The sequence below is a fragment of the Mycobacterium sp. VKM Ac-1816D genome (assembly GCF_000416385.1).
GTDB classification, from domain to species: domain Bacteria; phylum Actinomycetota; class Actinomycetes; order Mycobacteriales; family Mycobacteriaceae; genus Mycobacterium; species Mycobacterium neoaurum_A.
Map to the genome: position 1 here is coordinate 1 of NZ_AOHQ01000130.1, position 56714 is coordinate 56714.

The window sequence follows — 56714 nt, forward strand, 5'->3', positions numbered from 1 at the left end:
ACCGTCGAACCTCGCGGCGACCGAAGTCGCGGTCTGCGGCTCACCAAATCCCAGGATCGGGAACCACGGCGCATTCGAACTTGTGTTCGACACTACGCCGAACGAAGAACTCGCGCAAGGGGTCCGCACCACGGCATCGGCCACCGCGCAAACGCCTCTACACTCCAGCCATGGATCTCGACGAACTGCACTGGTTCGTGACGCTCGCCGAGACCGAGCACGTCACCGATGCCGCGGCCGAATTGGGCATCAGCCAACCGACCCTTTCCCGGGCCCTCGCTCGCCTGGAGGCGCGCATCGGCGCACCATTGTTCGACCGTGTGAACCGTCGCCTCCGACTCAACACCTACGGCGCCATCCTGCTCGATCACGCGCGCCGCAGCATTGCCGAAATCACCAGCGCCACAGAGCGTATCGCCGCCCTGCGGGATCCCGACACCGGTACCGTGCGACTCGCGTTCCTACACTCACAGGCCGGCGGATTCGTCCCTGACCTCCTGCGCCGGTTCCGCGCCGAAGCCCCCAACGTGCAGTTCGAACTGTTCCAGGGTGCCACGCTCGACATCCTCGATCGGCTCGACAAGGGGCACGTCGACCTTGCCATTACCTCACCGCGGCCTGCGGGCTTTCCGTGGCGGGTGCTCTACGGTGAGCGCCTGTGCCTGGCCGTACCCCGCGATCACCGGTTCGCCGGGCGCAGCCGTCTACGACTTGCCGACGCCGGCGACGAACCCTTCGTTGCGCTACAGCCGGGATTCGGCCTGCGCCAGTTGACCGATGAGCTCTGCGTCGCGGCCGGGATCGCGCCGACGATCGTCTTCGAAGCCATGGAGATTCCCACGGTCGAGGGCCTGGTGGCCGCCGGATTCGGCGTCGCGGTCGTCCCGGTTCCACACCCCGATCGCATGGACAGTGCAGCCGCCTACATCCCACTGTCCGAACCCACTGCCAAACGTCAACTGGGTCTGACTTGGCGGCCGGATGGTGAACTACCGCCTGCTGCTGCCAGGCTGGCCGAGTTCATCATGCATAATCTGCATGATCTGACAGAAGTTCATACATTAGACACATTGCGAGGATCCTCCTAGTCTCGCCTGAGTGACGACGACGCTGAGCCCCACCGACTGGCCGGGTCATCAGCGTGGCTCCAAGGAGTACCGACGGCTGTTGGCCGCGCTGTTCTTCGGCGGTGTCGCGACATTCGCGCAGTTGTATTCACCGCAGGCCGTGCTGCCCATGATCGCTGCCGACCTGGGCACCGGCGCCGCGCACGCTGCATTGCTCGTCTCGGCAGCAACAGTCGGACTCGCCGTCGGCGTCATCCCGTGGGCGGCGGTCGCCGACCGGATCGGTCGGGTTCAGGCGATGACCGTTTCGATCACGGCGGCAACGCTTCTCGGCCTGCTCGTCCCGCTCGCTCCCACCTCGGACCTCCTGCTCACCGGCCGCTTCCTGGAGGGGCTCATGCTCGGTGGGGTACCGGCGATCGCCATCGCCTACCTGTCCGAGGAGATCGATCCCGGCCATGCCGCGCGGGCAGCGGGAAGTTACGTGGCCGGCAGCACCATCGGCGGCCTCACCGGCCGGCTGGTCACCGGCCCCGTCGCCGAGTTCGCCGGCTGGCGCATCGGGGTCGTCACCGTTGCGGTGCTGTGCGCGCTATCGGCAATGGCGTTCGTCAAGCTCGCCCCGCGGGCGCGTGGTTTCCGGCCGGCCCGCATCAAGGGGCTCGGTACGCGGCTGGCCGAAAACCTGCGCTCACCGCAGCAACTCGTCCTCTACGGCCAGGGCTTCCTGTTGATGGGTGGATTCGTCGCGCTCTACAACTTCTTGGGCTTCCGACTGGCCGCCGCACCGTTCGACCTACCCCAGACCGTCGTCAGCCTGGTCTTCCTGGCTTATCTGGCCGGCACCTGGGCGTCGGCGCGCGCGGGTGCCGAGGCAAGCCGATTCGGGCGCAAACCGGTCCTGCTGGCCTCGATCACCACCATGATCATCGGCACCGCGCTGACCATCAGCACCGAACTCGTCGTGGTGCTGACCGGACTGCTGATTGCCACGGCGGGCTTCTTCGGTGCGCACGCCGTCGCCTCGGGGTGGGTGGGCGCCCGTGCCGGAACGGCCAAGGCACAGGCATCGGCTCTCTACAACCTGTTCTACTACGCGGGATCCAGTGCGCTGGGCTGGTTGGGCGGTGTGGCGTTCGACGCCGCCGGTTGGACCGCCGTGGCCGGATCGGTCATCGGCTTGGCCCTGCTTGCCGGGGCGCTCGCCGTCACCACACTGGAGAATCCGTGCCGTGCTCGGCGTCCGGGCGGGGACCGAGAAGGCGCCGCTGCCCCGCTGTGATGGCGACGTCGTCGATGCTCGCCTCGCGCCGTGACATCAGCCCGTCGATGGGGACCCGCGCGTTCACTTATCTAACCAGGTGGCATATCGTGGCGGCATGGACTTCGCGATGTCGGCAAAAGCAGCTGATTACCACAAGCGCCTCTCCGACTTCATGGTCGAGAATGTCTTCCCCGCCGAGGAGTCCTACCACGCCTACCGCGCGGAGAAGGGTCCCAAGGACCACACCGTGCCGCCGGTGGTCGAAGAGCTCAAGACCGAGGCCAAGGCCGCGGGTCTGTGGAACCTGTTCCTGCCCTCGGAGTCCGGGCTGACCAATCTTGAGTACTCCCCGCTCGCCGAGCTCTCCGGCTGGAGCATGGAGATCGCCCCCGAGGTGCTCAACTGCGCCGCACCGGACACCGGGAACATGGAGACCCTGCACCTGTTCGCCAACGAGGCGCAGCGCACGCAGTGGCTCGAGCCCCTGCTCAATGGCGAGATCCGGTCTGCGTTCGCGATGACCGAGCCTGCCGTCGCCTCCAGCGATGCCCGCAACATCGAGACCACCATCCTGCGCGACGGCGGCGATTACGTCATCAACGGCCGGAAGTGGTGGATCACCGGGGCCTCGGACCCGCGCTGCAAGCTGCTCATCACCATGGGCCGCACCAATCCCGATGCGGCTGCACACCAGCAGCAGTCGATGATCCTGGTGCCCATCGACACCCCTGGAATCACCATCCTTCGCTCGTTGCCGGTCTTCGGTTGGCAGGACCAGCATGGGCACTGCGAGATCGTGTTCGACAATGTCCGGGTTCCCGCGGAAAACCTGCTGCACGAGGAAGGCAGCGGGTTCGCCATCGCCCAGGCGCGGCTGGGCCCGGGCCGCATCCACCACTGCATGCGCGCCCTCGGCGCGGCCGAACGTGCATTGGCGCTGATGATCGACCGCGTGCAGACGCGCATCGCGTTCGGCAAGCCGCTCGCCGAGCAGGGTGTCGTGCGTGAGTCCATCGCCAAGTCCCGCAACGAGATCGACCAGGCCAGGCTGCTGTGCGAGAAGGCCGCCTGGACGATCGACAAGGAGGGCAACAAAGCCGCCCACGTGTTGGTTTCCCAGATCAAGTCGGTGGCGCCGCAGGTCGCCTGCGACGTGCTCGACCGCGCCATCCAGGTGCATGGCGGCGCCGGGGTATCCGATGATTTCCCGCTGGCCCGCCTCTACGGCTGGCACCGCGCGATGCGACTTTTCGACGGCCCCGACGAGGTGCACATGCGGACGATCGCACGCGCCGAACTCGGCAAGGAGAAGTCGGCGTTCGCGGCGGCGGCCTGCCGCCCCTCGAACACGCTGTGACACAGTAGAGATCGTGGAACTGACTGGAGCCTGGAACTTTCGCGATGTAGCCGAGTCCGCCGGCATTCGGCCGGGACTGCTGTTCCGGTCCAGTGAGTTGAGCAAGCTCACCGACGAGGGCCGGTCCACCCTGCTGGCGCTCGGCATCAACGATGTCGCCGATCTGCGGTCACGCCGTGAGCTCGAGCGGCGCGGCGCCGGTCAGGTGCCCGCCGACGTGGCGCTGCATCACCTGCCGTTCCACTTCGAGGATGACTCCGCCCAGGATGCCCCGCATGAGGCGACATTCCAGCGGGTGATGTCCGAATCCCCCGAGGGGGAGGACGTCGCCGAGGCGGCCAAGCGCTATATGACCGAGGTGTACGAGGAGTTTCCCGCCCTGACCGGTGCGCAGGTGGCGGTCCGGCAGGTCATCTCGATGCTGGCCGACGGTCGCCCCGTCATCGCGCACTGCTTCGCCGGTAAAGACCGCACCGGCTTCACGGTGGCCACGGTGCTGGAGGCAGTCGGCGTACCGCGTGAGGCGATCATGATCGACTTCCTGCGCAGCAATGAGGCGATCGACCAGTTGCGGGACAGCATCATGGAATCGGTGAAGGCCCGCGCCGGCGAGGACCCGGCTGCGTCGGCCTTCATCGAGGCGCGGCTCACCGACGCGGTGCTCGGGGTGCGCGAGGAGTACCTCGAGGCCGCGCATCGGGTCCGCGACGAACGCTACGGATCGGTATCGGGCTTCCTGCAGTCCGCGGGAATCACCGATGACGAGCTGACCCGGTTGCGGTCTCGGCTGACTAACTGACCAGCACTCCGACCACCCAGGCAACCGTCGCGAGCAGCGCGCCGGTGAGCTCTACACCCACAGAGAGCGCGACACCCTTGAGCGCGTGCACCGTCGAGGCCCACGCGCGGGTCGGGTCGCGGCGGGTCGCCAGCTCCGCGAGATACACCCCGAGCACGAATCCGATCAGCAGTCCGATCACCGGGATGACGAAGAAACCCACGATGCCGGCGAGCCCTCCGACGACCAGCACCGAGGTACGCACCTGGGCCCGTCGCATGCGCTGCACCGGCCAGGTGTACTTGACGATCTCGGACACCACGAACAGTGTCGCGGCGATGCCGAAGGTCACCCACGAGGTCGTCGTGCCCTCGACATAGGCCCACACACCGATCGCACCGATGACCAGCAACCCGCCCGGCAGGATCGGCACGATGATGCCGACCAGGCCGACGGCGATCACCAATGCGACGGCCACGATGCCGAGCGTCCCCATGTTCAGGCACCCAACCGGCGCGCGAGGTCGATGAAATCGTGCGCAATGACGTCGAATTCGCCATCCTCGACCTCGGGCAACGGGCCGCCGGGCCCCTGTTCGAGCGGTCGCCTGACGTAACCGGTGCGCAGGCCACTGTCTCGTGCCGCGCGCAGGTCACTGGGATGACAGGCCACCAGCATCAGCTCGTGCGGCGCCACATCGAGCAGCCGTGCACAGCCGAGATACGCCTCGGGATCGGGCTTGTAGTGGCCGAACAGCTCGGCGGAAATGACGCAATCCCATGGCAACCCGGCGCTCTTGGCCATGTTCGTCAGCAGCGAGACGTTGCCATTCGACAGCGTGGTGATCACGAACCGCTGTTTGAGGCGTTGCAATCCCGCCACCGAGTCCGGCCATGGGACCAGCCGATGCCAGGCCCTGTTCAGCTCGTCGATATCGGCCTCGGCCACCGCGGCGCCACCGAGCAGATCGACGAGGATCGTGCGGTGCAGATCGTCGATGCGGGTCCACGGCAACTCGCCGCGACGCACTCGATCCATCGCCGGGGCATAGCCGGCCCGCCACGCATCGGCGAACGACGCCCAATCCCGTTGCAGCCCATTTCGGGCTCCGAAGGATTGCAGCTCGGCGATGATGCTGGAACGCCAGTCCACCACCGTGCCGAAGACGTCGAACGCCAGTGCGCGCAGGCCGTGCACTACGGTTCCAGGACGAGCTTGCCGTGAATCTTGCCGTCCGCCAACGCCTGTAGCGCCGCAGCCCCCTCCGACAGCGGGTACCGCACCGGCGCCGGCGGGCGCAACCCCTCCTCGACCAATTTGGAAAGACCGGCCGCCATCTCCGCACCGGCCCCGGGGGTCACCCTGGCGAACTCGCCCCAGCCGACGCCGACGACGCTGATATTGCGCAGCAACAACCGGTTAACCTTGACGGTGGGGATGCCGCCCGCGGCAAATCCGATGACCAGCAGCCGCCCCTCGGGCGCCAGCACCCGCACCGCATCATCGAACGCGTCGCCGCCCACGGGGTCGACGACCATGTCGACACCGCGGCCACCGGTGGCATCGAGCACCGCCTGGCGCCATCCGTCGGCCAGCGGGAGCACGACATCGGCGCCGAGTCCGGCCACGAAATCCATCGCGTCGGGACGGTGCACCATCGCAACCACCTTGGCCCCGAGTGCCTTGGCCAACTGGATGCTGGCCACGCCGATGCCGCCACCGGACCCGAGCACCAGCACCGTCTCCCCGGCCTGCAGCGCGCCGCGACGGGTCAGTGCGAAGAACATCGTGGTGTAGTTGCCGAGCAGGCAGACCGCGGTGGCATCGTCGATGCCATCGGGTACCGGCTGCAGCGAGTCCGGCGCCACCGCGACCTGTTCGGCGTATCCGCCGATCATGGTGAAGCCCGAAACCCGCTGTCCCACGGTAAATCCGGAGTCGGCCGGCGCGGACCGCACGGTGCCTGCCACCTCGAGGCCGGGGGTGAACGGAGCCTCCAAACGAAGCTGGTACTCACCGCGGGTCAACAACAGGTCCGGAAAGCACACCCCGGATGCGCCGACATCGACGATGACCGCGTCACCGCCCGGCGCCGGATCATCGACATCGGTGTAGACCAGCCCGGCCGGCCCTGTGAGCTCCTGTGCTACAAGCGCTTTCATCCGAGCTTGAAGCTGGCTTGCTGGGCTGTCGACAGATCGGTGATCTCGCCCCACTTGGCGGCCACATCGTCGACCGAAGGAACCTCACCGAAGGTGATGCCCTCGTTCTGGAACAGTGCAGTGCGCTGCACCTTGCCGCCGCCGACGATGAAGATCGAATCGGTGTCGGGCAGTTCCTCGGTCATCAGGTAGGCCACCACGGGAGCGACGTACTCGGGCGTGAGCTTCTCGAAGACCTCCGGCGGCAGGATGTCCTGCGTCATCCGGGTTGCCGCGATCGGTGCGACGGCATTGGTCTTGATGTTGTACTTGGCGCCCTCCTGAGCCAGCGTGTTGATCAGGCCGACCAGGCCGAGCTTGGCTGCGCCGTAGTTCGCCTGGCCGAAGTTGCCGAACAGGCCGCTGGTCGAGGTCGCCACCACGACCCGGCCGAAGCTCTGCTCACGGAAGTGCGGCCACGCGGCGCGGATCACGTTGTAGCCACCGTAGAGATGCACCTTGAGCACGGCGTCCCAGGCCTCGAACGTCATCTTGTGGAAGGTGCCGTCACGCAGGATGCCGGCATTGCTGACCACACCGTCGACCTTGCCGAACTCGTCGATGGCGGTCTTGATGATGTTCTCGGCACCCTCGGGCTCGGCGACGCTGTCGTAGTTGGCCACCGCACGGCCGCCGGCCGCCTTGATCTCCTCGACCACCTGGTCGGCCATGTTGTGGCCGGCCCCGGTTCCGTCACGGGATCCGCCGAGGTCGTTGACCACCACGCTGGCACCCTCACGGGCCAGCGTCAGGGCATACTCACGACCGAGACCACCACCGGCTCCGGTGACGACGACAACACGATCCTGCACTCCGGGCATGGGATTCCTCTCTCAACACGCTTGACTGGCTCAGCTGTCCAGACGATCCATCTCTGTATACGGCGCGAGACCGGGCCATCGGGACCCGGGGTCGCCGGTTCAGAAGAGCTTGCGGGCCAGCTTCCACGCCTTGTCGGTGTACGGCGGGTAGATGAGCTTGCCCAGATCCGGCCGAGTGGGCTTGGTGAGCACGGACTTTCGGTGGCTGAACTCCTCGAAGCCGTAGCGGCCGTGGTAGGCGCCGGTGCCGGACGGACCGACACCGCCGAAAGGCAGTTTGGTGGTGGCGAAGTGGAAGATCAGGTGGTTGACCACCATGCCACCGGAGGACACCTCGCGGATCACGCGCTCACGGACGGCCTTGGCCTTGGTGAACAGATAGGCGGCCAACGGCTTCGGTCGCGCATTGACGAATTCGATTGCCTCGTCGAGGTTCTGGACCGTGACGATGGGCAGTACCGGACCGAAGATCTCGTCGGTCATCAGCGGTTCGGTCAGCGACGGATCGACGACGACGGTCGCCTCGAGCTCGAGGGCGTCCGGATTCGAGCCACCGCCGATGACGACCTCGCCCTCGGTCGCGGCCACCGCGGCGGCCAGCCGGTCGAAGTGCCGGCGGTTGACGATGCGCTTCCCACCGGAGGCCTGCGCTTCGAAGGTCTGCACCGCGGCCTTGATCTTGGTGACCAGTTCGTCGCGGATGGAGGCATCGGCGAGCACGTAGTCCGGGGCGATGCAGATCTGGCCGGAGTTGATCAGCTTGGTCCACGCGATGCGCTGGGCCGCGACGTCGATATCGGCGTCGGCGGCGACGATGACCGGGCTCTTACCGCCGAGTTCGAGGGTCACCGGGGTCAGATGGGCCGCGGCAGCCTGGTAGACCTTGCGTCCGATCTCGGTACCGCCGGTGAAGCAGATCTTGTCAAAACCCTGGTCGATCAGTTCCTGACTGACCATGCCGTCACCCTCGATGACAGCCACCGCATCCGGATCGAGGTAGCGCGGCACCAGCTCGGCCATCAACGTTGAGGACGCCGGGGCCAACTCCGAGGGCTTGAGCACGACGGTGTTACCGGCGGCCAGCGCGCCGACGGCCGGGCCCAGGGTGAGTGCGAACGGGAAGTTCCACGCGCCGATGACCAGCACCACGCCGTAGGGCTCGTACTCGACCCATCCCATACCCGGCAGCTGGGACAGCTCCAGCAATCGGTAGCGGCGCTTGGCCCACTTCCCGACGTTCTTGGCCGCATCGGCGGCCTCGGCGGCGGTGCTGGCGACATCGGCCAACCATGCCTCGAAGGGCTGCCGACCGAGGTCTGTCTTCAGCGCCGCGGCGATGGCCTCCTCGTTGTCGACGACCAGGCGCTCCAGCGCGCGCAGCTGCGTGCGCCGCCACTCCAGGTCGCGGGTGCGGCCGGTGGCATAGGTGGCGCGCATTCGGGCGACGACCGCCGGGATGTCGGTGGCGAGGCCTGTCGTGGGCGCATCGGCATGGGTGGTCATGGGACCGTCCTTCCTGACCGGGAAACTCGATCCTAACCAGTTGGTTGGGCCCTCCGTAAGGGTCGATTCGGACCCATACCGATCCGCGTCAGCGCCTCGTCGCGGTGACGAACTGCGAAAACGCGTCGTCTTCGGGAATGTCGGGGCCCTCCGGAAGTGCCCACCGATTCAGCCTGCGCATCTCGTCGGCGGACTTCACCGCGGCGCTGTCCCAGCCGTGTCCGGCCAGCCACGGCGCCAGATCCGCCCGGTCGGGGTCGTTGTACATCAGCTCGCCCACGTCGATGCTGTCGGAGAGTCCGAACTTCTCCTTGATGCGGTCGAATCGTTCCTTCATCTGGGCCCGACGTTCCTCGGCCTGCATCGGCGCCGTCTCGGCGGCGATCCTGCTGCCGGGCGCGCTGAGCGCGGTGATCTGCTCGAAGAGCCGGTCCTGCGCGTCACCGGGCAGATACATCAGCAGCCCCTCGGCCAGCCACGCCGTCGGCACGGTGTCATCGAAACCGGCGGAACGCAGTGCGGCCGGCCAGTCCTGGCGCAGATCTATCGCGACCTCGACGCGGGTCGCCGTCGGCTGGACACCATGCTCGGCGAGCACCTGTCGCTTGTACTCGAGAACCTTGGGCTGGTCGATCTCGAAGACCGTGGTGCCCGCGGGCCAGGAGAGCCGGAACGCGCGAGAGTCGAGCCCCGAGGCCAGGATGACCACCTGCCGCAGACCGGCCTCGGCGAAATAATCATCGAAGAACCGGGTGCGCACGGCCTGGTAGTTGCCCATATGCGCGAAGAGGACCGCCGCCTCGGGATCGATCTCCTCGGCGCGGGCGGCGAAATCCTCGTCGAGCATCATGCTCCACGGTCCGCCGCCGGCACCGTCGACGAGGATGCGCGCGTACGGGTCGGAAATCAGCGGGTCGGCCGCCGCCGTCTCGGCGGCCCGGGCAGCCGCCACCATGACGGCCGTGGTGCCGACGCTGGTGTCGATATCCCAGGTGTCGTCATGGGAGCGCAGTGAACTCATCACCCCATGCTAGGCGAAGGTTAGGTTGCCTATTCGACGATGTGTTGCGGGCGAACCCAGTTACCCGACCGGACGGAACAACTTGTTTGCCAGCAGCAGTTCCAACTGGGCGATCACCGCCTCGGATCGGTCATGGGTACCGACATATCCGGAGTAGAAACCCATGCCCCACATCACCGCGACGAGCATCTCGACGACCGTGTCGATATCGACATCGGCGGTTAGCTCACCGTTGTCGACCGCCGCGCCGACCGCCCACTTCACGAATTCCCGCGAGCTGGCCAACGGGTCGTGGTCGTCCTGGCTGAGTTCCGGGTGCCGCTGCGCCTCCAGCACCGAGGTCACCAGGAACGCCGCAGCCGAGCGGTCCTTGCTGTCGGCCTGCACCGCGATCGCGAAGAACTTCGACAATCGGCCCAGCAGCGTGGTCTCCGAACGGGCCCGTTCGATTCCGGTCTGCACCACGACGGCGTTGGTGTGCTCGACCACCTCGCGGTAGAGCGCACGCTTGCTCGGGAAGTAGTGATTGATGGCGGGCCGCGTCAGATCAGACCGGACCGCGATCGCCTGGAATGTCGCTGCGTCGTAACCGAGTTCGCTGAAGACTTCGCGCGCGGCCTGCAGGATTCGCTCGCGGGTCTCGGCGGCTTTTGCCGCCGGCGGACGACCCGGACCCCTGCTGGCTGTATGCGGCACAGTCAAATTCTGCCACAGCCCGCAGGCCCCGCCATGCGGCGTTCGTTGCGCGATGACGCGGCCGTCGACACACAGCAAACACTCAGCCGACCCGGTGTGGCATCAGCGCATCGGGCGGCAGGGAGCCGAACCGACCCGCGTTGAAATCGTCGAGCGCCTGCAGGACCTCGGCGCGGGTGTTCATCACGAACGGTCCGTACTGGACCACCGGTTCACGGATCGGTCGCCCGCCGAGCACCAGTGCCTCCAGCGCCGGGCGATGGGCGTCCTGCCCTTCGTCCGCGGTGATGACGACGCGGTCACCGGGACCGAGGACGGCGAGCTGTCCCTGCTGGATGGGGTGACCGACGGGACCGACGGTGCCGCGCCCGGACAGGATGTAGACCAGTGCGTTGTAGTCACGGTTCCAGGGCAGGCTCAGGCGCGCGCCGGCCTGGATGGTGCTGTGCGTCAGGGTGATCGGCGTGTGGGTGCTGCCCGGCCCCTGGTGTCCGTCGATCTCACCGGCGATCACCCGGACCAGTGCGCCGCCGTCCTCGGAGGACAGCAACCCGACCGTGGCACCCTCGATCGACTGATAGCGCGGGGCGGCGAACTTGTCCATGCGCGGCAGGTTCACCCACAGCTGCACACCATGGAACAGCCCACCACTTTCGACCAGCTCGGCAGGCGGTGTCTCGATGTGCAGAATCCCCGAGCCCGCCGTCATCCACTGGGTGGCGCCATCGGTGATGAGACCGCCTCCGCCGTGGGAATCCTGGTGAGCGAAACGGCCGTCGAGCATGTAGGTGACCGTCTCGAATCCGCGGTGGGGATGCCAGTCGGTACCCCGGGGTTCCCCGGGTTGGTACTCGACCTCGCCCATCTGGTCCATATGCACGAAGGGATCCAGATCGGCGGCGCTGACGCCGGCGAACGCACGCACCACGGGAAAGCCTTCGCCCTCGAAGCCGCGCGGGCCGGCGGTCAGCGACCGGACCGGCCGGTCGGTCTCGGCGGGGGCGGGCCCCGCGATTCGGGGCAGAGTCAGGGTATCGACGGTGATGGCAGGCATGTATCAGATAACCGGACCGCGGTCCGATTCATTCCCATCGGCGCGCTCAAGAACGATCATGGTTTGAGTTTTTACGGATGGGGCAATTCACCGGTCCGACAACACTTCTACGGATGGGAATCATCATGATCATCCTCGGCGTCATCTTGCTGATCATCGGCTATTTCACCAGTCTGTCGATCCTGTACACGATCGGAGCGATCCTCGTGGTCGTCGGTGTCGTGCTGTGGATCCTCGGCGCTGTCGGACGCCCGGTCGGTGGCCGAAAAGCCTGGTTCTAGCAGTACTTTTCACCGGCTCGCCGCGAGCCGTGCACACCGTGCACGCTCGCGGCGAGTTGCGTCTCAGCCGAGGACCTCGAATGCCGCCGCGCGCGCATCGGCCGCACTCGCCGTGGATAGGACCGCTTCGGCAGCGGCCCGGCACTGCTCCAAGGTGACCCCGGACAGCGCGGCACCGACGCCCGGGACCGCGGTCGCCGCCGCCGACAACGACGTGATGCCCATGCCCACCAAGACACAGGCCAGCATCGGGTCGGCCGCCGCCTCCCCGCACACGCCGACCGGCTTACCCGCCGCCGCACCGGCCCTGGCCGTCATGTCCACCAGCGCGAGCACCCCCGGCTGCCACGGGTCGGTCAGCGTGGCCAATTCGGCCGACATCCGGTCCGCGGCCATCGTGTACTGGGCCAGATCGTTGGTACCGATGGACAGGAAGTCGACGTGCTCGAGGATCCGGCCGGCCAACAATGCGGCCGCCGGGATCTCGATCATCACACCGGGTGTCAATCCGAACGAACGCGCTTGATCGGCAAAGGTTTTCGCCTCATCGGCGGTGGCGATCATCGGGGCCATCACCCAGGGATCGGAACCCGTGGCGGCTGCCGCAGCCGCGATCGACTCGAGCTGACGCGTCATCAAACCCGGGTTACCGAAGGAGATCCGCACGCCGCGCACCCCGAGCGCCGGGTTGGCTTCGTCGGGATGACCGGCAAACTTCAGCGGTTTGTCCGAACCGGCGTCAAGAGTGCGGATCACGACCTTGCGACCCTCGAACGCGCTCAGCACCTCGCCGTAGATCCTGGCCTGCTCGTCCACCGAAGGCTCGGTATCGCGGTTCAGAAAGCACAATTCGGTGCGGAACAGCCCGACACCCTCGGCCGGCGTCTGGCGCGCGGCCTGCGCCGCGGCACCGTCCTGCACATTGGCCAGTACCGCGACGGAATGCCCGTCGGACGTCGCGCCGGGGCCCTTCCACTGGGCTACCCGATCCGCCTCGACCCGGGAGGTCTCGACCGCCCGCTCGGCCTCGGCGGCGTCCGGCGCCACGGTCACGGTGCCGAGGGCGCCGTCGACCATCACCGGTACACCGACCGGCACCTCGTCGAGTCCGTCGACGGCGACCACGCAGGGAATCCCCAACTGGCGAGCGATGATCGCGGTGTGGCTGGTCGGCCCGCCGAGGGTGGTCACCAACGCCACGACCAGCCGCGGATCCAGCCCGGCGGTGTCGGCGGGTGCGAGATCCTCGGCGCAGAGCACCGACGGGTTGTCCGGGATCGGGACGCCGGGTTCGGGAAGACCGGCGAGCTGGGCCAGCACCCGGTCCCGGATATCGCGCAGGTCGGTGACGCGTTCGGCCATCAGATCGCCGGCCTTGGACAGCGCGTCGGCGATCTTGGCGATGGCCGCGCCGACGGCCTGCGGTGCCGGATTGCCCGCGTTGATCCGCTTCTCGGCATCGCCGAGCCAGGCGCGGTCCTGAGCCAGCGCGGCGGTGGTCGCCAGCACTTCCGATGCCACACCGGTGGCATGTCCGGCACGATCGCGCAGTCTGGTGGCGACCGTCGCGGCGGCCTCCTTGAGCCGGCCGACCTCCGCGGGCCGGTCCGCCTCGGCCAGCTCGGCCGCCGACTGTTCGGTGACCTGCGGCCGGGCACCGGGACGGATCACCGGCGCGTAGGCGACACCCGCAACCACCGGGACACCGTGAAGGACCTTCGGGTCGGTCACTGTAGGGGAACTCATGTGATTCAGATTACAAGAAAGCATTGACAAGTCAACAGAAGCAAGCGTAAAACCACACATATCAACATTTCAACAGATCGAGCAACCCGTGGACGGAGCCCGATGTACGCCGAGGAACGCCAGCAGGCCATCGCCGCCCTGGTCCTCCAGCGCGGCCGCGCCTCGGTCACCGAGCTCGCCACCACCTACGACGTCACCACCGAAACCGTGCGTCGCGACCTCGCCGTCCTGCACAAGGCGGGCCTGTTGCGACGCGTGCACGGCGGCGCCGTCCCGGCCCGGGCACTGCACCTCGTCGAGCAGGACGTCGACGAACGCGAGACCACCCGAGCGCCGTACAAGGACGCCATCGCCGCGGCGGCCACCGAGTTCTTCCCCGTCGGTGGCGGCAGCGTGCTGCTGGATGCCGGCACGACGACCAGCCGCATCGCCGCGGCCATCCCGACCGATCGTGAACTGGTGGTGGTGACCAACTCGATTCCGGTCGCCGACCGACTGTCCACCGTGCCATCGGTGTCCCTGCAGGTGCTCGGCGGTCGGGTCCGCGGCCTCACCCAGGCCTGCGTCGGCGAACAGGCCCTGCAGACGCTCGAACAAATGCGGGTCGACATCGCGTTCATCGGCACCAACGGCATCACCGCGCGGCACGGTCTGTCCACCCCCGACGCCGAGGAGGCCGCCATCAAGCGGGCCATGGTCAACTGCGCCAATTATGTTGTGGTGGCCTCTGATTCGTCGAAGATGGGCCGCGAGGCACTGCACAGCTTCGCAGAATTGTCCAGCGTCGACGTCATCATCACCGATACCGAGATCAGCCCCGACACCCACGCCGAACTCAGCGGCTGCGGTATCGACATCATCTGCGCAGGAGCCACCGCATGATCGTCACCGTCACACCGAACCCCAGTATCGACCGCACGGTCACGCTGCCGGGCACCCTCACCCGCGGCGCGGTACACCGCATCAGCTCGGTCACCGACGAGCCCGGCGGCAAGGGTGTCAACGTCGCCCGCGCGCTCGGCCTCGCCGGCCTGGACGCGGTGGCCGTGTTGCCTGCCGCGGCAGACGATCCGATCCTGACCGCGCTGCGTGCCGCGGCCGTCCCGTTCCAGGCCGTGGCCGTCCCCGCGCCGGTACGCACGAACATCGCCGTCACCGAGAATGACGGCACCACAACCAAACTCAATGCGCCCGGTGCGGCGTTGGATTCCGCGGCGCTCGAGGCGCTCACCCGGACGGTCATCGACGCCGCCCGCACCGCCAGCTGGGTGGTGCTCTCGGGTTCGCTGCCGCCGGGTGTGCCCACGAGCTGGTACGCCGACGTGGTCGCCGAACTCGCCGGATCGGACTGCCGGGTGGCCGTCGACACCTCCGACGCCCCGCTCACCGCACTTGCCGATGCATTCGGAGTCGCCGCGCCCGACCTGATCAAACCCAACGCCGATGAGCTGGCCGGGCTGACCGGAACCTCCGGCCAGGAGCTCGAAGATGCTGCGGCCCAGGGCGATCCGGGTCCGGTGATCGCTGCGGCCCGGCAATTGGTCGACCGTGGCGCCCGCAGCGTGCTGGTCACCCTCGGTGCCGCCGGTGCGGTACTGGTGGATCCGTCGGGCAGCTGGCTGGCCGGCTCACCGCCGATCACCCCGCGCAGCACCGTCGGGGCCGGGGATTCGTCACTGGCCGGTTATGTGCGCGCCGAACAGGCCGGTGCCGACCCGGCCGAGCGGCTGCGGATGGCGGTCGCCTACGGGAGTGCCGCGGCCGCGCTGCCCGGTTCCGCCCTGCCCTCGCCCGACCAGCTCCACCTCGATGCCGTCCCCGTGCGGGCCATCTCCCCCGCACACACCGAATCCTGACTCCCACAGAAAGTTTGGTCATGTCCACTTCCGCTCCGGTCATCACGACCGACCTGGTGCTGCTCGACACCGACGCCGGGACCGACAAGGAGGCCGTCATCGGCCGACTCGCCGGCCTGCTCGCCGGTGCCGGCCGCACGTCCGACACCGACGGCCTGATCGCGGCGGCGCTGGCCCGCGAGGCCCAGTCGGCCACCGGCCTGCCCGGCGGCATCGCCATCCCACACTGCCGGTCCCCGCATGTCGACACCCCCACCATCGGTTTCGCCAGACTGTCACCCGCCGTGGACTTCGGCGCTCCGGACGGTCCCGCCGACCTGGTATTCCTCATCGCCGCACCGGAATCCGGCGGCTCCGATCACCTCAAGCTGCTTTCCAGCCTCGCCCGAGCACTCGTGCGCAAGGACTTCGTCGAACAACTGCGCGCCGCCTCCACCGCCGGTGAGCTCGTCTCACTGGTCGACGGCGTGGTGAACCCAGCGCCGGCCGCAGCCGCGCCGGCGGCCGCCCCCGCACCACCCGCGGCTCCGGCCGGGAAGAAGAGCATCGTCGCGATCACCGCGTGTCCCACCGGGATCGCGCACACGTACATGGCCGCCGACGCGCTCAAACTGGCCGCTGAACGTGCCGATGTGGACCTGGTCGTGGAGACCCAGGGCTCGTCGGGGAGCACGCCACTGCCCGCGGCGACGATCGCCGCGGCCGATGCGGTCATCTTCGCCACCGATGTCGGCGTGAAGGACCGCGGCCGGTTCGCCGGCAAGCCCGTCGTCGCCTCCGGCGTCAAACGCGCCATCAACGAACCCGACGCCATGATCTCCGAAGCAGTTGCCGCAGCCGGTAATCCGAAGGCCGCCCGAGTGGAGGGCAGCAGTCCGGCCGAGGAGGCCACCGAGGGCTCGTCGAATGTCGGCTGGGGCACCCGGACCCGACAGATCCTGCTCACCGGCGTCAGCTACATGATCCCGTTCGTGGCTGCCGGCGGTCTGCTGATCGCGCTGGGATTCCTTTTCGGTGGTTACGAGATCGCCGATGTCGCGAACGACATCGCCCTGAACAACTCCTTGACCAACCTCCCCGACGGCGGACTGGCGCAGTACTTCGGGGCCATCCTGTTCAGTCTCGGCGGTCTGGCATTCGGCTTCCTGGTGCCCGCCCTGGCCGGCTACATATCGTTCGCCATCGCCGACCGGCCGGGTATCGCACCCGGCTTCACCGCGGGTGCGCTCGCCGTGTTCGTCGGCGGCGGATTCATCGGCGGCATCGTCGGCGGCGTGATCGCCGGCTTCACCGCCCTGTGGATCAGCCGCATCGACGTTCCGCGCTGGCTGCGCGGCCTGATGCCGGTCGTCATCATCCCGCTCGTCGCCTCACTGGTCGTCGGTCTGATCATGTTCCTGCTCATCGGCCGACCGCTGGCGTTGATCAACACCGGGCTGACCGACTGGCTCAACGGACTGACCGGTACCTCGGCCATCCTGCTGGGCGTGATCCTCGGCCTGATGATGTGCTTCGACCTGGGTGGGCCGGTCAACAAGGCCGCCTACGCGTTCGCCACCGCCGGTCTGGCCGCCGCCACCACCGCCTCCTTCGAGGTGATGGCGACCGTGATGGCCGCAGGCATGGTGCCCCCGCTGGCCATGGCGCTCGCCACCACGGTCCGCCCGAGCCTGTTCAGCGAGCCGGAGAAGGAGAACGGCCGGGCCGCCTGGCTGCTGGGCGCCGCCTTCATCTCCGAGGGTGCCATCCCGTTCGCCGCGGCCGACCCGCTGCGCGTCATCCCCTCGATGATGTTCGGCGGTGCCATCACCGGGGCGCTGTGCATGGCCTTCGACGTCACTCTGCGTGCACCGCACGGCGGCATCTTCGTGTTCTTCGCGATCGGCAACCTGATCTGGTTCCTCGTGTCGCTGGCCGTGGGAACCATCGCGGCCGCCGCCGCGGTCGTCGCCGCCAAACAGTTCGTCAAGCCGCGGCAAGCCGTCGCCGCCTGAGACCGCATCACCCAACACCGGAATACAAGGAGAGAAACACATGCCCGAGAAGACCGTCACCGTCGGATCCGCCATCGGTCTGCACGCCCGGCCGGCCGCCATCATCGCCGAGGCCGTCACCAACTCCGGTGCCGAGGTCACCCTGTCGCTGGACGGCGGGGAGCCGGTCGACGCGGGTTCGGCGCTGATGATCATGACCCTTGGCGCAGGTAACGGAGCCCAGGTGACCGTCAGCTCCGAGGATCCGGCCGCCCTGGCCGCGATCGCCGAGCTGGTGGCCAAAGATCTGGACGCCTGAGCAGCACGCAAGAAAGCGGAACGTACCCCGTCTACACCCCCGTAAACTTGCTCTGGCGAAGGCCGACCTAGGCTGACGTGACACGATGCGTCGCCGAACGGCGGCCTTCGCTTTGCTGCGGGATGTGCCAGCACATCCGGCACCCGGGGACTGCAAAGGGGAGTGAACAGACCGTGCGACGCATCGGTGTGCTGCTGGCCACCCTGGCACTGGTGTTGCTGACAGCGCCGCCGGCTCTGCTCATCGTGACGGCACCGCCCGCCGGCGCCGTCGAGCCGCCGGTGATCGACGCCGGGGCCGTGCCGCCTGACGAGACCGGGCCGGACCAGCCGACCGAACAACGGCGGCAATGCTCGGCGCCGATCGTCTTCCCGAACTCGAACTTCACCGACAAGCCGTGGGCCAGCGATTACCTGCGGCTCGCCGACGCCCAGAAGTTCGCCACCGGGGCCGGGGTGACCGTCGCGGTGATCGACACCGGCGTCAACGGGTCACCGCGGGTACCCGCCGAACCCGGCGGCGATTTCGTCGACAAGGCCGGCAACGGCATGTCGGACTGCGATTCCCACGGCACCCTGACCGCGGCCATCATCGCCGGCCGCGGTGCCCCGACGGACGCATTCATCGGCGTGGCACCCGATGCCCGCATCCTGTCGCTGCGCCAGACCTCGGACAACTTCCAGCCGGTGGGCGCGCGCCAGGATCCGAACAACCCCAACACCACTCAGACCGCCGGTTCGCTGCGCAGCCTTGCCCGCTCGATCGTGCATGCCGCCAACCTGGGCGCACAGGTCATCAACATCAGTGAGGCCGCCTGTTACAAGGCGACCCGACCGATCGACGAGGCCACCGTCGGGGCGGCGATCAACTTCGCGGTGAACATCAAGGGTGCCGTCGTGGTCGTCGCCGCCGGAAACACCGGGCAGGACTGCACCCAGAATCCGCCGCCGGAAGCCGACGAACCCGACGACCCGCGCGGGTGGCGCCAGATTCAGACCATCGTCTCGCCGGCCTGGTACTCGCCGCTTGTCCTGACCGTGGGTGGGATCGGGCAGACCGGCCAGCCGAGCACCTTCTCGATGTCGGGACCATGGGTTGATGCCGCCGCGCCCGCCGAGAACATCACCGCCCTGGGCTACGACGGCAATCCCGTCAACGCCCTCGCCGGTGCCGACGGCCCCATCCCGATCGCCGGCACATCGTTCGCCGCGGCCTACGTGTCGGGCTTGGCCGCGCTGCTCAAGCAGCGCTTCCCCGAACTCACCGCAGCGCAGATCATGCACCGGATCACCGCGACCGCGCGCCACCCCGGCGGTGGTGTGGACAACTACGTCGGCGCCGGGGTCATCGACCCGGTCGCCGCGCTGACCTGGGACGTGCCGGAGGGACCGAAGGTCGCCCCGTACCGCGTCAAGCAGTTGCCGCCGCCGGTGGTCGTCGAGCCGCCGGACCGCGGCCCCATCACGATGGTGGTGCTGACCGGGGTCGGGCTTGCGCTGGTGCTGGGAATCGGCGCCCTGGCCCGGCGGGCGATGAGGCGACGATGAAGGAGTTCCTCGGCCAGTTCGGTTTTCGGTTCACGACCGGGCATCTGCTGTGGGCTGCCACCCTGATCCCCGCTCTGATCGCGGTGTTCACGACGCTGGACCTGTTGTGGCTGGGGATCACGCTGAGCGTCCTGCTCGCCATCGCGACCACCCTGACCGTGCGAGGTCGGCGATTCACCGGCTGGATCGCCGCGCTGTTCGCCTGGCGGCGCAGGCTTTCCGTCCCGCCCCCGCCGCCGTCGGCACCCGCCGTCGGGGCCACCGTGATGCCCGGTGACCACGTCGCCGTGCGTTGGCAGGACGGCTATCTGGTAGCCCTCATCGAGCTGGTGCCCCGCCCGTTCACACCGACCGTGCTCGTCGACGGTGAGGCCTTCACCGACGATGTGGTCGACACCCGCCTGGTGCAGGACCTGCTCGCCGCGCACTGCCCCGAACTGGAGGCCGACGTGGTGGCGGCCGGCTACCGGGTCGGCAAGACCGCGCCGGCCAATCTGGTGGCACTCTACGACCAGGTGGTGGGTCCTTACCCGGCGCCGGCCAACCGGCGCACCTGGATCGTGCTGCGCGCAGATCCGGAGACGACCCGGCGCCCCGCACTGCGCCGGGACACCGGTGTCTCCGGGCTGGCCCGGTACCTTGTCTCCTCCGCGACGCGCATCGCAGATCAACTGGCAGGCAACGGGATCGATGCCCGGTGTGGCCGCAGCTTCGACGATTTCGACCGCGCCACCGAGATCAGCTTCGAGCGTGAATCGTGGTCGTCGATCAAGGGCCGCAGCAGTTTCACGGTCGCCTACATGGCTCCCGGCGGGCCCGATGTCTGGTGGTCTGCTCGCGCCGACCACACCATCACCCGCGTCCGCTTGCGACCGGGCCAGGCCCCGACCACGACGGTGCTGCTGACGACGCTCGCCAATCCCACGACGCCCCGCGGCTTTTCCTGTCTGTTCGGCGGTCAGCGCGCCGCGCTGCTCGGTGAGAGCCCGGTGACCGACCGGCATTACGAACTGCCCATCGGCTCGGCCGGGGTGCTCATCGGCGAGACCGCGGACCGCTATCCGGTGTACATGCCGTTCGACGACGTCGACTCCAGCATCAACCTCGGCGATGCCCGGTTGTTCACCCAATTCGTCATCCGCTCCGCGGCGGCCGGCGGCGTGGTGACTCTCGGCCCACAGTTCGGCGAGTTCGCCGGCTTCGTCAATGGCCGGGTCGGGCAGGTGGCCAAGGTGGCCTGGCCGAACGCGACGACCTATCTGGGCACACATCCAGGGGTTGGCCGGGTTGTGCTGCGCAGCAACTACATCGACACTCCGCGCCACAGTCAGCTGCCGATCCGGCTGATCAACCCGCGCGAGGAGAGTCGCTACCAGATGGCTTTGGAGACCGTGTGATGATCGGGGGGCGATAGTCATGGGTGGTTTGCAGGTCAATCCGGACGAGCTGGACGCAACAGCCAACGCGCGCAGCGGCGCCCAGTGGCCGCCGGTCGAAACGAAAGCACAAGCACCCGACGGCCTCCAGAGCTCCGCTGCCGCGGTCGAGAAGCTCAACGCCAACGCCGCTGCACTCGCGAAATACCAGACCATCGCCGATCAGCAGAACATGACGCTGACACATATGCTGCACAGCACGGCATCGGCGTACCGCAAGGTCGACAAGGAGTACGCCGGCGTCATGGACAAGGACGGCCGGGCGGCCGCCATCGACGCGATCGTCGTCGAAGAGCCAGGCGGTCCACTACCCGAGATCCCAGACCTACCCAGAATCGCGATGACCTCCGGTGGATACAGCGATGTCGAGCAAACCGAGCAACTACTGCAGGCGGGTGATCACGGCGCATCTCTGGCGGTGGTTGCCGCTGAGTACCGGGCCGCGGCCGCAGCAGACCGCGCCAACGCTGCCGGTGATTTCAAGATGGGGTGGGAGGGCGATGCGGCCGACGCTGCCATGGCCAAGATGCGAGAGTATTCAAACTGGCTCGGAAGTCTGGCCGACGCATGGGACAAGTTGGCCGACAACGCTGACGTGCTGCATGCGACGCACTCCGTGACCCGGGCGAACCACACAATGATCTACACCCGCTACATGGCCCTCAAGGCTCAGTTGGCAGCGCTGGCCAAACACCCGAGCGGGCAGGGCTTCGCGATGGCCGAGATTCAACGAGATATGCAAACCCTCCAAGAGAACTCCGACGACATGCGAGAGGATTACGCGGGCGCAACAGATCTACCGCCTGCTCAACCGACGCCGCCACCGAACATCCCTGTCGGTAGCAGCAGGACCGGGGGCAGTGCGTCAAGCAACGAAACGGGCGGCGCCGGTGCCGGTGGCGGTGGCGGAGCGCCCGGAGGCGGCCAGCCGGCGGTATCGCCGGCCTCGATGTCGCCGCAGAACGGTCAGCCCTCCGGCTCGCCGCAGGCGGGATCACCGTCCTCGGGCCAGGGTTCGGGCGGTGGCGCACCGTCCGGTGGCGGCGCCCCGTCCGGCGGTGGGAAGCCCGGCGGTGGCGGTGCACCGTCCGGCGGTCTTCCCGGTGGAGGTCTACCCGGTGGCGGCCTGCCCGATACGGGCTTGCCCGATCTCGACGAGCCCGGCGTATCCCCGGCCGGCGTCGGCGGCGGCGGTTCCGGAGGGGGATCCGGCGGCGGTGGCGGCGGTGTCCCGTCGATGCCGTTGCAGCCCAGCGTCGGCGCCGAGACGGTGGCCCCCGGGCCCGCCGCCGGCGGCGCCCGAGCAGGCGGCAGCGGCGGTGCGATACCGGCGTCGGCCATGGGCGGCGGCATGGGTATGGGCGGCGGTATGGGCGGTATGGGCCACGGCGGCGGTGGTCAGCAGGGTCAGCAGAAGCGTCGCGACTCGCGCTTCGCACCCGATGAGGAGCTCTACACCGAGGACCGTCCCTACACCGAACCGGTGATCGGTCAACGGCGGCGTAAAGATGTGCAGGACAAGGAGTCCAAGTGAGCGAGCAGATGCATCCGGAGGTGGCGGCCGTACTGCGACAGGCCGGCCGGTTGCAGGAGCTGATGGACGCTCAGCTACACAAGATGGACAGCGAATCCTTCACCGCCACGGACGAATCCGAGACCGTGGAGGTCACGCTGAACGGCCACCACCGACTGGTCGACGTCTATCTGGCCGATGGATTGCTGCGGCTGGGTTCACACACGATCGAGGAACGCCTCAACGAGGCTCTACGCAACGCGACCGAGGTGGCCTCCGAGTCGGTCGCCGCCGATCGCGACCGGCTCAACGACGCCGTCGCGGAGATCACCGGGTCCTAGAAGCGCAGGTTCCGCAGCAGGTCGTACACCCCGGCGATCCACAGCAGCAGCGGGATCACCGCCGCGATCGAGGCACCGTCGAGCAGTTCCAGGATCCGCTTGGTGACCGGTGAGAGCCGGTTGACGTTGTCGGTGGCGCCCACCATGATCAGCGCAACCATGGCCAGCAGCAGATAGATTCCCAGCACCAGCCAGGACTGGTCGGGGAACCACAGGCAGAGCCGGACCGTGACGCCGGTGGGCACGGCCACGGTGACGGCCATCAGCGCCCACGCGCACCACCGCTCGGCATAGAGCCGTGATCGGAAGCCGCAGATGACCGTCACCAAGGCGGCGACGATCAGACTGTGCAGGAAGAAATGTCCCTGCACGACAACGGCGATGGCGCCGGCGGCCAGCACCGTCGCGCCGGCGGTCAGGAACCCGATGAGCAACTGCTTGGACAGCTCGCTGCGCTCGGTCAGGCGTGCAGCCGAGTCGGGCACCGAGGCGATGATCGCCTGCCAGGTCGGCGTCTCCTCGTCCGCCCCATCGGGTCGCATCACCGGGTCGAGCAGTTCGTCGTTGGCCACCGCCTCCCCAGGAGCGGGAATGGGCGGCAGTGCGATCCGGGCAACGGCCACCGTCAGTTTGGCGGCATTGGTGACCACGATCAGTCCGAATGCGATGGCGCCGGCGGGAACCCATTCCTGCCCGCCATATCCGAATGCGATCGCGCCGGCGGTGATCGCCACCGACAGCACCGCCACGAAGGCGGCGACGCTGGCGCGTCTGCGTGGACCACCACGGGTGGCCAGGGTGTAGAGCAGGGCCACCGCCGCGGCGCCAGCGACCTGGGGGGCGCCCAGCCCGTCTGCCTCCCGAGGCAGCGGCACCGCCAGCGCTGCCGCACCGGCGAGCACCGGAAGCGCGGCCACCACCAGGCTTTCGGACAGGTTCACGTTCTCGTATCGGGAGCGGGCGACCATGGCGCCGCCAACCAGCGCGAGGCCCAGCAGCGCCAGCGCGATGGACCACCACCAGTCCTTGCCCGATTGCGTCCACGCCACCAGTGCGACCACTGTCGCGATCGTGGACACCACCGGAATGGCCAGTCCGACGAACCGGTTGAGTGCGGTGCGGTCGAACTCAGGGGACTCGTCGAGCACCGCGATGGCGTCGATCACGTCCTCGACCAGCGGGCGGTACCGTTCGGTCCGGCTCACCGACACCAGCGTCAGCAGTGCGCCGTCGACGACACCGGCCTCGTCGAGGGATTCCGAGGCCTTGATCGGCGGCGCACCGGGACGGGCGAACGCCCAGACGCCCTGGGCCTTGAAATCGAAGCCCGCCAGCACATCCGGCGGCGAATCGTCGAGCAGGTCGGCGAGCACCGACACCGTCTCGTCGATGTAGGTCTCGATGGGCGCCGAGGCGGGCAGGACCAGGTCGGTCATCCGCCGACCGGTGAGAATGGTGACCCGGGTGGTGGCGGGCCTGCCCGGCGTGACCGATGCCGTCCCTGTCGCCCCCGACGGCGCCGCTGTCGCGGTCAACGCCGTTCGAGCCGGTCGAAGTCGTCGGACAGCCCCGCGGCCAACTCCAGGATTCGGCGCTGGAACGTCTTACCGAGCAGGTCCAGCTGGATCTCCGTGCCCGCGGCGATGTGCTTGTCCCACGGCAACACGACCACCCGGCCCGGCGCAACGTGCCGCTCGAACTGCTGCACCAGATCCTCGACGTCGATATTCGTCTTGCCCGGTGTCACATGGTTGATCACCACGCAGGACCGACCGAGGAGATCCTGGTACCCGTTCTGGCGCAACCAGTCCATGGTCACAGCGGCCTGCCGTGCACCGTCGATCGAGGCACTGGCCACGATGACCATGCCCGAGACGGTGGCCAACACGCCACGCGAGGCCGGTTGGAACAACCCCGCGCCGCAGTCGGCCAACACCAGGTTGTAGTAGCGGGATACGACGCTGACGGCGCCCTTCCAGTCGTCTTCGTTGAACTCGCGCCGGGCCGCGCTGTACTCCTCGGAGGACAGCACCTCCAGATTGGCGCTGTTCATGCTGGTGTATGCACGGATGTCGTTGTAGCGGGACAATTCCTTGTCCGACAACAGGTCTGCGATGGTTGCCGCGGACTGTCGACCGGCGCGGTCGGCGAGGTTGCCGCAATCCGGGTCCGCGTCGATGGCCAGGATCCGGTCTCCGCGAACTCGGCTCAGCGCCGAACCGAGTGCCACGGTGACGGCCGTCTTGCCGACGCCGCCCTTGAGCCCGAACACCCCGATCTGATAGGAGTCCCTGGCATTTCGACGCACCCGTGCCTGCAGGTCCATCTCGTAGAGCTCGTCAGGAGACGGGCCCATATTGATCCGCGTCAGCAGGTAGAGCCAGTGTCGCCAGCCGCGCTGCGACGGCATCTTGACCGCCGTGCGAACCCCGACGTGTGACAGCGCGTCGATGGCCCGATGATTGCCCATGCTGGCCGCCGATGTCGGGGCGGGCTGCCCGGTGGGCGCCGGTGCGCTGGACGGATTCCACCCCGTCTCCATCGTGTCGCTGTAGTGCGCGCTCGGCGCGGGCGCCGGCGCAGGCGCGGAGCGCGGCGGAGGCGGCGCAAAGGTCTGCTGTTCGAATCGGGCTCCGGCGGGCTGGGCGGTCTGCGGGGTCCGCATCATGCCGTTCTGGACGTGCTGCGGCCCGGTGACAGGAATCTGACTGGTCACCTCGGATGCACTGGGCGGCGGGGCGACCGAGGCCGGCGGCGCCGCGGCGGCCTGGGTGGGCGCAATCGGCATCGGTGGTGGAGTGTGCTCGCCGGCGTAACCCGCGCTGCCCGCCCCTGAGGCGTTCACCGGCATCGGGGACGCACCCTCACGGCGTGCCGCGGCATCCTCGTCGGCAGCGTCGGACGCGCCGGAAGAATGGAACAGCCGGTCATAGTCTGCCGACATAAGCACCTCTCAAAGTCGTGCCGTTGAAAACACGTTGTAAAAACACACGGAGTGGGCGGATGCCCAAAGGCTAATCCGCCCACCCCTTGGTGCGCTTGGACTAGGCGAACATCCCGGTGACGCCATGCTCGATCTGCTGCATGTGCTGTCCGGACTCGCTGATCGTCTGCGCGAGATTCTGCAGCGCGGCGTTCAGTTCCGCGGAGGTGCTGTCCCACCGCATCTGCACGGCCTGGTAGGCCTCCGAACCCGAGCCACCCCACACCGAGGCGAGCGAAGCGAGCGAGGCCTTGCCCTCGTCGAGCAGACCCTGGGTGACGCCGACGGCGCCGTTGATCTCACCGGCGGAACCTTCGATACCGCCGAACTGCCAAACCTGTTGCGACATGTGTTATCTCCTTTGGAAGTTGGTAGAGGTCAGAGGTTCATGGCCGACGACAGCGTGCCGGCCTGATCCTCGTCCGCGGTGGTGTACTGCATGCCCGAAGTCTGGATGTTCTGGGAGATGTCGTTCAGCTCCTGAACCTGTCGCGCGGCGGCCTCGTGGAAGCGCAGCAGCGCGGCCTGTGCCGCGGTGCCCGCCTGACCGACCATCTGGGCCGCGAGCGCACCACCGGTGGCCTCGACCTGCGATATAACACCCTTGAGCTCGCCGGAGATGCTCTCGAAGTGGGCCGCCTCCTTGGCGAGGACAGCGGCATCTGTATTCATCTGTGCCATGCTCGGTACTCTTTCTGTTTTCCAGTGTCCTCACCACTGATGGCGAGTCTTCCAGCCCCCTCGGCCGGGAAGTCTTGTGTCGGTAGACGGTTCACCAGTCGTCGTCCTCGTCCTCGTCCTCACCCAGGTCATGGGCGAGGGCGGACGGCGCCGCCAGGCCTTGCCGATTCGTACCGCGTTTCGCTCCCTGCCCCATGCCCCCCATGGGTCCACCGCCGGCACCGTTGCCGACCGGGGCCAACCCCGAACCGGCACCACCGGCCGCCGCACCGACCGGGGCCGCCGCCCCTGCCGGCTGTCCGAGCAGCCCGCTCATCAGCGGTGTGCTGGCCAGCGTGCCGCCGGCGCCCGGCAACGACGCCGCGCGCACCAGTCCGGCGCCCGCGCCCGCCCCGGTCCCGCCTGCCAACGGATGATTGGAGAACGGGCTGGCACCCATCAGCCCGAACTGCGCACCCTTGTTCAGACCACCACCGAGCTGGCCGAACATCGAACTGACCTGCTGCATCGGCGCGAGGATCTGCTGCATCGGCTGGGTGACCGTCTGCATCATCTGCTGCGGAGCCTGGGCGAGCATCGAGCCCACCTGCGAGGCGACCTGCATACCCATCTGGGCACCCTGCTGTGCGCCCTGCATCAGCTGCTCGGGCTCGCCCTGAGCCTGCTGCGCGGTGTTCTCGCCCTTGCGCGCCTGGGTCTGCGCCGACACCATCGCCGCATTGCTGTTCGCCGCGGCACGGCCGACATGCAGCGCCGCGGATTCGATACTGGCCTGCGCCGCCACCTGCGCGAACGCCAGCTCGCGCATTGCCGACCCCGGCAGGGTGGCGGCGATCTTTCCCGAGGCGAACCCCAGTGCTGCCTCACCGACACCGGGCATCACGATCGGCTTCAGCGGTGGGATCGGTTCGAACATGATGTTCGCGGCCGTCTCCGCCTGGTAGCCATGCATCGCGACGGCCGCCTGGGTCCACATCCGCACGAAGTAGTCGAACTCGTTGACCCCGATCGGCACGGTGTTCACACCGAGGAAGTTGGTGGCCTCCAGCACCGCATGCGTGACGTGGTTGGCCTCGATCTCGACCAACGGCGGCGTCACCGCCATGGCCAACAGATACGAGTTCGCCTGCGCGATCGCCTGCATGGCCCGCTTCTGGGCCTGCAGGGCAGCGGTGTGCAACCAGACGATCATGGGCGTGGTCGCCTGGATCGCCTGCTCACTGGCCCCGCCCTGCCAGGAACCCGCCAGCGAGGCGAGGCTGGCCGAGAGCTCCTCGGCCTGGGTTTCCAACGCAATCGCCAAGGCCTCCCAGGCGGCCGCCGCCTGATACATGGGCGCCGCACCGGCACCGGCCATCAACCGGCCGGTGTTCACCTCCGGAGGCAGGGCCCCGTACACAAACGGCACAGGGGGAATTGAGGCAACCATTTGCTGGACTCAGTCTCGATAGCGGGTTATTCGCTCGTCCCGGTCAGGACAGCGTCGCGGCGGCCTGGGCGTCGGCGGTCGTGTAGATACCGGTCGCCTCGAGGTACGCGGCTCCGGCACGCGCCAGCTCCTGCTGGGCGTACGCATTCAGCGCCGCCATCTGTGCGCCTTCACTGGCGAACGCCAGGACTGCCTGCACAGATACCTCTTCCGCACCGGCCGGCAACAGCGCCGACGCCTCCGCGGTGGCTGCGGTTCCGGTGGCCAAACCCCGGGATCCGTTCGCAATCACCTGGTTCCCGACACCGAGAACAGCGGGATTGTGTGCCATCGGTTGCATTCGCGTACCTCCTCACATCGTCGGAAAAGCCTGGATGCAAAAACTGAGAAGGGAGACAGAATTGGTGCTCTGTTGCATAAGAATCGTTCCCCCGACCCCGTTTGCTGCCTAGCCACCGTCAATTTCGCTGAGTGGCTACCAATCCATATTAACCACCGTTTGGGGGTGCTCCGAACACTTCTTCTGCGGGGGGATCGATATAGGCGGCCTGAACGACCTCTTTGCCATCTGGAGAGATGAGAAGTGCCTGGCCAGGGGGCCTGCGCTTGAGTTTGAACTCGCTCGAGGGGAACTCGGTCTTCTCACCGGAAAGAAACAGAGTGGGGGATCCGGCACCGAACGCGGCGCCGACGAACTTGTCCATCGTGGCCCGGTGCGCCTGGCTCATCTGGCAGGTCACCACGATGTGCAGGCCGATATCCGCCGCGGCGGGCAGCAACGGCGCGAGCGGTGTCATCGGCGGCACCATCCCGGACGCCGCCACGATCATGTGCCAGTCGTCGACCAGCAGCACCACGTCGGGGCCGGTCCACCACGACCGGGCCCGCAGCTGCGCGGTGGTCAGGTCCGGCGGCGGCAGGCGCTTCTTGAGGTTGACTGCCAGCGCCTTGATGGATTCCTCCAACGAGGCGCTGTTGCGGTTCACCGCCCCCGCGTCGAGCAGATGGCTCTGCGGCACCGCATCCAGCAGGCCCGACCGATAGTCGGCCAGCATGAACCGGACCTGCTCGGGACTGTTGCGGGAACAGATCGCCTGGGCGACCGCATGCGCGATCGTCGTCTTCCCCGATTTCGGCGCCCCGAATATCAGCAGATGCGGCGTGATCTGCATGTTGTTGTAGGCCACCGACAGGTCGGACTCCCGGATGCCGACCGGGATGGTCCACCGTGTGCGGTAGTCGGCGTCGGGGCCGGGCGGCGTGGGATCGAGTTCGCGCAGATGGATGCGTTCGGGCAGCACCCTGACCCGGGGTGCCTCATCGGTGTGCAGGGAGGCGATGTGATCCACCGCCGCGGTGATGGCCGGGACGATATCGGCGGCGCTGTGCACACCGTCCAGACGCGGCACACCGATCATCAGATGGTGCTTCTCCCCCGAGATGGCCCGGCCCGGGCGGTTGGCCGGGATATCGCGGGTCATCCGGTCGACCTGGGTCTCGTTGACATCACCGAGCCGGAACTCGACCTTCGTGCCCAGATAATCGCGGACCCGCGATTTCAGTTCGGTCCAGCGCGGGGTGGAGATGATGGTGTGTACGCCGAATGCCAGTCCCTGCCCGGCCAGGTCCTGCACCACCGGCTCCAGGTCGGGGAACTCGGCGACGAATGCCGGCCAGCCGTCGATCACCAGGAACACGTCACCGAACGGATCGTGGAACGCCGGGTGATTGGGATCCTCGCGCATCTGCCGGTACGACGCGATGGAGCCGACGCGGTACTGCTTGAACATCGCCTCGCGTTGTCGCAGAACGGCTTTCATCTCTGCGACGGCCCGGTTGACCCGGTCGGGCTCGGAGCGGGTGGCGACCCCGCCGACGTGCGGCAGGTCTTCGAGGTACATCAACCCGCCGCCACCGAGATCGATGCAGTAGAACTGCACCTGGCGCGGGGTGTGGGTGGCCGCCGCTGACAGCACCAACGTCTGCAGAAACGTCGACTTGCCGGTCTGCGGTGCCCCACCGATGGCGATGTTGCCCGCAGCGGCCGACACGTCGATCCCCCACACCTCCTGGCGGTGCCGACGGGGCTCGTCCATGATGCCCAGCCCGAATCGCAAGGGCTGGCGCTGATCACGCTCGACGAGTTCGTTGACCGGTGTGGGATCGGTCAACGGCGGCAGCCACATCTTGTAGGCCCGAACCTCACCGGTGGTCAACTGTTCGAGCACCACTTCGCGCAGGACGCGCGGCTCGGATTCTGTGGACGTCATCGTTGTGTCACTCCCGAGGCATCCATCATGGGCGCGGCCGTGAAGGGCTGGATCCGTATCTGACTGGGCACCTGGATCCGAGGCGCGGAATCCCCGTTGGTGGTGATCGCCGCGGCCGGAACATAGTTGGTCCCGGTGTAGACGCTGCGGAACTTCACCGGGTCCTCCATACCGACCCGCAGGAAGCCGACGCCGCTTTCCTTGTTGGTGATGTACTGCGCCTCCGGGGTTCCGATCACCGCCTTGGACTCCGCGGAACTGGTGGTGCGCAACGCAATTCGATAGGTGAGGTTGGGTTCCAGCTTGTCGATGCGCACGCCGCCGGTATTGAGCGACTGGGTGGCCAGCAGCAGGTGCACACGCAGCGAGCGGCCGACGCGGCAGATCCGGTCGAACAGCGCGATGAAGTCCGGGTGGTTCTGCAGCAGTTCGGCGAACTCGTCGACGACGACGAACAGCGTCGGCAGCGGGGCCAGGTCGGCACCGCGCTCGCGGTGCTTCTCGTATTCGGCCACACCGGAGAGCGCGCCGGCCGCGCCCACCTGGATACCGGCCTGGCGCAGGATGGACTGGCGGCGGTCGAGTTCACCGGAGAGCACCTCGCCCATGCGGCTGACCAGCTCCGCCTCTTCCTCCATGTTGGTGACCACCGCCGCGGTGTGGGGAAGCTTCTCCATGCCCAGGAATGTCGAGCCGCCCTTGAAGTCGGTGAGCAGCAGGTTCACCTGGTCGGGGTGGTGGGTGGCGGCCAGCGAGAGGATCAGGGTCCGGAGGAACTCCGACTTGCCGGAACCCGTCGTACCGATCAGCATCCCGTGCGGGCCGGCACCGAACTCGGCACCCTCCTTGATATCCAGGTGCATGATGTCGCCGGTCTTGAGCTCGTGGCCGAACGGGATCCGGAGCCGGTCGCGGTCGGTGTCGGCGAACATCCGCCACCGGGCGGGGGTCACCTCCTCGACCGACTGGGCACCCACCAGCTGATGCCATTCGGTGGCGACCTTCTTGTGCACCCGGGTGTTCTTGTCGATGATCGTGCCGGTGATCGACCAGCCTGCCAGCTTGCGCGCCACCCGACCCGCCGCGGTGGGCGTCATCTGGTCGGCGGTGTTGGCGACCAGCCGGAAGGTCTGGTTGGGCAATCTGTCGTCGGCGGTGCCGTCGTCGGCCAGCCGGATCCGGTAGGCCGATCCGCGGTGATTGCCGAGCGTGATGACCGTGACGCCGGCCCGGCCGTCCACGGGGAAACCGGCCTTGCCCCCGGTCAGGTCGATCACGACCACGTAGGGCCCACTTGGCGCGGCATCGGCGGTGTGCGGGCCGCGCGCGGTCAGGTCGGCCAGCCCGTCGGGCCGGGTGAACACCAGCCGCGTCGCACCCGCGGAATCGGTGTCGGTCTGATGCTGCACATGCGGCAGCCATTTGAGCCACGCCCAATCCGGATCCTCCGGATTGTCGGTCAGCACCCTGATCTGCAGCAGGTCCGGCGGATGGAACACCGCGAGATGGCAGATCATGGCGCGCAGCAGTGCCGCCGCCCGGGCACCGTCGCCGCCGACGGCGATGGTCGGGAATGTTCTCAGCTGCACCAACTTCGGGCAGTCGTGGATGAGGCCGTGGGTACGCAGGAACTTGATCAGCCACATGTGGCTGACGGGCTCCAGATGCGGTTGCGGCGCGCCGGCGGGACCCGAGAGCTCACCGCCCACAGACGGTTTGAGCAAGCGATCGACGGCGGGCTCGGATCCGACACCGATGCGGACAGCGGCATAGAAGTCGGCGTTGGTCTGGCGAGACCACTGCCGGTTGGTACCGATGATCGAGAGCAGATCCTCGGGATGCGGTGCGTGGTAGTTGAAGAAGGTGACCTGCGCGGCAGCCGAGGTGGTGACGCGGGTCCGCAGGCCCGCCAGGTAACGCAGGTACTCCTTGCGGTCGGCGTTGATCTCGGGGACGCGCTTGCCACCCGGCCCCCCACCGGCCATGAAGCCGACCGTGGCCATGATCATCATCAGCGGCATCATCAGCATGTAGGGCGAAAGCTGCCGGATGCCGGTGAAGATCATGATCGCGATCATGCCCAGCATGCCGCCACCCATGACCCACGGCAGTGCCTTCTGGATACCCGAGGGCGGAATGTCGATTCCCAGGTCATCCGGTGGGGTGATGGTGATTTCACCGGGTGTCAGCCGAGGGCCGCGCTTGATGATCGGGGTGAACTTCTTGGTGGTCATCCACCTGCTCCTTCCGGCGGCAGCGGCGATCCGGGGGCCTGGGCGGGCAGGTTGCCGCCGGGAGCGGGAGCGGGTGCACCAGCGGCCGGGGCGGCAGCACCGACGGGCGCAGCGAGTTCGCCGTTGACCTTTCGGGGGTTCGGACTCGGGGGCAGGGTGTCATGCTCCAGCAGCGCGGCCTGCTTGGACAGCACCGGGCCGTCGATGAGCCAGCTGACCACCTGCCACGGCGCCGTGAGCGGACCGTGGAGCCCCAGCGATGAGGCGGTGTCCTCGTTGGGCAGCCCGTAGCGCACACCCTGCGGGTCGACGTAATAGAGGCTTTCGCCGTACCGCGGATCCGGTGACTGCAGCCTGATGTATTGGCCGCCGTCGATGTACACGGTGGCATTTCCAGAGATCTGGTCGATCCCACTGTTCATCCGACTGGGGGGCACGGGCAGGTGCCTGCCGCTGATCACGGTCTGGCGTGGTCCCTGGTCGCCCGGATCGCGCTGCCACGACCAGCACAGCGTCGGCGCATCCGCGCGCAGCCGGATGTCCATCGGCTCGTCGGGCAGCGGCGAGACGAACACCTGCTCGGGGATGCTGGCGACATCGCTGGCCTCCACCGACGGCGGGGTGATCAGCCCGAAGGAGTTCGTGGCGCGCAACGCCGCCGACGTGGTCCCGTTGACCTTGGCGACACCGTCGGACAGCACGACATACCGCTGTTCGACATCGTTGTTCAGGGTCCGGAAGACCGATCCGATCACCAGATTGGGTGCCAGCCCGAGGGTGTTCGGCGCGCCCGCACCCGGCACCGCGGGCAGCTTCAGCGGCCCGACGTTGGGCAGGGCGTTGAACAGTGCCTCCGAGATCGGGGTGGCCCGCGCGGTGACCGGGATGCCGACGGCGGAGGTCACCGCCCGGTCGGCCATATCGATGGCGTGCCTGCCATCGGCGGTCACCAGCCACGTCAGGTTCTGATAGGTGACCAGCACACCCTGGTTCGGACGCAACGGACCCACCGAGGCGTCGATGGCCAATGGCATCACCAACGCCGACGTCTGCACCTGGGGGGCGACGCTCTCGGGCTTGATGACGTTGTCGCACAGCGACCATGTCGAGGTCGGCGCGCCCACCGGGGTGGCGTACGGGGCACCGGGAATGCCGATCGGCTGACCCTTGGTCATCCGGTTGAGCTCCTCGGACTTGACCGCCGACGGCGTGGCGGCGTTACCGAGGACCAACCGTGCGGAGGTCAGGTTGTAGACCGGCCGGATGCTGTCGGATCCGGGCACCATGACGTAGAGCTGGTTGGTGGTGCGATCGACCAACAGCGTGTCCGAGCCGCGTTTGCCCAGCGGTTTGAAGTACGCCAGCAGCGCGGCCCCGATGCAGATGACGACCGCGATGACGACACCGCACATCACCGCGCGGCTGTAGAACTGCAGCGGGTCGTCGAACATCCGGGTGTCGCGGCGCACGATCGCGTGCTCGACACGACGCAAGAGGAAGCGCCAGCCGCTGACCTGGACCTTTGTGGTGAGCCGGAATCCTGCCATGGGTTATCCGATGTTCAGCCTGGCGTGCACGGCATCGATCGCGGCGGCCATGTCCTCACCGCTGATCTCACTGAGCTGTTCCACACCGAGGTTCTCGAAGTCCAGCGACCGGGCCAGCCGCATGTCCCGGCTCTGCTCACCCGCCTCCACCAATTGTCGTGCGTACCGGCCGTTTCCGGCGATGTCGAGTGCGGGTTTTCCGCCCAGCGAACGGTCACCCAGCAGCGTCGCGGCATCGAGCACCCGCTTGGCCGCCTCCTCGCTGAGCCTGGAGTCGTTGGCCTCGGCGATCACCTTGGCGATGTCGACGATCTCGTCGGGGGCATAGGAGTCGAACTCGATCCGGGTGGAGAACCGGGACCGCAGGCCGTCGTTGGTCTCGAGCAACCGGTCGATGTCATTGCTGTACCCGGCGATGATCACCACCAGCCGGTCGCGATCGTTCTCCATCCGCGCCAGCAGGGTGTCCAACGCCTCGGTACCGAAGGGGTCGGTACGGCCGTCGCGTTCCTGGACCAGGGTGTAGGCCTCGTCGATGAACAGCACGCCGCCGAGGGCGCGGTCGATGGTACGCGAGGTCTTCACCGAGGACTGTCCCTCGTACTCGGCCACGAAATCCTTGCGCGAGGTCTCCACCAGCTTGGGCTCGGGGATCACGCCGAGGCCGGCGAGGATATTGGCGACCACCCTGGCGATGGTGGTCTTGCCGGTACCGGGCGGTCCGGTGAAGATCATGTGCTTGGACTGCTGGGCCACCTTCATCCCGCGCGCCGCGCGGATCTTGGCCATCTGCGTTGCCGCACGGTACTTCTCGATCTGCTCCTTGACCCGGCTGAGTCCGATCTGGCGGTCCAGTTCGGCCTGCGCATCGGCCAGCAGCTTCTCCCGCCCGGAGGTGTCGGCCACGACGCTGCCCGGATCCCACGGATCGGTGCGCTGGGCGATCTTCTCGGCGGTGGTGGTGACCAGGCGGTAGGACGGATCACGCAGTGCGGCGGTCACCTTCGGCGAGGGATGGGTGGCCTGCAGCCATTCCAGCAGCGCCATGGCCGCATCCTCGTTGCCCTGGCTGCGGCGCGCCATCGCCAGGTACCAGGCGATGGCCTGGGCGCAGGCCTCACCCGCCGGAGACGAGTTGGATTCGGTGAGACGCCGTTCGGCCTCGGTGAACAGACCGAGATTGGTGGCGGCCACGCCGTGCGCCACACCGGCCGCGGCGGCCAGGAACTTGTCCGGCCAGCTCCCGGCGGAGCGCACCTCGTCGATGACATCCGTCCAGCGCTCGGCCGCGCCGTAGATGACCGCGCGAATCCAGGACACCAGGTACTCGCCGCCCATCGCCGGGGCGTCGTCGAGCGCCTCCATGGCGTCGGCGTGGTTGCCCTCGGCAGCCTCCCGCACGGCGAATGCCATCGTGATCGCCAGCGGTGAGTTGACCGGGTAGGTGATGTCGCCGAACATGCCGCCGATGGGGATGCGCGCCCCCACGCTGTTCATCGATATCTCGGCAGCACCGGCCAGTTGCCCGAAGTTGTTCCGCGAGAACCAGGCTCGGAACAGCGTCGCCCGGTCGGAGTCACCGCACCGGATCCGGCCCACCCACGCGTCGCACGCCGTCTCGTCCGCCGCGGTGATTTCGGTGAACAGTTCCAGGGAGCGAGCAGGAGCGCTGGGCAGCATGCCGACCGCCGATCCGAACAGGGCTACCAGGTGATCACTCATGCTCACCTGCATACCTGGTCGCAAAGATCTGTGCCCGGGCGGCATCGGCCTGCTCCGGGGAGGGCAGACCGACGCTGCGGGTCAAAAACTCCCTGGTGTCTGCTGCGTCGTGGCCGTGGTCCTGCATTCCTTCGAGCACGTAGGAGAACTGCGCGGAGCGAGCCTGCTGGTTGGCAAGGTCGGCGATGACGACGATCTCGGCGGCCAGTTGGGCCTCCGAATCGGCCTCGGTGGTCGCCTCCGGCGACAGTTCGATGCGGTGGATACGACCGTCGAGCAGTGCCGAGACGGTGACGGTGCCAGGCGGGTTGGTCACCGTGAACAACGGCTCGCCCACCGATTGCTCGGGTGCACCGAAGTCCACTCCGAAGGCGTCGAGTTCGGGGTCCGGGTGCGGTGCGGGGACCTCGAAGATGTCGTCGAACGCGGCGAGGCCGCCACCGATGTCCACGCCGTCCTCGGTATCGACCTCGTCGTCATCGTCAAAGGGCTGGTTGCCCATCATGAAGGTGCTCAGTCTCCGTCGTCGTAGTAGGTCGGCTCGGCCTTGGCCTCGAACCAGGCCCCGGCGGGCAGGAAGGACATCAGTCCGTCCAGCGCGCGCTGCAGGTTGTCCTGGGTGCCGGCCAGGAAGCTCCCGTAGAGCTCGCCGTTGACCTTGCGTGGGATCGACACGATGCGGCCCAGCGGCGAATCCAGTACGCCGGCAGCGACATCGGCCTGGGTGTACGTGCCCCCGGAGTGCCGCTCGGCGGCGGTGATCTCCACCCAGCTGTTCGGGTTGGCCGTCGCGTCGGCGTAGGTGCGCGCCGAGGCCGGCGAGATCCCGAACTGGGACAGCTGGTTGGGCGTGCGCGATTCGGCCAACCGGGCGGTGACCCCGGTCATCGGCTCGACATCCGCCGGCTCGGCGGGGCCGAGCACCGCGGTGACCATTCCGGCCAATCCGACCTGCGGCGCCACCCGCTGCAAAACCAGCAAGTCACCGTCGCGTGCGGCGATGACATGTCGATCACCCTTGCGGCACACCACGAACCGGACCATCTTGCCGCCGACATCGCGTCGCCACCATCGGCATTCCAGGGTCCGATCGGGTCGCGACAGGGTGTCGGACATCGCCGCGACCTCGGGATGCGGTGCGCCGAACGCGTCGAGCACGCCCTGCTCGGTGAGATCGCGGGCAACCTGGTCCCAGACCTTCTCCCGCAGGTCGGGCTGGGGGATGTTGGGCCGGATACCCAGGGCGGGCGGGAACTCCTCGAGCTGTAGCCGATCGGCGATGACGAGCATGCCGTCGATCGTGACCTCGACGGCGACCACGTCGTCATAGTGCGTGGGTTCACCGTGTCCGGCGAAAGAACTGGTCATCGGCTACATCCCCCTCCCCCTCGGAGAACCATCGTCGCGTCGTGACGGCCCGCGCGCACCGAATCCGGCGGATTTCGCGTGAAAACCGGCCCGGCGCGTGTTTGCCCACCCGACCCTAGCAGCGCCCGGAGTACCCCAGATGCACGAATTCGGGCAGGCCACGCGCGGTGCCACGGGCTGCCGCCACGGGTCGGATCACCTCGGCGATGCCGGGCGGTGGTCGATACTGGAGGAGACATCGAACGAGGAGATCGCCTTGACCGACCGCGATGACACATCGCGCGGACAGGCCGGTGACAGTGCGGAGACCGGCCCCATCCCCACGCAGCGTCAGGTTCCGCCGCCATGGCCGCCGCAGGCACGCCCCGCCCCGCCGGCGGCCAGTTCCCACCGGCCGCCCTACCCGCCGCAATCGTGGCCCGCGCAGCACGCTCCGCCGCCCGCCCCACCGAGCTCCTACGCCGAACGGATTCCGGTGGCAGAGCTGGTTCCGACCAGCAAGCCGGCGCCGGGACGCGGCTGGCGGCGGCTGGTCTTGCGCGCGTCGTTCGGACTGATCAACCTCGGGCCGTCACCGGCGGAGGTCCGCGAGGCCGAACTGGAGGCCAGGATCCGCGGTGTGCTGCGCGGGCACTACAAGATCGGCGTGCTGGGCAAGGGCGGCGTCGGTAAGACGACGGTGTCGGCCAGCGTGGGCTCGGTGCTGGCCGAACTGCGCCAGGACGACCGGGTGGTGGCCATCGACGCGGACACGGCGTTCGGCAAGCTCGGCAGTCGGGTGGATCCCCGGGCCGTCGGTTCCTACTGGGAGCTTGCTGCCGACGAACATCTGGAGACCTTCGCCGATATCCGCGGCCGAGTGGGCCACAATGCCGCGGGCCTCTTCGTCCTGGCCGGCGAGGCGACACCGGCAAGGCGACGGGTTCTCGATCCGGCGATCTATCGGGAGGCCACGTCCCGGCTGGACCGGCACTTCTCCATCTCGATCATCGACTGCAGTTCCACCATGGACAGTCCGGTGACCCAGGAGGCCCTTCGCGATCTGGACGCCCTGATCGTGGTGTCCTCGCCGTGGGTCGACGGCGCCGCGGCGGCGGGCCAGACGATGGATTGGCTGGCCGCGCGGGGGCTGACCGGACTGTTGCAGCGCACGGTGGTGGTGCTCAACGATTCCGACGGTCATGCCGACAAACGGACGCGCACCATCCTGGCCCAGCAGTTCGCCGGGCAGGGCCAAGCGGTGGTGGAGGTCCCCTTCGACCATCAGCTGCGTCCCGGTGGGGTCATCGCAGGCACCGCCACGATGTCCGCGCCGACTCGGCGCAAGTTCGTCGAGATCGCCGCCGCACTGGCCGCGCACTTTCCCACCAGCGACGATCGCCACCGCGAGCGTTTCTGAAAGCGGGCTCGGCTCAGTCGATCTGGGCCATCAGCGCTTCGATGGCCGCGACCTCGGCCTCGGTCGGCGGCCGCTCCGCCTCGGTCCCCACGATGGCGTCATCGGAAACACCTGCGGCCATCGCGGTCTCACCGACGGTCAGGTTGGCCCGACGCCGTGCGGCGTACAGCCGCTGGCCAAGCGTCGCCGACGGGGCCTCGGCGGCCCGCAAGGTCAGTTCGTCGATGCGGCTGCGCACCCCGCTCAACGCCCTGATGAGCTCGGGCGTCAACTGGATGCGCGCCGCCCTCGCCGCGACCGCCTCGAGCTGACGCAGGTCGGCCAGGATCGCGGTGGCTCGTCCGGTGAACCCGGGGTCGGTGACCGGCGGTAGCGCCTCGATGCTGCCGGCGAAGGTGTTCGCGGCCGCGACGACGGCCTGGGCGATCAACGGCAGCTCGTCGTCGGCGGCGGGGGGCTGCGGGCGCGCCGGCGGCGCCGGGGTGGCGGGCTCACCCCGGCGAATCCGTTCGATGGTGCCCGGCGGCCATTGCAGGACGGACTCCAACTTGGCACGGGTTGCCAGCCGCGGCCAGCTGCGTCCCTTCTCGAACGCGATCAGTGCACCGGCGTTGATGACACCATCGGCAGCGAGACGGCGTTGGCTGACGTTCAGTTCGCGACGACGGGCGGCCGCGGCTGCCCCCGCCCGGACCATGCCGGGGTCATCGGCAGGCTCGCCGTTCCCGGTCTCGACCACGCCATGTCCCTTCTGGTCCCCGAACTGGGTGGGCCGATCGTAGCCAAAGCCGTAGCACTGCTATGGCTCGGGGTATAGATATCGGCGCTCTCGCGCTACCGTACCGAATCAACGCGACAGTTCGACCGTTGCACCTTGTTTCTGGCGATTTCCTCAAAAAACGCCTCTAGCTGTCAGTTTGTGCGCTAACGCGGTATGCGAGCCGTGAACCGCTGCAGCTTCCACTCGACTAACTGTTGCATCGCTACGGTTTGTGCTCTAGATTCGTCGGCATCGCGGCACTCCTGCCGCCGCCGCACGAGGAGACACCATGAACGCACTGGGCCTGGACGGACTGCCGGTGGGCGAATGCACCCGCGATCCGGAACGCTGGACCATCACCGCCGACGAGGACGCCAAGACGATCTGCCGGATGTGCCCACGCCGGTGGGCGTGCGCGCGCGAGGCCTGTGAGCTTCCGCGCGCCGAAGGATTGTGGGCCGGAATCGTCATCCCCGAAGCAGGCCGCGGCCGCACGTTCGCGCTCAAGCAACTGCGCTCACTGGCCGAGCGCAACGGTTACCCGGTGCGGGCACGTCGACTCTTCCTCGAGTCGGCCTGAGACGGGCCGTTCCCGCTGCCGTCGACGAGGGGCAGGCAGCGGGAGCGGCACCCGACAGGCGGCCGGCGGAATACCGCGCCGCACCGATCGGTTGATCTGTTCCGACGGTGCCGGACATGCCCCGGGTACCACTGAAATATCGTCGCTTCGAGCGACCACTTGCCGAGAGGCGACATGCCGGCACCGTCCCCGAACCATCGCTAGGCTTGGCCCGATGAGCAATGCCGATCCCGCTCCCGACGAAGTGGCCTGCCGCCCTTCCTCATTCGCGGGCGTCCTGCAGGCTCGCGAAGTCCCTCTCGGCGGGCCGCGGGCCATGACGGTACGCCGCACCCTGCCCGCACGCGAACGCTCGATGATCGGCGCCTGGTGCTTCGCCGACCACTACGGACCCCAGGACATCCGAACCTCCGCCGGAATGGACGTACCCCCACATCCACATACCGGATTGCAGACCGTCAGTTGGCTTTTCGACGGTGAGATCGAGCATCGTGACAGCAACGGTGTGCACGCGGCGGTGCGGCCAGGAGAGCTCAATCTGATGACGGCCGGTGCCGGCATCTGCCATTCCGAGGTAGCCACACCCGAAACCACGACCCTGCACGGCGTCCAGCTGTGGGTCGCCCTGCCCGACAGCGACCGGCACACCGCACGGGACTTCGCCCACCACGTACCCGAACCACGCACGATCGATGGCGCGACGGTGCGGGTCTTTCTCGGCGAGCTCGCCGGCGACCGCTCGCCGGTGCACACCTTCACCCCACTGCTGGGTGCGCAGGTGGACATCGCGCCTCGGGCGTCGGTCAGCCTGGCCGTCGACCCGTCCTTCGAACACGGCGTGCTGCTCGACGAGGGCGCCGTCGACGTAGATCAGACCGCCCTGCGCCGAGCCGACCTGGCCTATCGGTCCCCCGGCAGCGATCGGCTGCAGATCGTCAATCGCGGCGAGCAGCCGGCCCGGGTGATGCTGCTCGGCGGGCCACCGTTCGGCGAGGCACTGCTGATGTGGTGGAACTTCGTCGGCCGCAGCCACGACGAGATCGTGGCCTATCGGCAGGCGTGGCAGGACCGATCCGATCAGTTCGGTGAGGTCGTCGGCTATCGCGGCGCCGTCGACCGACTGCCTGCGCCCGGTATGCCCGGCACTAGGCTCAAACCCCGTGAGCGCTGAACAGCAGGCGGCCGTGGTGACCCCCGGTGACCACCGCTTCACCATCGCACTGGACGGGCGGCAGGTCGGTCTCATCGACTTCCACGATCGCGACGGGGTCCGGGTGTTCACCCACACCGAGATCGATCCCGCGTTCGGCGGCCGGGGCCTGGGCACCCAACTGGTCGCCGAGACCGTCGCGGCCACCCGCGCAGCGGGTTTACAGATCGAGTCCCACTGCTCGATGGTCACCGCGTACCTGGCCAAGAATCCCTAGCGTCCGTGCCGAACTCCCGGCCCGTCGCCTATTTCATCGCCGAGGGTGACCGCTACACACCCACCAGCATCGCCCGCGGCCCCTGGGGCCAGACCATAAGCGGCAACATACTCGGTGGCCTGCTCGGTTTCGTGGTCGACCGCGACCACAGTCAGCCGGATTTCCAACCCGCACGGCTGACCGTCGACCTCTTCCGGCCGGCGGCGCTGGCCCCGCTCACCGTCAGCACGACCACCGTGCGGGCCGGGCGGCGGATCATCGTGATCGACGCGACCGCGCTGCAGGACGGTCAGCCGGTGGCCCGCGCCAGCGTGCTCTACCTACGCCGGGGGCAGGCACCGCGCACGGATATCTGGACCCACCCGGTCGACATGCCCGTCCCGCCGGATCCGGGCGGTCCGGGTACCGGCGCGCCCATGCAGGTGATCGCGTACGGCGCGGGCACCAGTTCCGATCTGAGCGCCTGGGCGCACCGCGGCCCGAAACACGTCTGGTTGCGCACCAACACCGCGCTGGTCGACGGTCAGCCCATGACACCGTTCGCCCACGCGGCGATCGCAGGCGATGTGGTCAGCTCACTGACGCACTTCGGTCCCGACGGCCTGCTCTACATCAATGCCGATTACACGTTGACACTCAGCCGGTTACCGGAAGGCCCCGATATCGGGCTCAGCGCGCTGACCCACTACGCGGACGCCGGGGTGGCCACCGGGACGGCGACGCTGTTCGACCGAGCGGGCCCGATCGGCAGCGGGATCGCCACCGCGCTGGTCAGCCCGGGGTTCGCGCCACCGCCGGTCTAACCCAGGTACTGAGCGGTGCTGCCGCCCAACGGAACTGCGGGCATGCCGAGCTTGCGGTGATCCCAGCTGCGGATGCGCCCGGGCACCACCCGGACACATACCCGGTTGTTCATCATCTGCTCGACGAACGGTTTGACGTCCTCGGAGTACGGCCCGGTGTAGCGCTCCCACACGCTGATCCCCACGCGCATGTTGGTCTCCGGGTCGTCGATGATCTCCGCGGTCCCGTCGATCGACACACCGCGCAGGGTGTCGTAGGTGTGACCGTCCTCGATCATCACGGTGATGGTGGGGTCGCGCCGCAGGTTGACCGCCTTCTGCGATTTGGCCTTGGTCTCGAACCAGATCTCCCCGTCCAGGACGGCGTACCACATGGCCACCAGATGCGGACGGCCGTTGGGCAACACCGTGGCCATGGTGGCGGTGCGACTGTGATCGATGAACTCGGCGATCTCCTCATCGGACATCACGATCTTGGAGCGCTGATTGATTCCCATCACCAATCCTTATCAGGTGCTCACAGGGCTGTCCGGCACCGGGATCCCCCGGTGTTCGCGGTGCCGTCGCCACCGACCGCGGTACCCGCTAGCCTTCGGAGGCATGAGCGCAGGCCTTTTCGGACTCCTCGACGACGTCGCCGCCCTGGCCCGCCTTGCCGCCGCATCGGTCGACGATATCGGTGCCGCCGCCGGGCGGGCCACGGCAAAGGCGGCGGGCGTCGTCATCGACGACACCGCGGTGACACCGCAGTACGTGCAGGGAATCACCGCCGACCGCGAGTTGCCGATGATCAAGCGCATCGCCATCGGGTCGCTGCGCAACAAGCTGGTGTTCATCCTGCCCGCCGCGCTGCTGCTCAGCATCTTCGCGCCGTGGGCACTTCCCTACCTGCTGATGGCCGGGGCGACGTTCCTGTGCTTCGAAGGCGCCGAGAAGGTGTGGGGCTGGATCTCCGGTGGTGACGGGCACGCCGCACCGGCGGCGGTGGCCGGTGAGGATGTCGAGAAGACGATGACGTCCGGGGCCATCCGCACCGACTTCATCCTGTCCGCCGAGATCATGGTCATCGCACTCAACGAGGTGGCCGAGCAGACGTTCTGGCTGCGGCTCGCCAGCCTGGTGATCGTGGCGATCGTGATCACCGCGGCGGTGTACGGCGTCGTTGCGCTGATCGTGAAGATGGACGACGCGGGATTGGCGCTGGCACAACGCAGCTCGGCTTTCGCGCAGAAGATGGGACGCGGGTTGGTCGCCGCGATGCCCAAGGTGCTCTCCACACTGTCCATCGTCGGGACGGTGGCCATGCTGTGGGTCGGCGGTCACATCCTGCTGGCGCAGAGCTACGAGGCCGGGTTGCGGCCGCCGTACGAGTTGGTCCACGACGCCGAACACTGGACCGCGCACGCCGTCGGCGTGTTCGAGGGCGGGGTGGCCTGGTTGGTCAACACCGGGATTTCGGCGGTGGTCGGGTTGCTGATCGGCGCCGTGGTCGCGCTGATCGTGCACGTGCTGCCGTTGGGCAAGAAGAAGGCCGCCGCGCACTAGCCGGCCTTTCGCGCCGAATCTGGACAAGATTGCGAGAATTCGGGCATTCTGCGGCAACTTCTTCAGGTTCGGCGCACAGAATGCCCGCAAAACCACGACCAGGCCGGTTCCCGAAGGAACCGGCCTGGATCGAGGGCTGCAGATTGGTTCAGGTCCGCCTAGAACAGATCGGCATTGGCCACCTTGGTCCATGCGGCGACGAAGTCCTCGACGAACTTCTGCTTGGCCTCGTCCTCGGCGTACACCTCGGCGAAGGCCCGCAACTGGGAGTTCGACCCGAACAGCAGATCGACCCGGCTGGCGGTGAACTTCTCGGCCCCGCTGGCACGATCGGTACCGACATAGGTGCCGTCATCGGCAGGCGAGGGCGCCCACTTGGTGCCCATGTCGAGCAGGTTGACGAAGAAGTCGTTCGTCAGCGCGCCCGGGTTCTCGGTGAACACACCGAGCTTGGTGCCACCGAAGTTGGTGTCCAGCACCCGCAGTCCGCCGATCAGGACGGTCATCTCGGGAGCCGACAGACCCAGCAGATTGGCCTTGTCGATCAGCTGGTACTCCGCGGGCAGCGGCAGGCCCTTGCCCACATAGTTGCGGAAACCGTCGGCCTTGGGCTCCAGGTAGGCGAACGACTCGACGTCGGTCTGCTCCTGGGTGGCATCGCCACGACCTGAGGTGAACGGCACCGCGACATCGAAGCCGGCCGCCTTGATGGCCTTCTCCAATCCCACGACGCCACCGAGGACCACAAGGTCGGCGAAGGAGACATCGACTCCGGCCGAGCCCTGGATCTCCTCGAGCTTGGCGATCACCGGCGTCAGTTCGTCGGTTTCGTTGGATTCCCAGCCGATCTGCGGCTGCAACCGGATGCGGCCACCGTTGGCGCCACCGCGCATATCGCTGTTGCGGTAGGACGCCGCGGCCTTCCATGCCGTCGAGACGAGCTGGGAGACAGTCAGACCCGAATCGGCGATCGCCGTCTTGAGCTTCGCCACGTCGGCATCCGAGAGCGGGGTACCCGCCGGTACGACGTCCTGCCACAACCACGTCTGCTGGGGAACCAGCGGCCCCAGGTAGCGGCTCACCGGCCCCATATCGCGGTGCAGCAGCTTGAACCAGGCCTTGGCGAATTCCTCGGCCAGCTCCTCGGGGTGATCCAGCCAACGCCGGGTGATCTTCTCGAAGCCCGGATCCATCCGCATCGTCAGGTCGGTGGTCAGCATGCCCGGGTGGGTGCGGCCGCTGCCCTGGGCCATCGGCACCGAGTTGGCCCAACCGCCGTCCTTGGGCTGCCACTGGAAGGCACCGGCGGGGCTCTTCACGAGTTCCCATTCGTTGCCGTACAGGATCTCCAGGAAGCTGTTGTCCCACTTGGTCGGGGTGTGCGTCCAGGTCACCTCGAGACCACTGCTGACGGTCTCGTTGCCGACGCCGGAGTTGGCCCAGCCGAGGCCCTGGCTCTCCAGCGGTGCGGCCTCGGGCTCGGGGCCGTTCTCGACCTCGGTGGCGCCGTGGGTCTTACCGAAGGTGTGGCCACCGACGATCAGCGCCGCGGTCTCCACATCGTTCATCGCCATCCGGCCGAAGGTCTCACGGATATCGGTTGCCGCCGCGAGCGGATCCGGGTTGCCTTCCGGCCCTTCGGGGTTGACGTAGATCAGGCCCATGTGGCTGGCACCCAGCGGGTTCTCCAGCTTGGTGCGGTCACCGTTGGCGCCCGCGTAACGCTCCTGACTGCCCAGCCACTCGTGCTCGGCGCCCCAGTACACGTCCTCCTCGGGCTCCCAGTAGTCCGGCCTGCCGAACGCGAAGCCCGCGGTGGTGAAGCCCATCTTCTCCAGTGCCCGGTTACCGGCGAACACCAGCAGATCCGACCAGGACAGCTGCTTGCCGTACTTCTTCTTGACCGGCCACAGCAACCGGCGCGCCTTGTCCAGGCTGACATTGTCGGGCCAGCTGTTGAGCGGGGCGAACCGCTGCATGCCCTTACCGCCGCCGCCGCGTCCGTCGGCGACCCGGTAGGTGCCGGCGGCGTGCCAGGTCATCCGGACGAAGAATGGACCGTAGTGCCCGAAGTCGGCGGGCCACCAGTCCTGCGAGTCGGTCATCACGGCGTCGACATCGGCGGTCAGCGCCGCGACGTCCAGGTTCTGCACGGCCTCGCGGTAATCGAATCCGGGATGCGGGTTGATGACCTCGGGATCCTTCTGCAGGATCTTCAGGTTGACCGCGTTCGGCCACCAGTCACGGTTGCTGCCACCCTCGACCGGCGGCTTGATGACCATCGGGCACTTCGCCTCTGTGGGTTCGGTCTGCGCTTCACCGATCGGGGGACTTGTCTCGGGCACGTGGTGGATCCTTTCCGGGGCTGTCGGACTGGTTTCTTACTTCGAGCCGACGTGCGGCTGAAGTTCTTGTGCGGTAATGCAATCGGGGCACAGGCCCCAGTAGATGACCTCGGCCTCGTCGATCGTGAACCCGTGGTCGTCTGCCGCGGTGAGACAGGGAGCCTCACCCACGGCGCACTCGACGTCGGCGATGACACCGCATGAGCGGCACACGACGTGGTGGTGGTTGTCGCCGACTCTGGACTCATAGCGCGCCACCGAACCCGTGGGCTGGATGCGGCGCAGCAGGCCGGCTGCGGTCAACGCGTTGAGCGAGTCGTAGACGGTCTGATGCGAGACATCGGCGAGCTCGGCGCGCACCGCCCGGATCACCGTATCGGTGTCGGCGTGCGGATGCCGGTGCACCGCACCTAGCACCGCGATACGCGGGCGCGTCACTCGAAGCGATGCGCCCCGCAGCATCTGCTGGAAGTCCTGCGCGGTCGGCACACGACGAGTCTGGACCCTTTTCTGGAATTAGTCAAGATAAGGATTCGGGTCGGTAGACCTCAGTTGGGATCGGCCGCCGTGGTCGCGATGTCGTCGCCGAACCACTTCTTCTTGATGAGGTTGTAGGTGCCGTCCTCACGCATCTGGAACAGCATCTGGTTGACCGGCTTGCGCAGCGGACTGTCCAATCCCATCACGAAACCCTGATCCTCGTCGTGGAATACGGGACCTGCCATCACCGCGACACCCTCACCGCGGTGGGCCACGTAGTAGCGCAGCGTCGGCGCGTCGAAGACGACCGCGTCATAACCCTCCTCGCGCAACAGGTGATACGACTCCTCGATGGTGTCGGTGAGGGTGGCGTCGATACCCATGTCCCGCAGATACTCCGCGGCGGTTGTGCCGCCTACGGTCGCGACGGACTTGTCGTAGAGATCGGCAGGTCCGGCGATCTTGGCGTCCAGTTTCGCGACGGTGAGGCTGGCACTCAGGTTCGCCGAGTAGAACGATATGAAGACGATCCCGGCGAACCCCCACAGGATCGCCAACGCCTGCGTGACGGTGCGCGTCGCCGTCGTCGCGTTCTTGCCCACCAGCGATCCGATACCCCAACCGAATGCCTGGAAGATTCCCGGCAGATACGCCCGCGCGATCACCGGTTCGGGACTGCGACGCTCGATCAGCCAATAGATGTGTGCCGGTACGACGCTGACGACGATCGCGGCACTGAGCCAGATCAGCATGGTGCGCGACAGCAGCAGGTCCAGATATCCCCCGAGGCCCGGTATCGAGGGCCGGGTGTCGTGTACCGGAACGATGATCTGCAGGCCGGCATCCAGCGTGGGATGGGAGAAGTCGAACGTGCGCTCGCGATCCGCAGTCAACGAGATGCCGCCGATCGCGACATCGGCCTGTCCGGACGCGACCGCCGACAGTTGACCCCCGACGCTGCCGACATCGACGTACTCGGTGGACCACCCGAGACGTTTGGCGATGTCATTCCACAGCTCGATGCTGAACCCGGTCAGGTCCCCGTTGCCGGTCCGCATCACGAACGGCTCGAGAGTGTGCACCGCGACGGTGGTCGATCGCGGTTCGGGTTCCTGGTCCGGGATCGGTTCGGCGACAGTCGGTGCGGCGGCCAACAGCGCCGCGCCGGCCAGTACCAACAGCCATGCGGCCAGACGTGGTATCCGGCCCCGGGCGGTTGGCGATGTCGGTTGGTCTGGTGCGCTCGGCATCGTTGGTCTCGCAGTCCGGGCCGCCGGGCCCCTCGTCATCGTCACGTGCGCCAGCGCAGAATCTGGCAACGGGCTGAACCGTGCAGCCCAGCGCCGTTCGACCATACCCCGGCCACGATGGGGCTCCCGGATCGCCGACCAGGCCCCACTAGGGTGTGCAGCATGGCTCTTCGACATGTCGTGCGGATTCTCGTATTGCTTTTCTCGACAATCGCATTGGCCATACCCGCGGCAGCGCAGCCGGTCGCACCGAACTGGTCGGGCTTGGATGCCCGTTTATACGCAGGACCGATCCCCGCCGCGGGCAACGTGATCGAGACCGTCGAGCTGGCCCCCGAACTGTCCCTGACCGGCGCGGGAACCGCGTACCGGATTTTGTACTCCACCACCGATCAGCACGGCGCTCCCGCCGTGAGCACCGCGGCGGTGTTCGTCCCGCACAGCCCGGCCCCGGCGGGCGGCTACCCGGTGATCGCGTGGGCGCACGGCACCGTCGGGCTCGGTGACGACTGCACCCCGTCGGCGCTGCCACGCACGCCGCGCGACAACGAGTACCTATCGCACTGGTTGGACCAGGGTTACGTCGTGGTGGCCAGCGACTACGCCGGTCTCGGAACGCCCGGGTTGATGAGCTACCTCAACAGCGTGACCACCGCCCACGGCGTCATCGACTCGGTCGTCGCCGCGCACAAGATGCCGCTGTCACTCTCGCCCAAGTGGGCGATCGTCGGACAGTCCCAGGGTGGTGGCGCGGCGGTGGCCAGCGCCCGGTGGGCCACCGAGTTCAGTGCCGGTAGCGGGCTGGATTATCGGGGCGTCGTCGCCACCGGGACACCGGCCAACATCCAGAAGTTCGTGGCGCAGGCCGGCCCCGACCTGCAACTGCCCGAACTCGGCCCGGTCGCCAACGCGTACACCGCCTATATCCTCGCAGCCCTGCGCGAGGCGCGGCCCGACCTGGACGTCAACAGCGTGCTGTCGCCGGCCGGCCGTCAGGCGGCCGAGCGGGCGCAGACGGTATGTGTGCACCCGCTGACCGATGAATTGGCCCACCTGAGTCCCGCCGCCATGTTCACCAAGCCGCTGCTGAGCATTCCTGGCATCGAGGACGCGCTCAACGAGTTCATGGGAACCCCGGTCACCGGTTATGACCGGCCGATCTTCCTTGGCGTGGGTCTGCTCGATCGCGATGTGCCGCCGGCCTCGACGCTGGCGTTCTACGACCAGCTGGTGGCCAACAATCAGAACGTCGAGTTGAAGGTGTACCCCGAGGAGGACCACAGCGGAACGGTGCTGGCCTCGCTGGCGGATTCGACCCCGTTCCTGCGCAACGCTTTCGGGATCTGAGTCTGATCAGGTGCGGCGGGGCTCTATGAGTACGGCGAATCCGTCGAGGATTCTGGCGAGCCCGAAATCGTAGGCGTGCCCAGCGTCGTAGGCGCTGTGGTGTGTCTGCCCGGCCGCCGCGCCGACCCGGACGGCCAGCGGGTAACGCTCGGCGTCGAGGACGCCTTCCAACAGCGGACCGACCCGCTGCCACCACTGGTCGTCGGATTCACCGCTGTCCTCGGCTGCGGCGCGGGACGCGGTCGCGATCCGCGATACCGAGTCGACGAAGCCGAGTAGGTGGGTCAGGGCCGCGTCCATCTCCAGATCGGTCAGACCGAGGCCGTCGAAGGCGCTCAATTCGTGTTCGTATTTGGCCATCATCCCCGGGCCGAGCGGCGGCCGGGTGGTGGGTAGACCGACGACCCATCGGTGGCGGGCCAGCATCGCCCGATTCTCGTCCGCGATGGCCGAAACCTTTTCTCGCCAAGACATTCCGGTGAGGTCGGTGCGCGGCATCTGTTGGTAGACGGCATCGAGCATCAGGTCCAGCAGCTCGGCCTTGCCCGGTACGTAGGTGTAGATGGCCATCGGCGCCGCGCCCAGCGCGCCGGCCACCGCGCGGATCGTCAACTGGCCCAGCCCCTGCTCGTCGGCGATCCCGATGGCGGCCTCCACCACCTGATCGACGGTCATGCGCTGTCGTGGACCACGCATCGGCTTGCCCGAGGACCGGCGCCACAGCAACTCGAGGGTGCGCACCGGGTCTCCGGCGCTGGAGCGCACCTTGTCGCTGGGCAATGGCCGACCCACCTTTCGCTGTCCGTCGATCGTAGACGGCCGCGAGATATCTCCGTACTGTGTACGACGTACGCTGTACGCTGTTAAACGACCGAGGAGAGCTCATGACCGCGCCCAGCACCGGCAACACCGCATCGACGGGTTACACCCCGAGTCCCACCGACGTCGCCGGTGTCCTGGCCTGGTTCGAGAATTTCGATGCCCTTGCCGTGGCCAAGGATGTCGAGGCAATGGCCGATCAGGCGATGTTCCCCCTCAACGAGGTCAGCGACGGCAAGGCCGAGTCCTATGACCGCGCCCGCTACATCGCACAGATGACCTCCGAGCTCGGTGGCTCAGAACAGGTCGACATGGTCTCGGTCCGCACACCGACCTTCCTGAACGAGAATCTGGTCTTCGTCGTCACCGACGCCACGATCACGGTGGGCGATTCCAGCCAGCAGGTGCGTTACGGCGACCTGCTGGTGAAATGTGCGGGCGATTGGAAGTTCCAGACGATGGTGCAGGGCGGCTGGACCGACTTCTGAAGGCAGGGGCGCCGCGCAACCGCTTGCGCGGCGCCCGGTGGCCATCCGTCCGTTTCCCGGCATTTCCCAACGGGTGCATCATCCGGTAGGAACATGGACAATCGGGATGCCGGAATGGGGACTTGGCGGGGGCGAGGTGGTGGTGCCGGTATTGAATACGGTGCTGCGCCGCCGCATCCTGCTGATCTATCTGACGGTCTGCCTGTTCTTCTACGCGCTCGCGATACTGAGCTCGCTCGGACGGTCCGACGCGTGGGGTGAATGGATCGCCACATCGCTGGTCGGGATCGGATTGCTGGCCGCGCTCCCCCGGCCGGCCGCCGGGTGGCGCTACCGGGTGGCGTTGTTCTGCGCCTGTGCCGCGCCGCCGATCGCGCTGATCAGTCACACCGAGCTGGCCGCTCAGGTCTGGGCGCTGATCCCGTTGATCCTGATCGCCGTGTTCGTCAGGAGCTGGCACCGCACGCGGACCGCCCGGTTGGTCACGGCCGCGCTCGGTCTCGGCGCTGATGTGGGGCTGCTGATAGCGCCCGCCCCGGTCCCGCCGCTGTGGTTGCTGATGTTCCCGGTCTGCATCATGGGCATCGCCGAGGTGATCGGGCTGCTGCATTCGGCCCTTCTCGATGTGGGACACCGTGATCCGCTGACCACGGTGTGGAACCGGGCAGGCCTGAATCGCGCACTCGACGATCTGTTACCCCGTGCCCGGCGACGCAAGGACGCCCTGACAGTCATCGTGTTGGACATCGACGACTTCAAGTCGGTGAACGACCGCGACGGCCACGCCGCCGGGGACACGGTCCTGACCGAACTCGCCGCGCGCTGGACCGCCCAGGTGCCCGACGGTGCGCTCGTCACCCGACTCGGCGGCGACGAATTCGTCATCGTGCTCACCGGTTACGACGAGTCCCGGGCGCGGGTGCTCGCCGACGCGCTCAGCGGCGACGGGCCGATACGAGTGAGCAATGGTGTCGCCGTGGGAGCCGCCTACGACCCCGCCGCTTTCGCCGGTCTGCTGGCCGCCGCGGACCGCGATCTCTACCTGGCCAAGGGCAACAAACCTCGTCCGCCGGCGGATGAGGCGCCCGCGTGGTGATGACCTCGCCGGCAACGCAACTGCGCATCGACGTTGGCGATGTCTCGCTCGTCGTCCCGACGGACGCGCAACTGGCGGTGCTGGCCCGCCAGGCCGCCACACCGGGAGCGGTACTCCCCGAGAATCAGACCCACTACGTCAAGTGGATCGACGGACGCAGCCCCGAAGTGATCGAGCAGCAGCGCATCGACCGGGTCCGTACCAATCGTGACCTCACCACGGGCCCGGGATGGACCCTCGACCTCGCCATCGTCGTGGGCGGTCGTCCCGTCGGGCTGCAAAGCCTGTCGGGTTTCGAGCAGTGGCCGCAGCGCCGGGTCGTCGGCACCACGTCGTGGTTGATCACCCCGTATCAGCGACGCGGACTGGGGACCGCGGCCCGCGCCGGCGTCCTGGAACTCGCATTCGCGAACCTGCGTGCGGAGAAGGCGAGATCGTGGGCGTTGGAGGAGAACGTCGCCAGTACGACCGTGTCGGCACGACTCGGATACCGGCTGGTCGGAGCGGAGGTGATCGTCGAGCATGGCCGACAACTCACCGAAAAGGTCTATGAACTCTGCGCTGAAGAGTGGGCGAAGTCGACGGTGCGCCTCCGGTTGAATCCGGTCGTCACCGGTGCCGAATCGCTTGCGCGTGCCGTGGGTTGACGTCGTCCGCTGAACACGCTCTGTTCAAAAGGATTTCAACTGCCATATCTCGCCGGTGACCCTCCACCCCCCTATCGTCGGTAACGTGCCGTCCACGGATGAGCGTTCCGAATCACCGCCGGAGGCCGAGCAATCCACCGAGCGACCACGGGTGCGCACCGGTGACGTGCGGCGCGCCGCCCAACGGTGCCCGTGCGGGCTGGAGCTGTCCCTGACCGGGATCTGCGTCAACTGCGACTGAGCGGGTCACACCAGGGCCCTGCGGTGGATCAGCGCGTCGGCGACAAGCGCCACCCCGGCGATGACGAACAGGATGCGCACTCCGATGGGGCCGTATCTGGTCAGTGTCCGTACCAGTGCGCGTTGCATCCGGTCGGCCCGCCGACTCCTGCTGGTGGACAGGGCCAACACCAGGATGCACGGCAACAGCGCCAGCGCGCAGTAGGCCAACACCAACACCGGCCAGGCCGTCGGCAGCGGCTGACGGGTGGCGATCATCGCCAGCCCGGCCAGATATGGCACCGCGGTCGGTGCCTGGCCCAGACCGACTGCCACACCGACGAATCCGAGTAGCCACGGTCGTTGCTTGAGTGCCGCGAATGCCCAGCCCGGGGCGGTGGACTGGGCCACCAGCGGGAAGAACGCCAGGACTATCAGGGCCGCGCCGATCAGCAACTCACCCCAGTACCGAACGCCGGGTGTGATCTCGAACTCGGTGAGCTCGGTGAGCAGGTCGACGCCCAGCACGAAGAAGATCCCGAAGGTGGAGGTGACCGCGAACACTCCGGCGATGAAGCTCAGCCCGCCGGGTAGGGCGGATTGACGATTCAGCCGACTGCCGTAGACCACGGCCGAGACCACGCCGATATTCAAGACACTGAGGGAGTCCAGAAAGGCCAGCCCGAGCAGCGCCAGCACGAGACCCGTCACGGAGTCGACCCTACTTGCGTGCGGCGGTGCTCAATCGGTGCCGGGTCGACTCATGGAGTGAGTGCCTCGGCCGCGGCCGCGTCCTGGTCGGTGTAGCGGGTGGCGGCCGCGGAGAGGTTGTCGGCGTAGGACTGCACGGACTCGGCAAGGGCGGCGGTGTCCGCCGCTATGGCGGTCCCCGCCGCGTGGCAGGCCGCACCCGTTTGTAGCTGCGGGACCGCGGCTGCGGCGCCGGTGAGCGGTGCATCGGCACCGAGTCCGGTCAGTTGCGCACCTGCCTGACGAAAAAGGGTGCTGGCGGCTGTCAGCGACGCGGGGTCGACGACCAGATTCTCCGTCATATCGAATCCCCTTCGGTGGTGTGCATCGTCGTCAATGTTACGGCGGGCGCGCGAAGTGTTCTGACGGCAATTTCGGCTACCAGAGATGCCCCGGTCGATCCGATGGCTTGGGTGTGGCCGGTCCAGAGCTGCCACCCGCGGGATGCATAGAACGGCGCGGCCGTGGCGACCGCGTTGAGCGCACCGAGCTGGTGATGGACGCGGATGATGTTCTCGACGCGGTCCATGACGATCCGACCCAGCCCGCGGCCATGCTGATCGCCGCGCACGGCGACGGCCTCGACGTAGCCGGTGTCGAACGCCACACCGTCGTGGTTCAACGTCCGAGGCACGACGGCGGCGAAGCCCACCATGGACCGGTCGTCACCGGTGAGGACAACATGCCGGCCGGGGACGGCGTGCAACCAATCATGTGATCGAAACGACGAGCCGAATGCGCTGCGCACCAAAGATTCGGCCTTGTTGAGCTGAGCACCGCTGAGTTCCCCGGGCTCGGCGACCACGACCTCGACCATGCCGCCAGCGTGGCACACCCGGCGTTGGCTAGCATCGAAATCGTGTCCGGCACCGCAGACGCCCGTCGCGTTTCTGTGCAGTGGATTCCGTCGGCTGTCATTGCCGTCGGTCTGGTCATTTACCTGGCCGCAGCCCTCGCCGTATACGTCGGCGCCGCGGGCCAGATCCGGTTTACGGCAGACAGTTCGGCGACCATCCCGATGTGGCACCTGTGGCTTGCGGCTGCGGTCGGTATCGCACTGACGCTTGTCGCACTACCCCAGCGGGGTGGGCGGGCTTCGGCTACGCCTCGTGATCGTGTCGACGCGGTGGTGCTCACACTGCTCGCCGTCATTTTCCCCGCGCTGCTTGTCCTTTCGGGTCCGACCGAGCCGAACTACACCGTGCTCAAGGTGGGCCTGCTGGTGATCTGTCCGCTGTTGCTGTTCGCGGTCGGGCGCCGCCGGGAACCTGCTTCGACTTTCATCGACGAGCCACCCGGCCACCGTTGGCGCCCCTTGATTCCCGTGCTCGGTTGGGCGGCAACCCATCTGGTGTTATCAGCGCACGGGCCATCCCAACGTATCGACGTCGACTGGGTGACGCTGGTCGTCGGACTCGTGCTCGGCTTTCTCATCAACGCGGTGGTGGAGGAGTTCTTCTACCGCAGGTGGTTGCAGACCCGCTGGGCCCGGGTGCTCGGTGGTAGCTGGCCGGCGATCATCGTGTCTTCGTTGCTGTGGGCGTCCTGGCATATCGCGATTCAGGGCTCCGGTGACCTCGGCATGGATCTGGCGAACGCGATCGTCAATCAGGGCGTCACCGGCTTGTTCCTCGGCCTGCTGTGGGCGCGCGGGCAGGCCATGTGGCCGCTACTCGTCACGCACGGGTTGATGAACGCCAACCCGGTGGTGCTGTTCGGGTGATCGGTGCATCGGGCGTCTCCGACTCTTCCGCGTCGCGCACGACTCCACAAAGCACAAGCTCCACAAAGCACAAAGGTCACGACCCATTTCTGGTTCGTGACCCTTATGCCTGGAGTTCGTTGAACTCCTCACTGTGGGCGAAGGGGGACTTGAACCCCCACGTCCCGAAGGACACTGGCACCTGAAGCCAGCGCGTCTGCCATTCCGCCACTCGCCCTGAATGACCGCGCAACAGTATCACCACCGACCCACCAGACCCAAAACCGGCCGTGAGAGTGACGTTGTTGCGCTGAATTCGGCCTGGGGACCACCAAAACGTCGCTCTCGCGGGCCGGACGGCGGCCCGACCGAAACACCCTGACCTGGCGCTATTGGATTCTCAGAGATCCGTTGGTCACGTATTGCGCACATGGGCCGATAACATGCGTGTGAGCAGTGTGGCCAGAGCGACACGCAGCGACGGCATCGGACGACGGACAGGGCGGTGATATGGGGCTGGCAGACCGTATCGAACGACGCCTCGAGTCGACGGTCGGTGATGCCTTCGCCCGGGTCTTCGGCGGATCGATCGTCCCGCAGGAGGTCGAAGCCCTGTTACGGCGGGAAGCCGAAACCCACGCCCGCGATGTCGGTCATGGCCGCATCTTGGCTCCCAATGACTACGTCATTACTCTCAGTGAGACTGACTATCAGAAGGTGAGCGCAGACCCGGTCCGCACATCGACCACATTTGCCCGCCACCTGGCAGGTTTCATTCAGGACCAGGGGTGGCAAACTTATGGCGATGTTGTCGTCAGGTTTGCGCCATCGCCGAGCCTGCACACCGGCCAGTTCCGCACCCGTGGAGCGGTCAACCCCGACTCGACCACCGGCGACCCCGTCGCCCCAGCAGAACGCAAAAGCGCGGCAGGCGCAGAACCAGGAGTACCAGCGATGACCGACAACCCGAGCTACCGCGGCCAGGGACAGGGTCGGCCCGGCGACGAGCAGTACGACGACCGGTACCGCCAGCAAGACGAGCCGCGCGGCGCCTACCCGCCCGAGCAGGGCGGATACCCCGACCAGGGCTACCCGCAGCGCCAGGGCGGCTACTCCCAGGAGCAGGGCGGCTACCCGGACCAGGGCTATCCGCCGCCGTCCTACGAGCAGCGCCCGCCTGCCGGCTACGGCCAACCGCCCGCCGGGTACGGCGAGCAGGGCTACCGCCCGCAGCAGCCGCCCGCCGGATACGGCCAGCCCGCCGGTGCGCCCCCGAGCGCTCCGCCGCCCGGGTACGGCGACTACGACTACGGCCGCCCGCGTCAGGACGAAGGCTACGGCTCGCATGGCCGCCCGCCCGCCGCACCGTCCTACCCTGATCAGGGTGGCTACGGCGGTCAGCAGTACGACCGTGCCGACTACTCGGCTCCCCCGGCCGCGCCGGCCGCGCCCGATTACGGCCGCTATGGTCAGCCGCCCGCCCAGGGCGGATACCCCGACCAGGGCGGTTACGGCGAGCCCGCTGCGTACGGACAGCAGGACTACGGCCAGCAGGAGTATGGGCAGCAGGACTACGGCCAGCCCGACTATGGCCAGCAGGGCTACGGCCAGCAGCCCGCCGGCCCCGCCGGATACGCCGGTTCTTACGGCGCTGCCGCACAGGTGACCCTCCAGCTCGACGACGGCAGCGGCCGCACCTACCAGCTGCGTGAGGGTGCCAACGTCATCGGTCGTGGCCAGGACGCCCAGTTCCGGCTACCCGACACCGGCGTCTCGCGCCGGCATCTGGAGATCCGCTGGGATGGCCAGGTCGCACTGCTGTCAGACCTGAACTCCACCAACGGCACCACCGTCAACAATGCCCCGGTGCAGGAGTGGCAGCTCGCCGACGGTGACGTCATCCGGCTGGGTCATTCCGAGATCATCGTCCGGGTCCACTGATCCACCGGGCGCCGAAGACGGGGTCGAGCTGGCGGACACCACGGCGTAACGGTCCGGCCTCGGGCGGCACGCTTCGTCGACGCATCGTCAGCGGTCCCAGTATCGTGT

At 67.6% G+C, this 56714-nt stretch carries 56 protein-coding genes and 1 tRNA gene; 26 read left to right on the forward strand and 31 right to left on the reverse strand.

The annotated features are described in order from the left end of the window. Window positions 1-170 precede the first annotated feature (170 nt). The 4 genes from G154_RS08815 to G154_RS08830 all read left to right on the forward strand — a co-directional run bounded on the left by G154_RS08815 (window position 171) and on the right by G154_RS08830 (window position 4487). Window positions 171-1088 (forward strand): LysR family transcriptional regulator, encoded by a 918-nt coding sequence (locus G154_RS08815; RefSeq protein WP_019510560.1) that lies wholly within the window; start codon window positions 171-173, stop codon window positions 1086-1088. A gap of 10 nt (window positions 1089-1098) precedes the next feature. Continuing rightward, the gene (locus tag G154_RS08820) at window positions 1099-2349 is read left to right on the forward strand and encodes an MFS transporter (RefSeq protein WP_019510561.1); all 1251 of its coding nucleotides are present in this window, start codon (window positions 1099-1101) and stop codon (window positions 2347-2349) included. A gap of 109 nt (window positions 2350-2458) precedes the next feature. After that, window positions 2459-3688, forward strand: coding sequence for an acyl-CoA dehydrogenase family protein (locus tag G154_RS08825; protein ID WP_162269049.1), 1230 nt, complete (start codon window positions 2459-2461; stop codon window positions 3686-3688). 10 nt (window positions 3689-3698) lie between these two features. Further along, window positions 3699-4487, forward strand: a complete 789-nt coding sequence (locus G154_RS08830; RefSeq protein ID WP_031601247.1) for a tyrosine-protein phosphatase — start codon at window positions 3699-3701, stop codon at window positions 4485-4487. On the opposite strand, the gene G154_RS08835 is transcribed toward G154_RS08830, so the two are convergent. The 8 genes from G154_RS08835 to G154_RS08870 all read right to left on the reverse strand — a co-directional run bounded on the left by G154_RS08835 (window position 4480) and on the right by G154_RS08870 (window position 11762). Beyond that, on the reverse strand, window positions 4480-4962 hold the full coding sequence (locus G154_RS08835) for a DUF456 domain-containing protein (RefSeq protein WP_019510564.1): 483 nt from the start codon (window positions 4960-4962) through the stop codon (window positions 4480-4482). The two genes, G154_RS08830 and G154_RS08835, sit on opposite strands and share 8 nt — an antisense overlap. A gap of 2 nt (window positions 4963-4964) precedes the next feature. Next, window positions 4965-5663 carry a haloacid dehalogenase type II gene (locus G154_RS08840; RefSeq protein ID WP_019510565.1) on the reverse strand — a complete coding sequence of 233 codons (699 nt, stop codon included), beginning with the start codon at window positions 5661-5663 and terminating at the stop codon, window positions 4965-4967. Beyond that, the gene (locus G154_RS08845) at window positions 5663-6628 is read right to left on the reverse strand and encodes an NADPH:quinone oxidoreductase family protein (protein WP_019510566.1); all 966 of its coding nucleotides are present in this window, start codon (window positions 6626-6628) and stop codon (window positions 5663-5665) included. The genes G154_RS08840 and G154_RS08845 overlap by 1 nt, the downstream gene beginning before the upstream one ends. Beyond that, window positions 6625-7488, reverse strand: a complete 864-nt coding sequence (locus G154_RS08850; protein WP_019510567.1) for an SDR family oxidoreductase — start codon at window positions 7486-7488, stop codon at window positions 6625-6627. The genes G154_RS08845 and G154_RS08850 overlap by 4 nt, the downstream gene beginning before the upstream one ends. Window positions 7489-7587: 99 nt before the next feature. Beyond that, window positions 7588-8991: an aldehyde dehydrogenase family protein gene (locus tag G154_RS08855; protein ID WP_019510568.1), complete on the reverse strand. Its 1404-nt coding sequence runs from the start codon at window positions 8989-8991 to the stop codon at window positions 7588-7590. Window positions 8992-9079: 88 nt separating this feature from the next. Then, on the reverse strand, window positions 9080-10012 hold the full coding sequence (locus tag G154_RS08860; protein ID WP_019510569.1) for a class I SAM-dependent methyltransferase: 933 nt from the start codon (window positions 10010-10012) through the stop codon (window positions 9080-9082). Between the two features lie 60 nt (window positions 10013-10072). Further along, on the reverse strand, window positions 10073-10708 hold the full coding sequence (locus tag G154_RS08865) for a TetR/AcrR family transcriptional regulator (RefSeq protein WP_019510570.1): 636 nt from the start codon (window positions 10706-10708) through the stop codon (window positions 10073-10075). Between the two features lie 82 nt (window positions 10709-10790). Continuing rightward, entirely contained in the window at window positions 10791-11762 is a 972-nt protein-coding gene (locus G154_RS08870) for a pirin family protein (RefSeq protein WP_019510571.1), read from the reverse strand. Between the two features lie 113 nt (window positions 11763-11875). Here G154_RS08870 and G154_RS26360 point away from each other — a divergent pair, with 113 nt between their 5' ends. After that, window positions 11876-12043: a DUF6131 family protein gene (locus G154_RS26360; protein ID WP_019510572.1), complete on the forward strand. Its 168-nt coding sequence runs from the start codon at window positions 11876-11878 to the stop codon at window positions 12041-12043. A gap of 63 nt (window positions 12044-12106) precedes the next feature. On the opposite strand, the gene G154_RS08875 is transcribed toward G154_RS26360, so the two are convergent. Beyond that, complete coding sequence (locus G154_RS08875) at window positions 12107-13849, reverse strand: phosphoenolpyruvate--protein phosphotransferase (RefSeq protein ID WP_023985079.1); 1743 nt, start codon at window positions 13847-13849, stop codon at window positions 12107-12109. 42 nt (window positions 13850-13891) lie between these two features. Between G154_RS08875 and G154_RS08880 the strand changes: the two genes are divergently transcribed. The 8 genes from G154_RS08880 to G154_RS08915 all read left to right on the forward strand — a co-directional run bounded on the left by G154_RS08880 (window position 13892) and on the right by G154_RS08915 (window position 22774). Continuing rightward, a complete protein-coding gene (locus G154_RS08880) occupies window positions 13892-14671 on the forward strand; it encodes a DeoR/GlpR family DNA-binding transcription regulator (protein ID WP_019512268.1) in 780 nt (259 codons plus the stop codon). Next, window positions 14668-15645 carry a 1-phosphofructokinase gene (gene pfkB / locus G154_RS08885; RefSeq protein WP_019512269.1) on the forward strand — a complete coding sequence of 326 codons (978 nt, stop codon included), beginning with the start codon at window positions 14668-14670 and terminating at the stop codon, window positions 15643-15645. Before G154_RS08880 ends, pfkB begins: the two co-directional genes overlap by 4 nt. A gap of 20 nt (window positions 15646-15665) precedes the next feature. Next, window positions 15666-17639, forward strand: coding sequence for a fructose-specific PTS transporter subunit EIIC (locus G154_RS08890; protein ID WP_019512270.1), 1974 nt, complete (start codon window positions 15666-15668; stop codon window positions 17637-17639). 40 nt (window positions 17640-17679) lie between these two features. Beyond that, window positions 17680-17937, forward strand: coding sequence for an HPr family phosphocarrier protein (locus G154_RS08895; RefSeq protein WP_019512271.1), 258 nt, complete (start codon window positions 17680-17682; stop codon window positions 17935-17937). Between the two features lie 173 nt (window positions 17938-18110). Further along, window positions 18111-19484, forward strand: a complete 1374-nt coding sequence (mycP, locus tag G154_RS08900) for a type VII secretion-associated serine protease mycosin (protein ID WP_019512272.1) — start codon at window positions 18111-18113, stop codon at window positions 19482-19484. Next, complete coding sequence (gene eccE / locus G154_RS08905) at window positions 19481-20881, forward strand: type VII secretion protein EccE (RefSeq protein ID WP_019512273.1); 1401 nt, start codon at window positions 19481-19483, stop codon at window positions 20879-20881. Before mycP ends, eccE begins: the two co-directional genes overlap by 4 nt. 19 nt (window positions 20882-20900) lie before the next feature. Next, on the forward strand, window positions 20901-22454 hold the full coding sequence (locus G154_RS27290; protein ID WP_019512274.1) for a hypothetical protein: 1554 nt from the start codon (window positions 20901-20903) through the stop codon (window positions 22452-22454). After that, the gene (locus tag G154_RS08915; RefSeq protein ID WP_019512275.1) at window positions 22451-22774 is read left to right on the forward strand and encodes a YbaB/EbfC family nucleoid-associated protein; all 324 of its coding nucleotides are present in this window, start codon (window positions 22451-22453) and stop codon (window positions 22772-22774) included. Before G154_RS27290 ends, G154_RS08915 begins: the two co-directional genes overlap by 4 nt. On the opposite strand, the gene eccD is transcribed toward G154_RS08915, so the two are convergent. The 12 genes from eccD to G154_RS08975 form a co-directional block, all read right to left on the reverse strand. Then, window positions 22771-24309 carry a type VII secretion integral membrane protein EccD gene (eccD, locus tag G154_RS08920; protein ID WP_023985080.1) on the reverse strand — a complete coding sequence of 513 codons (1539 nt, stop codon included), beginning with the start codon at window positions 24307-24309 and terminating at the stop codon, window positions 22771-22773. The genes G154_RS08915 and eccD overlap by 4 nt on opposite strands. Continuing rightward, entirely contained in the window at window positions 24306-25718 is a 1413-nt protein-coding gene (locus G154_RS08925) for a MinD/ParA family protein (RefSeq protein WP_019512277.1), read from the reverse strand. The genes eccD and G154_RS08925 overlap by 4 nt, the downstream gene beginning before the upstream one ends. A 100-nt stretch (window positions 25719-25818) precedes the next feature. Next, window positions 25819-26106, reverse strand: a complete 288-nt coding sequence (locus tag G154_RS08930; RefSeq protein ID WP_019512278.1) for a WXG100 family type VII secretion target — start codon at window positions 26104-26106, stop codon at window positions 25819-25821. 29 nt (window positions 26107-26135) lie between these two features. Further along, entirely contained in the window at window positions 26136-26438 is a 303-nt protein-coding gene (locus tag G154_RS08935) for a WXG100 family type VII secretion target (protein WP_019512279.1), read from the reverse strand. 91 nt (window positions 26439-26529) lie between these two features. Continuing rightward, the gene (locus tag G154_RS08940; RefSeq protein WP_031601249.1) at window positions 26530-27867 is read right to left on the reverse strand and encodes a PPE family protein; all 1338 of its coding nucleotides are present in this window, start codon (window positions 27865-27867) and stop codon (window positions 26530-26532) included. 43 nt (window positions 27868-27910) lie between these two features. Continuing rightward, on the reverse strand, window positions 27911-28207 hold the full coding sequence (locus G154_RS08945; RefSeq protein ID WP_019512281.1) for a PE domain-containing protein: 297 nt from the start codon (window positions 28205-28207) through the stop codon (window positions 27911-27913). 148 nt (window positions 28208-28355) lie between these two features. After that, window positions 28356-30137, reverse strand: coding sequence for a type VII secretion protein EccCb (gene eccCb, locus G154_RS08950; protein WP_019512282.1), 1782 nt, complete (start codon window positions 30135-30137; stop codon window positions 28356-28358). Beyond that, on the reverse strand, window positions 30134-32371 hold the full coding sequence (eccCa, locus tag G154_RS08955; RefSeq protein WP_019512283.1) for a type VII secretion protein EccCa: 2238 nt from the start codon (window positions 32369-32371) through the stop codon (window positions 30134-30136). Before eccCa ends, eccCb begins: the two co-directional genes overlap by 4 nt. Then, window positions 32368-33918, reverse strand: coding sequence for a type VII secretion protein EccB (gene eccB / locus G154_RS08960; protein WP_019512284.1), 1551 nt, complete (start codon window positions 33916-33918; stop codon window positions 32368-32370). Before eccB ends, eccCa begins: the two co-directional genes overlap by 4 nt. Window positions 33919-33921: 3 nt before the next feature. Then, the gene (gene eccA, locus G154_RS08965) at window positions 33922-35640 is read right to left on the reverse strand and encodes a type VII secretion AAA-ATPase EccA (RefSeq protein ID WP_023985082.1); all 1719 of its coding nucleotides are present in this window, start codon (window positions 35638-35640) and stop codon (window positions 33922-33924) included. Then, on the reverse strand, window positions 35633-36145 hold the full coding sequence (locus G154_RS08970) for a hypothetical protein (protein WP_019512286.1): 513 nt from the start codon (window positions 36143-36145) through the stop codon (window positions 35633-35635). The genes eccA and G154_RS08970 overlap by 8 nt, the downstream gene beginning before the upstream one ends. A gap of 8 nt (window positions 36146-36153) precedes the next feature. Next, entirely contained in the window at window positions 36154-37008 is an 855-nt protein-coding gene (locus G154_RS08975) for an ESX secretion-associated protein EspG (protein WP_019512287.1), read from the reverse strand. A gap of 139 nt (window positions 37009-37147) precedes the next feature. Between G154_RS08975 and G154_RS08980 the strand changes: the two genes are divergently transcribed. Continuing rightward, a complete protein-coding gene (locus G154_RS08980) occupies window positions 37148-38407 on the forward strand; it encodes a MinD/ParA family protein (RefSeq protein WP_019512288.1) in 1260 nt (419 codons plus the stop codon). A gap of 13 nt (window positions 38408-38420) precedes the next feature. Here G154_RS08980 and G154_RS08985 read toward each other — a convergent pair whose 3' ends face one another. Further along, entirely contained in the window at window positions 38421-39104 is a 684-nt protein-coding gene (locus tag G154_RS08985) for a hypothetical protein (protein ID WP_045546561.1), read from the reverse strand. Window positions 39105-39456: 352 nt separating this feature from the next. Between G154_RS08985 and G154_RS08990 the strand changes: the two genes are divergently transcribed. The 4 genes from G154_RS08990 (at window position 39457) to G154_RS09005 (ending at window position 41977) form a co-directional block, all read left to right on the forward strand. Next, window positions 39457-39747, forward strand: coding sequence for a WhiB family transcriptional regulator (locus G154_RS08990; protein ID WP_019512290.1), 291 nt, complete (start codon window positions 39457-39459; stop codon window positions 39745-39747). 214 nt (window positions 39748-39961) lie between these two features. Beyond that, window positions 39962-40918 carry a pirin family protein gene (locus G154_RS08995; RefSeq protein ID WP_023985084.1) on the forward strand — a complete coding sequence of 319 codons (957 nt, stop codon included), beginning with the start codon at window positions 39962-39964 and terminating at the stop codon, window positions 40916-40918. Continuing rightward, complete coding sequence (locus G154_RS09000; protein WP_019512292.1) at window positions 40908-41174, forward strand: GNAT family N-acetyltransferase; 267 nt, start codon at window positions 40908-40910, stop codon at window positions 41172-41174. Before G154_RS08995 ends, G154_RS09000 begins: the two co-directional genes overlap by 11 nt. Before the next feature lie 5 nt (window positions 41175-41179). Beyond that, window positions 41180-41977 carry an acyl-CoA thioesterase domain-containing protein gene (locus G154_RS09005; RefSeq protein WP_019512293.1) on the forward strand — a complete coding sequence of 266 codons (798 nt, stop codon included), beginning with the start codon at window positions 41180-41182 and terminating at the stop codon, window positions 41975-41977. Here the strand turns inward: G154_RS09005 and G154_RS09010 are convergent. Further along, window positions 41974-42474 carry a pyridoxamine 5'-phosphate oxidase family protein gene (locus tag G154_RS09010; protein ID WP_019512294.1) on the reverse strand — a complete coding sequence of 167 codons (501 nt, stop codon included), beginning with the start codon at window positions 42472-42474 and terminating at the stop codon, window positions 41974-41976. The two genes, G154_RS09005 and G154_RS09010, sit on opposite strands and share 4 nt — an antisense overlap. Before the next feature lie 103 nt (window positions 42475-42577). On the opposite strand from G154_RS09010, the gene G154_RS09015 reads away from it, so the two are divergent. Beyond that, window positions 42578-43522 (forward strand): DUF808 domain-containing protein, encoded by a 945-nt coding sequence (locus G154_RS09015; RefSeq protein WP_019512295.1) that lies wholly within the window; start codon window positions 42578-42580, stop codon window positions 43520-43522. 158 nt (window positions 43523-43680) lie between these two features. Here the strand turns inward: G154_RS09015 and katG are convergent, their stop codons facing one another. From katG to G154_RS09030, 3 genes are read right to left on the reverse strand one after another with little or no spacing between them, the layout of a single operon-like run. Then, complete coding sequence (katG, locus tag G154_RS09020) at window positions 43681-45867, reverse strand: catalase/peroxidase HPI (protein WP_023985085.1); 2187 nt, start codon at window positions 45865-45867, stop codon at window positions 43681-43683. Between the two features lie 36 nt (window positions 45868-45903). Beyond that, the gene (locus G154_RS09025; protein ID WP_019512297.1) at window positions 45904-46356 is read right to left on the reverse strand and encodes a Fur family transcriptional regulator; all 453 of its coding nucleotides are present in this window, start codon (window positions 46354-46356) and stop codon (window positions 45904-45906) included. 59 nt (window positions 46357-46415) lie between these two features. After that, on the reverse strand, window positions 46416-47597 hold the full coding sequence (locus G154_RS09030; RefSeq protein WP_110807102.1) for a transporter substrate-binding domain-containing protein: 1182 nt from the start codon (window positions 47595-47597) through the stop codon (window positions 46416-46418). A gap of 162 nt (window positions 47598-47759) precedes the next feature. On the opposite strand from G154_RS09030, the gene G154_RS09035 reads away from it, so the two are divergent. After that, window positions 47760-48944 (forward strand): S9 family peptidase, encoded by a 1185-nt coding sequence (locus G154_RS09035; protein ID WP_031601251.1) that lies wholly within the window; start codon window positions 47760-47762, stop codon window positions 48942-48944. Between the two features lie 6 nt (window positions 48945-48950). Here G154_RS09035 and G154_RS09040 read toward each other — a convergent pair whose 3' ends face one another. Continuing rightward, a complete protein-coding gene (locus G154_RS09040) occupies window positions 48951-49724 on the reverse strand; it encodes a TetR/AcrR family transcriptional regulator (RefSeq protein ID WP_023985088.1) in 774 nt (257 codons plus the stop codon). Window positions 49725-49828: 104 nt separating this feature from the next. Here G154_RS09040 and G154_RS09045 point away from each other — a divergent pair, with 104 nt between their 5' ends. The 4 genes from G154_RS09045 (at window position 49829) to G154_RS26365 (ending at window position 52235) form a co-directional block, all read left to right on the forward strand. Next, window positions 49829-50251, forward strand: a complete 423-nt coding sequence (locus G154_RS09045) for a hypothetical protein (protein WP_019512301.1) — start codon at window positions 49829-49831, stop codon at window positions 50249-50251. Between the two features lie 106 nt (window positions 50252-50357). Next, window positions 50358-51347, forward strand: a complete 990-nt coding sequence (locus G154_RS09050) for a diguanylate cyclase (RefSeq protein ID WP_019512302.1) — start codon at window positions 50358-50360, stop codon at window positions 51345-51347. Next, window positions 51347-51994 carry a GNAT family N-acetyltransferase gene (locus tag G154_RS09055; protein ID WP_045546563.1) on the forward strand — a complete coding sequence of 216 codons (648 nt, stop codon included), beginning with the start codon at window positions 51347-51349 and terminating at the stop codon, window positions 51992-51994. The genes G154_RS09050 and G154_RS09055 overlap by 1 nt, the downstream gene beginning before the upstream one ends. Window positions 51995-52079: 85 nt before the next feature. After that, window positions 52080-52235: a hypothetical protein gene (locus G154_RS26365; RefSeq protein WP_019512304.1), complete on the forward strand. Its 156-nt coding sequence runs from the start codon at window positions 52080-52082 to the stop codon at window positions 52233-52235. Window positions 52236-52240: 5 nt separating this feature from the next. Here the strand turns inward: G154_RS26365 and G154_RS09060 are convergent, their stop codons facing one another. Genes G154_RS09060 through G154_RS09070 form a run of 3 tightly spaced genes read right to left on the reverse strand, consistent with a single transcriptional unit; the run spans window position 52241 to window position 53780 of the window. Continuing rightward, a complete protein-coding gene (locus G154_RS09060) occupies window positions 52241-52924 on the reverse strand; it encodes a GAP family protein (protein ID WP_019512305.1) in 684 nt (227 codons plus the stop codon). A 50-nt stretch (window positions 52925-52974) separates the two neighbouring features. Further along, entirely contained in the window at window positions 52975-53265 is a 291-nt protein-coding gene (locus tag G154_RS09065) for a type VII secretion target (RefSeq protein ID WP_019512306.1), read from the reverse strand. Next, window positions 53262-53780, reverse strand: a complete 519-nt coding sequence (locus G154_RS09070) for a GNAT family N-acetyltransferase (RefSeq protein WP_019512307.1) — start codon at window positions 53778-53780, stop codon at window positions 53262-53264. The genes G154_RS09065 and G154_RS09070 overlap by 4 nt, the downstream gene beginning before the upstream one ends. Window positions 53781-53822: 42 nt before the next feature. Here G154_RS09070 and G154_RS09075 point away from each other — a divergent pair, with 42 nt between their 5' ends. Then, a complete protein-coding gene (locus tag G154_RS09075) occupies window positions 53823-54686 on the forward strand; it encodes a CPBP family intramembrane glutamic endopeptidase (RefSeq protein ID WP_019512308.1) in 864 nt (287 codons plus the stop codon). A gap of 134 nt (window positions 54687-54820) precedes the next feature. On the opposite strand, the gene G154_RS09080 is transcribed toward G154_RS09075, so the two are convergent. Further along, window positions 54821-54903: transfer RNA gene (locus tag G154_RS09080), tRNA-Leu, on the reverse strand. Between the two features lie 272 nt (window positions 54904-55175). Between G154_RS09080 and G154_RS09085 the strand changes: the two genes are divergently transcribed. Continuing rightward, the gene (locus G154_RS09085) at window positions 55176-56606 is read left to right on the forward strand and encodes a DUF3662 and FHA domain-containing protein (RefSeq protein ID WP_019512309.1); all 1431 of its coding nucleotides are present in this window, start codon (window positions 55176-55178) and stop codon (window positions 56604-56606) included. Window positions 56607-56714: the final 108 nt, after the last annotated feature.

Coding starts and splice junctions, on each gene's coding strand:
- eccA (WP_023985082.1), bottom strand. CDS start 35,640: ATGAGTGATCACCTGGTAGCCCTGTTCGGATCGGCGGTCGGCATGCTG.
- G154_RS08925 (WP_019512277.1), bottom strand. CDS start 25,718: ATGTCGGCAGACTATGACCGGCTGTTCCATTCTTCCGGCGCGTCCGAC.
- eccCa (WP_019512283.1), bottom strand. CDS start 32,371: ATGACCACCAAGAAGTTCACCCCGATCATCAAGCGCGGCCCTCGGCTG.
- G154_RS08895 (WP_019512271.1), top strand. CDS start 17,680: ATGCCCGAGAAGACCGTCACCGTCGGATCCGCCATCGGTCTGCACGCC.
- eccCb (WP_019512282.1), bottom strand. CDS start 30,137: ATGACGTCCACAGAATCCGAGCCGCGCGTCCTGCGCGAAGTGGTGCTC.
- eccE (WP_019512273.1), top strand. CDS start 19,481: ATGAAGGAGTTCCTCGGCCAGTTCGGTTTTCGGTTCACGACCGGGCAT.
- G154_RS09030 (WP_110807102.1), bottom strand. CDS start 47,597: ATGCCGAGCGCACCAGACCAACCGACATCGCCAACCGCCCGGGGCCGG.
- G154_RS08815 (WP_019510560.1), top strand. CDS start 171: ATGGATCTCGACGAACTGCACTGGTTCGTGACGCTCGCCGAGACCGAG.
- G154_RS08835 (WP_019510564.1), bottom strand. CDS start 4,962: ATGGGGACGCTCGGCATCGTGGCCGTCGCATTGGTGATCGCCGTCGGC.
- G154_RS26360 (WP_019510572.1), top strand. CDS start 11,876: ATGGGAATCATCATGATCATCCTCGGCGTCATCTTGCTGATCATCGGC.
- G154_RS09050 (WP_019512302.1), top strand. CDS start 50,358: ATGCCGGAATGGGGACTTGGCGGGGGCGAGGTGGTGGTGCCGGTATTG.
- eccB (WP_019512284.1), bottom strand. CDS start 33,918: ATGGCAGGATTCCGGCTCACCACAAAGGTCCAGGTCAGCGGCTGGCGC.
- G154_RS09045 (WP_019512301.1), top strand. CDS start 49,829: ATGACCGCGCCCAGCACCGGCAACACCGCATCGACGGGTTACACCCCG.
- G154_RS08845 (WP_019510566.1), bottom strand. CDS start 6,628: ATGAAAGCGCTTGTAGCACAGGAGCTCACAGGGCCGGCCGGGCTGGTC.
- G154_RS09055 (WP_045546563.1), top strand. CDS start 51,347: ATGACCTCGCCGGCAACGCAACTGCGCATCGACGTTGGCGATGTCTCG.
- G154_RS08990 (WP_019512290.1), top strand. CDS start 39,457: ATGAACGCACTGGGCCTGGACGGACTGCCGGTGGGCGAATGCACCCGC.
- G154_RS09085 (WP_019512309.1), top strand. CDS start 55,176: ATGGGGCTGGCAGACCGTATCGAACGACGCCTCGAGTCGACGGTCGGT.
- G154_RS08935 (WP_019512279.1), bottom strand. CDS start 26,438: ATGGCACAGATGAATACAGATGCCGCTGTCCTCGCCAAGGAGGCGGCC.
- G154_RS08890 (WP_019512270.1), top strand. CDS start 15,666: ATGTCCACTTCCGCTCCGGTCATCACGACCGACCTGGTGCTGCTCGAC.
- G154_RS09015 (WP_019512295.1), top strand. CDS start 42,578: ATGAGCGCAGGCCTTTTCGGACTCCTCGACGACGTCGCCGCCCTGGCC.
- G154_RS08855 (WP_019510568.1), bottom strand. CDS start 8,991: ATGACCACCCATGCCGATGCGCCCACGACAGGCCTCGCCACCGACATC.
- G154_RS08875 (WP_023985079.1), bottom strand. CDS start 13,849: ATGTGTGGTTTTACGCTTGCTTCTGTTGACTTGTCAATGCTTTCTTGT.
- G154_RS08970 (WP_019512286.1), bottom strand. CDS start 36,145: ATGATGGGCAACCAGCCCTTTGACGATGACGACGAGGTCGATACCGAG.
- G154_RS08850 (WP_019510567.1), bottom strand. CDS start 7,488: ATGCCCGGAGTGCAGGATCGTGTTGTCGTCGTCACCGGAGCCGGTGGT.
- G154_RS08945 (WP_019512281.1), bottom strand. CDS start 28,207: ATGCAACCGATGGCACACAATCCCGCTGTTCTCGGTGTCGGGAACCAG.
- G154_RS08825 (WP_162269049.1), top strand. CDS start 2,459: ATGTCGGCAAAAGCAGCTGATTACCACAAGCGCCTCTCCGACTTCATG.
- G154_RS08930 (WP_019512278.1), bottom strand. CDS start 26,106: ATGTCGCAACAGGTTTGGCAGTTCGGCGGTATCGAAGGTTCCGCCGGT.
- G154_RS08860 (WP_019510569.1), bottom strand. CDS start 10,012: ATGAGTTCACTGCGCTCCCATGACGACACCTGGGATATCGACACCAGC.
- G154_RS08940 (WP_031601249.1), bottom strand. CDS start 27,867: ATGGTTGCCTCAATTCCCCCTGTGCCGTTTGTGTACGGGGCCCTGCCT.
- G154_RS09010 (WP_019512294.1), bottom strand. CDS start 42,474: ATGGGAATCAATCAGCGCTCCAAGATCGTGATGTCCGATGAGGAGATC.
- G154_RS09035 (WP_031601251.1), top strand. CDS start 47,760: ATGGCTCTTCGACATGTCGTGCGGATTCTCGTATTGCTTTTCTCGACA.
- G154_RS09065 (WP_019512306.1), bottom strand. CDS start 53,265: ATGACGGAGAATCTGGTCGTCGACCCCGCGTCGCTGACAGCCGCCAGC.
- G154_RS08995 (WP_023985084.1), top strand. CDS start 39,962: ATGAGCAATGCCGATCCCGCTCCCGACGAAGTGGCCTGCCGCCCTTCC.
- G154_RS08980 (WP_019512288.1), top strand. CDS start 37,148: ATGCACGAATTCGGGCAGGCCACGCGCGGTGCCACGGGCTGCCGCCAC.
- G154_RS09070 (WP_019512307.1), bottom strand. CDS start 53,780: ATGGTCGAGGTCGTGGTCGCCGAGCCCGGGGAACTCAGCGGTGCTCAG.
- G154_RS08985 (WP_045546561.1), bottom strand. CDS start 39,104: ATGGTCCGGGCGGGGGCAGCCGCGGCCGCCCGTCGTCGCGAACTGAAC.
- G154_RS08880 (WP_019512268.1), top strand. CDS start 13,892: ATGTACGCCGAGGAACGCCAGCAGGCCATCGCCGCCCTGGTCCTCCAG.
- G154_RS27290 (WP_019512274.1), top strand. CDS start 20,901: ATGGGTGGTTTGCAGGTCAATCCGGACGAGCTGGACGCAACAGCCAAC.
- G154_RS08870 (WP_019510571.1), bottom strand. CDS start 11,762: ATGCCTGCCATCACCGTCGATACCCTGACTCTGCCCCGAATCGCGGGG.
- G154_RS08975 (WP_019512287.1), bottom strand. CDS start 37,008: ATGACCAGTTCTTTCGCCGGACACGGTGAACCCACGCACTATGACGAC.
- pfkB (WP_019512269.1), top strand. CDS start 14,668: ATGATCGTCACCGTCACACCGAACCCCAGTATCGACCGCACGGTCACG.